Source organism: Bacteroides sp. MSSM.1001136sp1_RTP21357st2_D2_RTP21359_211015 (assembly GCF_040913205.1).
GTDB lineage: Bacteria > Bacteroidota > Bacteroidia > Bacteroidales > Bacteroidaceae > Bacteroides > Bacteroides ovatus.
This window is the reverse complement of sequence record NZ_JBDFVF010000026.1, coordinates 1-55,695: the sequence shown is the minus strand read 5'-3', so window position 1 is coordinate 55,695 and position 55,695 is coordinate 1. Positions and strand designations below refer to the sequence as shown.

The following is a 55,695-nucleotide window of genomic DNA, read 5'->3' as shown; positions in this document are numbered from 1 at the left end:
TATGATAAAGAATAACCTTATCACTTTACAGGTCAGAAGAAAACAATCAAAAACAGAGTGTAAGATGGATATATTCATGTCTATTTCCAGAAATAAATTCCCAAAGACTTGACTTTCGCTTTCAAATGTCGTATCTTTACAGAGTTAATGATAAAGTAGTTTCAATTAAACTACACGCAAAGGAGGGAATCGCGATTCTCTCCTTTCTTTTTATCCATCCGGAGAAAACCTCTCCCCGCCCAGGCTTTTCACTCCCCTTTCCCGGTGACTAACGGTTCTTCACCCGGAGGTTCAGCCATGTTCACCTTGCTTCTTACTAGAATTGAAGTGTATGCCAACATCAAACAGAGACTCTATTCTCCCGAAACAGACCGTCTGTTCAGGTAAAACAGAGCCTCTATTGAAATAAAACGTAATGTCTGTTTTACCACTGTCTCTGCTAAGTTAATAATCAATAAAGTTGCTCTTGACAAAAAATAGCTTTATCTTTGGGGTTTGTTTAAGCAGACACAATAGGTATATATTATGAGTGAAAAGATTATCAAATGGGGCTTCATTGGTTGTGGAGAAGTAACCAAGACCAAAAGCGGTCCCGCTTTCCAGAAAGTAGAACATTCGGAAGTCGTAGCCGTGATGAGTCGTGACGGTGCGAAAGCGAAAGCGTATGCCAAAGAGAGAGGAATCAAAAAATGGTATGACGATGCACAAGAACTGATCGATGATCCGGAAGTAAATGCCATCTACATTGCCACTCCTCCTTCCTCACATGCTACGTATGCCATTATGTCCATGAAAGCAGGCAAACCTGCCTATATTGAGAAACCAATGGCTGTGACGTACGAAGAATGCACGCGCATCAACCGCATATCCAATGAAACGGGAGTTCCCTGTTTCGTTGCTTACTATCGCCGTTATCTCCCCTATTTCCAGAAAGTAAAGGAACTGGTAGAGAACGGTACTATCGGTAATATTATCAATGTGCAAATTCGTTTTGCCCAGCCGCCACGCGATCTGGATTACAATCGTGACAACCTTCCCTGGCGTGTGCAGGCTGACATTGCCGGAGGTGGCTACTTCTACGACCTTGCTCCGCATCAAATTGATTTGTTGCAGGATATGTTCGGTTGTATCCTCGAAGCAAGCGGTTATAAGAGCAATCGGGGTGGACTTTATCCTGCTGAAGATACATTAAGCGCCTGTTTCCAATTTGATAGCGGATTGGTTGGTAGCGGTTCCTGGTGTTTCGTAGCCCATGACTCTGCCCGCGAAGACCGTATTGAAATTATCGGTGACAAGGGAATGATTTGTTTCTCTGTCTTTACTTATGAGCCTATCGGCTTACATACCGAAAAAGGACGGGAAGAAATCTGTATCGGTAACCCGGAACATGTGCAACAACCTCTTATTCAGGCAGTGGTCGATCACTTGTTAGGTAAGTCCGTTTGCTCCTGCGACGGAGAAAGTGCAACGCTCACTAACTGGGTAATGGACAAGATATTAGGTAAACTATAACCCGAAAAAAAGCAAAAAAAAGTATCATTTTCTTGCGAAGTTTACTGATACTGTTAAAAAATTAATAGGAATATTCCATTGTATATTGTTAGTTTTTTCTATATTTGATGTAGTCTGAAGGTATTTAATTGACTACAAATAGATTAAAAGAAACTCGCATGAGAATGGGCAACGGATAAGAAATTGGTAAAGTGCTTTGATACACTATATTTCTCATGCTGTCAAACAACTCTTATTTGTTTGCAAATATAATATTATTGCAGGTAATAATCAAAAATAACGAGGTTTATTTTCATTTTTACCTGCTGATATTTGTTCCGGATTATCAGATGCGATATATTTGTAATTAGGATTCGTACCGTGTTCCAAGCGGTTCATAAGTAACGACTTGCGGAGTTTTGGCAACAAGGGGATGCGGCTCCGTTTTATAGAAATGACTTATGCAAACCGACTTATCCATTTACAACAGTCTTCGCCCTTCCTTTATAGAAGGCGTTCACGCCGTGAAGTTCAATGCTTTGTCGGCGGTCATATCGCGTTACCGGGATTATGCCCGCAGTTCCGAACAAATAAAAGCGTACTCGGGAGATTCTCTGCTGATGCGGGACATCGCCTCCTTGCTTGACGAAGCACCCCGTCCCATAACGAGGGAATACCAGGATTTCACCCCGTTCCTGCTTCTTCTGATGCTTTCGGAGGAATTTCATGTCGTCCATTACGTCGAGCGTCTTGTAACGTGGTATTTCGGCTACTGTTGTGTCGATGAACTGCGGACGGTTTGCACCATTCTGTCCGAGTGTTCCTACCCGCATCACGACACGCTGCGGCTGCGGTTCAAGAATTACCTGCGTGAAGCCCGTAAGACATTGGGTATGCCCGTTGAATGTAACGCTGCTGTCATGCTGAAAATGCTCGACGCCTCTTATGAACATCTCACTCCCGCCGATGTCGGGGAGTTCGAGGAGCTGTTGCACCTGGGGGACGATTACGAGTTCATCTCCCGTGTCAAATCGAATTATCTTGCCTCGGATAACGTCACGGAACTCGCCGGGGTTTGCGGGTATTCCAGCACGATTACCTTCCGCCGGCGTTTCCAGCGGGTTTTCGGCTGCTCGGCCTCCTCGTGGTTACGTCAGCGCCGTATCGAACGTATCGGGGAGTTGTTGCGGACGACACACTACACGTTGCAGGAAATAGCCTACATGTGCGGTTTCTCCGCCCAATCCCACTTTACGGACTTTTGCAAGCGGAATATGGGGAGCAATCCCACTTCCATCCGCCAGGAAGGTCGGATCTGACATTAAAATCGGCTCCGTGATAAAAAAACGAAGAGAAAGATAAAAATCGTAATCCGCCGGTTTTTCGATTCGCTAACTTTATACGCGAAAGTAACAAGACGGATTATGATTGCATTTATAGAAAAATTAAACAGCGAAGTCCTGCGGAGTATCGAACGTATCGAATCGCGGGATACCGACGTGTTGAAAAAGTCGCTTGAAGCGTCACGTGTCCTGGGAGAAGCGTTCGACCGTTTGAAACAATATATCATCGGCTACCGTTTTCAAAACGATGACGAGGAAATAAAGTTCTTCAAAGAAATCAAACCCCGTCTTTTTTGCCGTCTGATCTATTACCGCAAGCTCTACAATATCGAGATGAACCGTCCGGTAGGAAGTATCGAGGCACAACGGGAGTACCTGGACGCCCATGTTCGGGCCATCAACGCGTACACGCAGAAACGCCTCGACTTTATCCGCTATTTCCGCAGCGGCGCTACACACCTGGACAGCCTCTATTTCCTGCGCGGGCAGACCGACACGGAGCAATACCTGGAAACCTTCTACTATGAACTCGACCCGCAGTTTTCGACAAACGCGGATTTCAAGGTGGCGAAAATCCTGGCCAACGATATGTTGTCGGTTTATCTTATGGGCGAATTGGAATCACTGGAGAGCACGAACCTCCGGAACATGGTTCTGCCATTGCCTGACGTGCGTCCGACATGGCAGGACTCGAAGACGGATCTGACGGAACTTATTTACCTGCTCGACAGTAAAGGCTGTTTCGGCAATGTGCCACTCACGCAACTTGCCAGCTACATTTCCAACGCTTTCAACGTACACCTCGACATGAACCTTTCGAGGACATTCTGCGATATGAAAATCCGAAACAACCCGACACCGTGGCTTGACAAGGCGAAAGAGGCCCTGCTTAAACGTATGCAGACGTGGAAGCGAAACAAGAAAAACGGCAATTCCGAGTAGAACATGAACCGGTAAAGCACTCTATTTCTTATAGAAGCACTGATAATCAGCGTTGTATATAACAAAAGAACCGAGGTCGGTTTTCCCCCGTAACTCTCGAAAGGAACTTTCCCGAACGCCCGTATTTGCACCCGTATAAGGAGCCGATACGGGTGTTCCGTTGTAGCCCCGTCCGGATTAGAACACCGTTAAGCGTTGAATCACAGTATGCTATCGCATTTCTGCCAATAAAAATACCGAGTACGGGCCGCGGATTTCGGTAAAAAACACTGCCTTCTTCACCGCATGAACCGTTGAGAATCAGTTCACTGCAAATTATCAAAAAAAAGTCGTACCGACCTCGTTTTAAGCTGTCCATATAAGCCCGACCTTTGTAACAGACTAAAAAACAAAGGAGTATGAAAATCATAGTGATCGGTTCGCGAGCCTATAACGAGCTTGTCGGGCGTATAGAGAAAATAGAGGCTGCAATCGCCTCTCTCCCTGAAAAGGGGCGTGCATGGAATAAGGAGTATATAAACGACGAATGGATGGACGGCGAGCAGGTCTGCCGTTACCTGGGCATCAGCGGGCGTACCCTTCAACGCCTCCGCTCGGATCACGTGATCACCTATTCGGCCATCAACCGGAAGCTGTATTATTCCCTCACGGAAATCCGCCGTGTGCTGAAGGAGCGTTCCGTGCGGCGCAAAAACCGACCAAAGGAGTAGGCCATGTTTCTGGATAAGGAATATTTCGACGGATGGATGCAGCGGCTCTCGGAACGGCTGGAACGTATTGAGAAGCTGTGCGCGGGGGATGTGGAGCAACCGCTTTCCATCCTGCCTGACGGGGAGCGTCTTCTGGACAATTACGACCTGTGCCGTATGCTCAATATCAGCAAGCGCACACTCCAGCGTTACCGCACCTCGGGAGAGCTGCCTTACGAGATGATCTATCACAAGACCTTCTACCGGGAATCGGACGTCCTGCGGTTCATCGAGCGTAACTTCAGTAATTTCCGCAAGCTGAAAAAGGATCGTCCTGCCGGTTCCGGTTAGGCCCTGTCCCGAGAGTCCGGCGTCATGGAAAAACGCGGAGATACATGGAATAAGGCACGACAAGGCGGTACAACCGTTCGATATTTGCCGTAAAATCAGTATGTTTGCACTTGGAAGCCTATATAATAATGAACAATGAAAGAAACAGATAAAATATATCCTGCCGACAAAGGGGAGGAAGAGCTACTGCATAACGTGCGCCATATCTTGCAGGAAGCGCGCGCGAAGGTGATACATCATGTCAATTCGACCCTCGTGAGGGCTTACTGGCAGGTAGGGAAATATATAGTGGAGTACGAGCAGCAGGGAACCGGCCGTGCCGGATATGGCAAGGCTGTCATCAACACCCTTTCCAGGCGGCTCGTGGCGGAGTTCGGAAACGGGTTCACGGCCACCAACCTGCGGTACATGAGGCAGTTTTACCAGTGCTACCCGAAATATCACACGCTGTGTGATAAATTGAGCTGGTCGCATTGCCGCACGCTTCTCAAGGTGTCGGGCGATGCCGCCCGTGATTTTTACCTGCACGAGTGCGTCAAGGAAAACTGGAGTGTCCGGCAGCTCGACCGCCAAATCAACACGCTTTTCTATGACCGCTTGCTGGCCAGCCGAGACAAGAAAGCCGTGAAAGAGGAGATTTCCCGTACCGAACCCGGGCGTGTCGAACCCAAAGAGATCATCCGCGACCCGTATATCCTGGAGTTTCTCGGTATCCCGCAGGGAGAGCATTTTCTGGAAACCGATCTGGAGCAACTGCTCATCAGCCGCTTGCAGCGCTTGATGCTCGAACTCGGGAAAGGCTTCGCCTTCGTCGCGCGACAGAAGCGTATCTCCTTCGACGACAAGCATTTCTACATCGACCTGGTCTTTTACAATTACCTGGCCCGCTGTTTCGTTTTAATAGACCTTAAATCCGGGGAGCTGACCCATCAGGATTTGGGGCAGATGCAGATGTATGTCAATTACTACACCCGTGAGTTGATGAATCCCGGGGATAACCCTCCGGTGGGTATCGTCCTCTGCGCGGAGAAAAACGACGCGGTCGTCCGTTATACGCTGCCCGAAGATGAAAAGCAGGTCTTCGCCGCCCAGTACATGACCTATCTTCCCACGCAGGAGGAGCTGCAAACACTCTTGCAGGAAGTGTGACAACAACGCTCATGGGCATATGAAAAAAGCCGACGGAAATCTGTACTTCCGTCGGCTTTTCGCTTACATCTTAATCCCTTTCTTCGCGGGGCCGTTCTCCGGCGGGCTGCCCACGCCCGCGATGACGATGCGCCCCCCGGAGGCGTCGGCAATCTGCCGCAGCCGGGAAGGAATACGGGCCGCCGTGTTGTCTTCCTTCGGGAGCTCTTCCGCCGTGTCATGCCGTTCCCGGCACACGTCGTTATCCTCCTCCGCCTCCTTTCCCTCGCTCTCTTCTATCGGTTTGAGGCTTTGCTGTATCCTGCGGTCTATTTCCGTCAGGTCAGTTTTCAGGGCCGTCAGTTCGGGCTCCTTGCGCCAGGAACTTTCCACCACTTCCCGCAGGACGGGAATATCTTTCTCCAGTTCCTCGTTCTTTTTCCGGAATTTTTCCAGTGTCGGCTCGATGGTCGCGAGCGCGTGGATGAAGTTCATCGCCGCCAGTCGCGGGTCGGAGGCGATATTCCCGTAGTTATACTGGTATAGATAATCCCCTTCACCCCGGACATAAAAACGGTTCTGCACCAGGTCGAGCCCGTCTTTCCCGGTCGTTTCGCTCTGGACGAGCAGTTCGAACCCGTAGAGGCTCCCGATGGGTTCGAGCCTGTCGAGCGTGCGTGCCGTTTCGGCGATACGGTTGAGCTGTTTCCCGATGAGCTTGGGGTCGGAGGTTTCCAGCCCGTTCAGTTTCACGGGATTGCGGTACGAGCCGTCCTCGTTGAACTCGACGCGGGCCTTGAAGTGTTCCAGATCCTTGCCGATACGCCGTATCAGGTCGTTGTTCTTCTCTATCTTCTCCGTGATCTGCTCCAGCTTGTAGCGGCTCGATGATTTGCCGCGCACGAATGCCTGGCGTTCGCTTTCGAGCGTGGCGATCTTCTTCTCCAGGCGGGCCTTGTCCAGCAGGTCTGTATTTCCCGAGAGGACGGCTACATACTCGGAAAAATTCATGCCGCTTTTCTCGTCGATGGCCCCCTCGTCGATGGTACGGCTTCCCATGTTGTTGGTCTTGAGCTGGCGGATGAACAGTTGCTTGTTGTGCAACAGCCCGAACTTGTAGGCGTCGAGCGACTTCTCGACGGCGTATAATATCACGTCCACCTTGTTGTCGGCATGGAGTTTGGCGATCTCGTTCCCGGTGCGTATTCCCCGCCCGTCGCGCTGCTCCAGGTCGCTGGGACGCCAGGGGCAGTCCAGGTGGTGTATCGCCACGCAGCGTTTCTGCGCGTTCACTCCCGTCCCGAGCATCTCGGTCGATCCGAAGAGTACGCGGATTTTTCCGGCGTTCATACCGGCGATCATCTCCTTGCGCGCTTTTTCCGAGGTCGCCTCCTGGATGAACCGCACCTCGCTTTGGGGTATGCCGTAATCCTCCGCGAGTTTACGCCGTATCTCGGAATAGACGTTCCACCCCGCTCCGGGTTTGTAGGTTCCCAGGTCGGAGAATACGAACTGCGTACCTTTGTACGCCTCGAAACGGCGGTAGTAACCGGCAATCATACGGGCGCAGTGGCTCGCCTTGTTGTCCACGTGGTCGCTGTATAGTTCGGGGTCTATCATACGCATATCGAGCGACATCTTGCGGGCGTAGTCTGTGGCAATGAGCATTTTCGCCTTTTCCTCCCGCTCCGAGAGCGGCAGGCGGCCCAGGAGCGTGGCATCGCCCGATTTGGCGAACTGCACCAGTCGTTCTATGAACTCCGTCTGCTGGGGTGTCGGCGGGATATTGTGCAATATCTCGTTCTTTTGCGGTCGGTCGATCCCTATATCCTCCGCCGAGCGGTAATCTGTAATCTCGGAGTAGAACATGGCCAGTTCGGGAACCTTGATGAAATATCGGAACCGTTCTTTCTGCACGACCTCGTTGGTCACGGAAAACTCGTAGTCGATGGTTTTCTTGGCAAATATGGCCGCCCAGGCATCGAAGGTGCGGATATTCTGACGCTCCAGCTCCTTCGGGCGCAGGTACTTGAAAAGCAGGTACAGTTCCGTGAGCGAGTTGGAGATGGTCGTTCCCGAGAGGAACGTCGCCCCCAGGTCGCGGCCCGTGCGCTGCTGTATGGTACGCAGCGCGAAAAGCATGTTGAGCGCCCGCTGCGACCCCTCGGGATTTCCGAGGCCCGCCACCCGGTCATGCCGGGTCGTGAAAGTCAGGTTCTTGAATTTATGGCTCTCGTCCACGTAGAGGTGGTCGATACCCATGAGGCGGAAGTCCACGGCGTCGTCCTTGCGTGTTTCCAGCGCGTGCGCCACCTTCTGCAACTTGGCTTCCAGGTTGGCCTTGCGTTTCTGACACCCTTTCATCATGGCGCGGGAAACGTCCCTGCCTTGTGCTTTGAGCACTTCGAGGTTCTCCTCCACACAGTCCAGCTCGGCCTGCAATATCTCCTGCTGTATCTCCGGAGACTGGGGTATCATGCCGAACTGTTCGTGCGAGAGGATCACGGCGTCCCAGTCGTTGTTGCGTATCTCCCGGAAGATGCGCTCACGCTTCCGGGGCGTGAAATCCTCCTTGCCCGGGTAGAGGACTTTGGCCATCGGGTAAGCGGTACAGAACGTCCGGGCTATTTCATGGATGTTGGCTTTCAGCCCGATAATCATGGGTTTATTGGCCAGCCCGAGGCGTTTCTTCTCGTAGGCTCCGCAGCACATGATAAGGGTCTTTCCGCCGCCCACCTCGTGGTCGATTATCCCGCCGCCGAGCAGTTTGTCCATCCATATCGCGTCCTTCTGGCTGTCATACAGATTGTCTATTCCCAGCCCCTTGAGGTCGAGGTCGGGGAATTCCTGGTGCGTCCCGTCGTACTTCGGGCGCACGTAACAGTTGAAAGTACGGTTATAGAGGTCTGTCAGGCGGTCTTTGAAGTCGGACGACTGCTCGCGCAGCCATTCGGGGAAAGCACCCCGGATCTCGTCTATCTTGCTGTTGGCGAGCTGTATGGCCTCCCCGTCACGCACTTTGACCTCCCGCCGTTCGCCGTCCACCCATTTGAGGACGGTCTTGGTGATGTCGGGCGAAGTGTTTTGCAGGGCGTGTTTCAAAAGGTGCAGGCCGTTGTACTTACGGGTCTGCGCGCTGACGGCATACTGCTCCGTGATCTTCACGTTCGTCGCTTCCGCCTTCACGCCGTACTCGTCCAGGTTGGAGGCGAAGGTGATCTTCACCTCCGTATCGAAGAGCGAGGAGGCGAAACGCTCGTAAACACCTTTTGGAATCCACCGTTCGCCCAGGTTGAAATCCAGGTCGTCGAAAGCGATGGGTTTGGGCGTCGCCTCGCGCAGAGCCTCCAGCGATTCCCGGGCCGGGGCGTGGTCGGGATTCTCCCGCAGGAACGCCTCGATCCGTTCGGCTTTCCCGATGACATTGCCGGCGATGAACTTGTCGGCAACCTCGTAGCCGTCCGTTTCCGGGTTGTAATAGATACGTCCTTTCAGTTCCCCGAGTATTCCCTCCACGGTAGTTCCCGTGAGCGAGGCCATGTAGTGCGGTTCCACCCGGCCGTACTTGTTCAGGCTGGCCACAAGGGCCTCCGAAGCGTCGTCGGCGTGCGTGATCTCATCGGGATTGAAGGCCACGGGACGCTCGAAGATGTCGGCTTTGCGTGCCTTGCCGTCGATGTAACGCTCCAGCGATAGAATCTCCGTCCCCCGCGCGTCCATCTTGATCAGGTCGAGGTTGCGTTTGTCATTGAGCCGTCCGAAGCGTTCGGTGAAATTGTCGTAAAGCCGGTTGAGCATCTCCCGCAGGGCGGGGTTCGCCGTCAGCGTTTCCGCCTCGTTGTTATAAAGGTGGTAATAGGCATCGCGTATCTCGATATACATGGAGGCTTTCGTCCGTTGTGCAGGCGTGAGTTCCAGCGGGTGGAACATGGGTTGCAGGGATTCAATCCCCCGCAGGTAGCCGACCCGGTTTTGTCCGTCCGTGACGAGTGTCCCTTCGCGGAAATAGGGGGCGACCTCCCCCTTGAACGGTCGGGGTTTCATATCCGCCTCCCGTATCTGCGGCATTTCTTTACCGGGTTCTTCCTCCTCCGGATTGTCCGGCGTGTCGAACAAGCTGCCCGTTCTCGGCGTACCGGCGGCTTGTTTCCGTCTGTCTTTCGGGGCTTCCGTCGGGGGGCGTACCGCCTGCCGTTCCCGCTGTTCCGGGGTTTCCTGCAGCCGGGCGCTTTGCCGGCGCAGTTCCGCCCTCCGTTCCGGGGTAAGCGACATCATCATCTCGTAAAAGCCGTTGATCGGCGGGTTGTCCTCCCAGTTCAGGGAGGCATACAAGTCTTCGGGATCACGCTCCGGTGGCGTCGCTTTCGGCATTTCGCTCTTCTGTTCCTCCGGAGAGGAGGCCGGGGCGAATAACGAGGGTTGCCGGGGCGTCTTCCGCTTTGCTCCCCGGCGGCTGTTCCTTTTCTTGGATATACCGAGTTCTGCCTGCCGCCGCTCCTCGGCGCTGAAGCCGAACAGATCGTAGAGCGTCAGCAACGGTTCCTGCTGCACGTTTACCGGTTCGGCAGCTTGGGTGGCAGGTGCGGGAGCCGCCGTTTCCACCGTGTCGAAAAGCGACCCGGCGAAGCCCTCCCGCGGTTTCGGTTCCGTTATTCCGCCCACGTGCTGCACGGGAGTATCTGCCATGCCGAAATCTTCGGGTTTCGGCGGGTGCTGCTCCCACAAGCGATTCTCCCGCTCTTTCGACCAGGCCCCGAAGTCGGCCAGATCCTCCCCGGTCGGTTCTCCGGCGGGTGTGGCAGCAGAATCCGGTAACACTTGTCCGGGTTTGTTTTCGATTCGGGTAATCTCCCCGGTTTCGGTATCGACATGGTAGCCCTGTGCCGCCATTTCGGCGACGACGCGGCGTTTTTCCTCCTCTTCCCGCTGCTGCTGAAGGTTACGGGCATCGGCGATAATCTCCTTGACGATTTCTCCGGCAAGGCGGGGCTCGTGTCTTTCGGCACGCTGGCGTTCCGCCTGACGGGGACGGGACAATTCCCGCTCCGGTGTACCGGGTGTCTGTTCCGGAGCATGTTCCAGGCAATAACTCTCGTTGAAATGCCGGTTGAAATCCTCCGAGAGCATACGCCGCATCTCCCGGTCGATGCCGTCCACGCCCTCCGCGTGGGTGAACTCCATCGCCGGTTTGCCGTAGGGGTCTTTGCCTACTTTGGCCTCGGTATGGATCACCCTGTCGAACGACTGGAAAAGGTTGTTTATCCGGATGCCGTTCGACAGCTTGCGGGATTCGATGAAATCCCGCTGCCGTTCGGACAGTTCCCCCGTGGCGGCTTTCTTTTGCAGGATAACCAGGTCGCTGCCGACCTCCGTCCCCGCGTGTTCTGTAAAGAGGTTGTTCGGCAGCCGGATGGCCGATACGGGCTCGCAGCGGTTCATCAGCCACTCGCGCACGGGGCGTCCCTGCTCGGCGTTCAATACTCCCTGCGAGGTGATGAATGCCACCAGGCCGCCCTCGCGTACCATATCGACGGACTTCATGAAAAAATAGTTGTGCAGCGCCCGTGTGCCTTGCCGCCGCACGGGGTCGGTATGGGTGGAGAAGAACGGGTCGAAGAGCGCCACGTCCCCGAAAGGGATGTTGCTCACGGCCACGTCGTAGTAACCGGCGTATTTGGGTTCGATACGTTCGAATCCCTGTACCCGCACCCGTTTTTCGGGGTGCAGGTGCTTCAGGATCAACCCCGTGGCGGGGTCTTTCTCGAAGCAGGTGATCTCCGCGTAGGGGTCGTGGAAATCCACGGCATTGACGAAAACCCCCGTTCCCGCGCTGGGGTCAAGAATACGTTGGGGGGCGATCCGCGTATCCCATATCGCCTCCACGATGGCGTCTGCCACTTTCGGGGGCGTGTAAAAAGCCGTCAGGACGGAGTTCTTGATCCCGTCCATGTAGCGCTTGTATTCCCGTTCGTCGGGGGTGTTCGCCCTGATGACCTCTTGCAACTCGGCCACGAGCGTTGCCATGCCGTCCTTGTCCGGTTTCCCGGTGGGGTTTTCCAGCACTTCCTTGATGGCGCCGAAGCCGCTGTATGCGCCGAGTGTCCTTTCTTCTTCGGGAGTCGGCGCCCGCCGTTCCCTGTCGAGCGTGAAGGCCGTCTTCAGCGCGTCGATATTCTGGCGGAGGTGGGTTTTCTTATTGAATGCCATCTTCGAGAAGTATTTGGACGGTTCCCGTCAGTTCGGTATAGAACAGTTCATAGTCGGGCGTGTCGGCGAAGTCGTCCGTGAGGTCGTACTTCTCCAGCACCCCGCGGCAGAGGGGCAGCAGGCGTAGAGCCGCCTGCCGGGCGGTATCCTCGGGAATCTCCGCCTCGAATTCCCTCCAGAGGATGTTTACCAGCGTGTTGTAGGGTGAAAAGTGCAGTCCGCGGCAGAGTTCCTCGCGGGCAATTTCTTCGGCCTCGATGTGGTTGCAGCCCGAACGGATCGCCTCGCTGTACGCTTGGGCGGCGCTGTCGGCCCGCTCGGCGATGAACTCACTTTCGGCGATGAGTTCCGGGTGGCTGTCCTTGAGGTAGGATAGTAACGAAAGTCCGTAATAGGACAATTCCCCCGTGGGGGTATGGTGTTGCTTGTCTGGCATGATAAGAATTTTTAGTGGTCGTTGATAATCGGGGAAGAGAAAGGCGCCCCGGGTTCCCACCCGAAGCGCCGACCACTGAAAAAATCCTTATCAAACAAGCGTATCTCGTTATGACAGGTCTTTTCCAGTGGCAAAGGTAACGATTATTTCCGTTTGTTCCTCTTTCCCTGCCTGGGAGTATCGCGCGGTTCGAAAACGAACGAGGTCTTGAACTGGTCATCGAGCGTGAGGGCCGCGTCGAACGTCCCGCCGCCGTTTTTGACGAATCCCCGGATCGTGCCGGTTTTGCCTTTGGTCAGCAGTTCCGCGAGCTGCTTGTCGGTCAGCTCCTTGCGGGCCACGGTTCTCCATACGGTCAGGCCGCAATCGGGATTCTGACACTTGGCGAGTTTGGGATAGAACACCACGGGCCTGCCGCAACGCGGGCAGGCTGTGTCACTCTCCGCGCCGTCGATTCTTGCTTCCAGCAGTTCTTTGGCGATTTGCGAGGCGAAGACCTCGATACCGCGATGGAACGTCGGGGCGTCCATCTCCCCGGTGGCGATCTTCGAGAGGGCCAGTTCCCAGCCGCCCGTCATGGCGACATCGGCGATCTTCTTGTCCCTGACCACGGCATACACGGCCAGTCCCTTGTCCGTGGGTACAAGCGACTTTTTCTCTCGCCTGACATACTCGCGGGCAAAGAGCGTTTCGATGATGGCGGCACGGGTGGCGGGCGTGCCGATGCCGGCATCCTTCATCGCCTCGCGTTCGGCCTCGTCGGACAGTTCGCGTCCGGCGGTTTCCATCGCCGCCAGCAGGCTCGATTCCGTGTGAAGGGGGCGCGGCCGGGTCTGTTTCTGTTCCGTGCCGCATCCTTTGACGGGCAGCTCGTCGCCTTGCACGATGTCGGGAAGGAGGGTCATGTCCTCCTCTTTCTCCTCGACAGGTTCATTCAGGACGGCCCGCCAGCCCGTCTCGACCATGATACTGCCGCGGGCCGTGAAATCATGCCCCGCGCTTTGCAGGGTAAGGGAAGTGTTTTCTTTCACGCAGGCCCCGGAAAAGGTTTCGAGCATCCGCCCCGCGACCATCTCATAGACGATGCGGTGGTCGGCATCCAGTTCGGAGGGGAGGTTCTCGGTGGGAAGCAGCGCGTGGTGGTCGGCGATCTTTTCGTTGTCCACGCTTCGGCGGGAGAGAGATGCGGTATCCATCAGGCCCGCGTATTCCGCGAAACGGGGATAGCGTGTCATGTTCCCGATGAGTGCCGGAATCTCCTCGGCCACATCTTCCGATATATAGCGTGAGCCGGTACGGGGATAAGTGATGAACTTCTTCTCGTAAAGCGACTGGGCGATGTCGAGCGTTTTTTCTGCCGAAAAACCATACCGGCTGTTGGCCTCTTTCTGGAGTGTCGTCAGGTCGTACAAGAGAGGCGGCTGTTCCCTGGCCTCCTTGCGCTCCACGTTCACGACGCGTACCGTTCGGGCGCCGATAACCTCGGCGCGGGCTGCTTCCGCCTTCTCCCTGCCGTCGAATTTCTCCGTGGAGAGGACGGTGAACTCCGTGCCCTCCTTTGCCGTGGAGAGCTTCAGCCGGAAATAGGTGGCGGGCTTGAACGCCTTGTTCTCCAGGTAACGGGAGCAGATGATCGCCAGCGTGGGGGTCTGCACCCGTCCGAGCGACCAGACGCCCCGCCCGGCAGCCACGGCAAGCGCTTGCGAGGCGTTGATACCGACGATCCAGTCGGCTTCGCTGCGGGCTTTGGCCGAGAGGTAAAGGTTGTCGTATTCGTTGCCAGGGCGGAGGTGTTGTAACCCCTCGCGGATGGCCCGGTCGGTCAGGCTGCTGATCCATAACCGCACGAAAGGGGTGCGGCATTCCAGGTAAGAGTAGATGTAGCGGAAGATCAGCTCCCCTTCACGCCCCGCGTCGGTCGCGACGATGATGCGCTCGGCCATGCCGAACAATTCCCGGAGAATACCGAGCTGCTTCACGACACCCGGGTCGGCCTTATACTCTTTACCCTCCCGAACCTGCCGGGGCAGGAGGATGAACGATGATGGCAGGATAGGCAGGTTTTCCCGGCGGAAACCCGCGATGCCGTACTGTTGGGGCATTGCCAGCCCGACCAGGTGGCCGAAGGCCCAGGTTACGGCGTAGCCGTTTCCCTCGATAAAACCGTCTTTACGGTTCGTGGCTCCCACGATGGCGGCGATCTCACGCGCCACCGAGGGCTTTTCTGCGATAATTACTTGCATGATGATTCGGATTTTTCAGTGGTTGTTTTCTTGTAGTTCTTCTTCTTTCTCTTTTTCCGGACGGGCGATCAGCCGGCGGTCGTAATAGACATGGTTGCCGTTCCCGTCGTAATACTGCCGTCCGTCGTCCGCCTCCTCCGGGGGGCTGCGTTTACCCGGCCGGAGGTACAAGGCGGCCAGCGCCGCGATCAGGAGCGGCATGGCTCCGGCCTGCATGTAGAACCATTTCATACGTTATACCTTGACACCTTTGGAGTTGCTCTTTTTGCTGCTGCGGTAATTTTTCTTCTGCGTCGGGGTGGCTTCCTGCTGTCCCTGCTTGAGCGGCTCTTTCACACCTTTGACCGCTTCGACGGTCTTGCCCTCGGAATTGACGGCGACCTGGGTACGGCTTTCAACGGCGGGTTTGACCTCCGCTCCCTGCCGTTTCGCACGGTCGGGATTCCAGCGGAAGAAGTCCATCTTGTTACGCTCGAAGTTGGGCTTGACCCAGGCGTTGAACGGCTCACCCTGCCCGTCCTTGACCATGCCCTTGATGTAGAAAGCCTTGACATCCGCCCGCTTGGAGGGATCATTCACCGCTTCCGTCCACTGGTCATAAGCCTCTTTGGGCACGGAGGCTTTGAGGATTGTCCGGTGAATCGTGAGCGTGGGCTGTCGTTCGGAGGCCGTAGTTTCCTGCCGTCCGTTTTTCTCGGCGGCCTTCTGGCGGTAAATCTCCTTGTTCTCCTGGGCGTAGCGGTTGCGATCCAAACCGTCGTAGGTAAAGGAATAGTTACGTTCGGCCGCGTCGATTTGGATATAGGCATCCCGCTTATAACCCGCGCGGGTGGTATATCCTTCGAGCAACACCTTGCCGCCGCCGTAGAAATCCATCTGCTTGCCTTCCGAGAGGTCGGCCTCCTTGATGCGGGCACGTTTTTCGAGTAACGAAACGGGCATGGGTTCCAGCGTGTTCGTCCATTTGTCTATCGACACGTAGCAGGGCGTGAGCTTGCCCGGCTCCAGCTCCAGGTCGATCACTTTCCCGGCATGACGGGTGTTCATCAGGTTCGTTTTCGCCTCCTCGTCGAGCAGCACCCCGTGGAAGGGGGCGTCGAGGTCGGGCCGTTCCTGCCAGTAATGCGGCACGACGCGCAGCGAGCCGTCCGCCTGCTCTTCGAGCGACACGCGCCCTTTGGTGGAAACACGCATCCCGTTCTCCAGTTCGGGGTTCATCTCCACCAGCCCGTTGGATTTATGTCCGTAAGACATGGCTTTCAGGTGCGGCTCGATGTCCTCCATGCGGATACCTTTCTTCTCCATATCCGCCAGGTCTATCTTCGTGACGTCCAGCGGCTCGAACTGCCGCTGCTCCTGCGTCTGAAGCCGTTCGGAGGGGTCGATACGGTAATTTTCCAGAATCTCCGGGTCGAAGTCGATGCGGATAAGTTTGTTCAGGGCATTCTCCGTCATGACGAAGATACCCGTGTGGACGGGGTTCTGGGCCTGTTCCATGAACTTTTTGAAGAAGGCTTCGAGGGCTGAATCCTGCGTGTTCACGTTCAGCAGGCTCGCCACATTCTGATCCGTGGGGTCGGCGGTCTGGATATTGCCGTCCCGATCCACGCCGGTAACGGCTTGCAGTCGTCCGTCGTCGGCATTCTGAACGAGCATGACTTGTTTAGCGTCGTTCTTTACGTTTTCGTCCATAATTACGAGTGTTTTTAGTTAGCACCAATAGCGATGCGGGAACGAAAGTAAGGGGAACCGGCTGAACGTAAAAGAGTTGGAAAGGCTATGGAAGCATCGGGCACAGAAGTGGCCGCTTGTGGCGCAGGGCAGAGGAAATCGGAGAAACGGAGTGCCGGGAAGGACGGATTTGGCAGAGGGTATTTTCGTGGCTCCTCACCTTATTGTCAGGTAGTCGGGATCTATTGTTAAATGTCAATAAAGCGCATGGATAACCCGTGTTTTTTTATAAATTTGCGAAAACGGGTTTCAATATCCGACAAAACGTGAGGCATGGAAATATATACCCCAAAAACCAAGATCAAACTTTCTCCGGTGATAAGAAACGGGAGAGAATTTGTCGAAGTGACTTTCGGTAATGACAATGACATCCGCTTGTCGCTGTCGAAGGAAGAAAACGTACTGCTTGTCGGCGGCAGGGCTTATCTGCCGGCAGAAGATTTCGTGCTTGCCGAGTTCTTCGACCGCTATGTGAAAATGGCGTTTATAGACTATTCTGCCATCAAGGAAACCGCACCCCGTAAAGAGGAAGACAAACGGCCGCCACTGCCGGAAGGCTATCTGGAAAAACTTCAGCAAGTGCGTTACAGTGACCATACCGTAAGGGTATATACCTCCTATTTCCGCGATTTCCAACAGCATTTCGAGGGGCGTAAGATTGAAACGGTTACCCCCGGCGAGATAAACGACTACCTGCTGTATCTCATCCACGAGAAAAACATATCCTCCTGCCAGCAAAACCAGCGTATCAACGCCATCAAGTTCTATTACGAGAAAGTTCTCGGTCAGGAACGGCGGTGTTACAAGGTGAACCGTGCCAAACGGGAGAAGACGCTGCCCGACGTGTTGAGCAAGGAGGAAATAAAGAAGATACTCGACGCGACGGTGACAGACCTGCGCTTCTTCTGCATGTTCTCCATACTCTATTCCGCAGGATTGCGCATCAGCGAACTGCTGGAACTGAAACCCGGCGACATCAACGAATCCCGCTCCCTGATACGGGTGCGGCAGGGTAAAGGAAAAAAAGACCGCTACACCCTGCTATCAAAACCGTTGATGAAAAAGCTGACGGAATATAACAGACTATACAAACCGAAAGTGTGGCTTTTTGAACACAGACCGGGCGAACCTTTCACCGAGAGTATCGTGTCGAAACGGCTGAAGGCAGCGGCCCGGGAAGCGGGAATCACGAAACGGATTTATCCGCACCTGCTGCGCCATTCGTTCGCCACCCACTTGCTGGAGCAAGGAACCGACATCAAGATTGTGAAAGAGCTTATGGGACATAACAACATCAAGACAACGGAAAGGTATGTCCACATAGCCGACACTTTCAAAAGCAATATCAAAAGCCCGTTGGACGATCTGTTGATGGAGGAAGACGAGGTCTGATACTTAAAGAAAATAACAGCCAAATCGGCTGATAGTATAACATTATCAATCACGAAAGAAAAAATGAAGATTTCGGAATTTAGACAACGATATATTGAAGCAATGAAAATGTCAGAACGGTCAAAGATTGCTGAATTGTTCCGACTGGCAGATGATTTGGAATCTGTTGAAAAGACAGAAGAGAATTATCGCATATTGAGCGATGTATTTAGCTATTTAGGCTATTATACAAAAGCCTATCATTATCTATCAGAGGTTGCCAATCCCCAAGACATGAAAGATGCTAAGAAATTGTACCATCTTAAAGATCGCTTAGAATGTGAAGGTGATAGATACGCCTCAAAACGTCCTCGAAAGGCGAAAGACTGTTCTATCAAAATGCCGAACTTTAAATATTGTTCTCAACCGTTGGAAGCTGGAGTGTTTGAAAAGGTTGATACACCAGAAGTATGTGATTGCTGTGGAAAAGGAACATCTGTAATATATTCCGGTCCTTTTTATAGCGTTGAAGATATAAATGTTCTTTGTCCGAAATGTATTGCTTCGGGTAAAGCATCAAAAAGATTTGATGGCGAATTTGTGGATTATGCAATTCTTTCCTCTACTATTTCAGAAGAATACAAAAAAGAATTATGTTGCCGAACACCATCCTACAATGGGTGGCAACAAGAATATTGGCCTGACCATTGTGGGGATTTCTGTGAATTTATCGCCTATGTCGGTTGGAAAGAAATTGTAGAAATGGGATTAGAAAATTCGGTTGAGTTTACTTCTGAATCAGAAGGCTATTCAGAACATAAAGAACACATCATCAATGGTAGTTCATGTCAAGGTTATTTATTTCGTTGTCTGAATTGTAAGAAATATATCCTCTATGTGGATTGTGATTAAAGAGATTGATAACAAACAGCACTACCGACTGAATAAGCGGAACGCTGCCAAACATTATCAGTCATTAAAACCAGTAGAACATGGGAAAGCAATTTGAATTCTATTCGCATAAAAATGATGATGAGATGATTGCAAATACGCTTAGAAGTGTATTTGGAGAGTTGTTGTGTGTCCCACATTATAAAGGAGATTTATCTCCTTTTGACATTTGTGCTAATGACCGGAAGATGTATTTGACCGGAAAATCTTTCCAACAATATATATCATATTATACACATGAATATTATGATGGAACAACAGCTGAAGTATTGGACTATGTGAAAAGTCCAGTTTTAGAATATAGAGTTCCTTTTCAAAGGGAAGATATGGCATACATTGCTGGACGTTTTTATTGCTGTTCTGATAATAATGATTTTTCTCAAATGGTTTCCAAGTTTTTTCGTAAAATCAAAAAGAAATTTCTATACGTGAAATTTTGGAAGTGCTATATATCAAACAGCATAGATGTGGAAGCATCTCAATTCTTTATACCGAATAGAATAATTACTATAAATAAAGAAGATTTGAAATAAAAGTGACTGATAACAAGCACCTGTGCCACCTCACGGCGGCAAGCTGCAAACCATTATGAACAATTAGAGTACACGATATGAGAAATGAAATTTTACAGTTGAAAGATTTAGGTCGTATGCCTAATGAAAGCATCAATGATACAGAGAGTATTGATGAATTAGTAAATACTTATGATGCCTTATTAGAACAAATACAACTTCCCATATCATTTGATGAAGCTATGGTGTTGGTACAAATCTTTCCTGAAAATGCTTTTTATGATTTGCAGTGGAGTTTATTAAAACTTGTAGAGTCTGTTTGCGTTGATGATGAGAATAAGTATATTCAGTTAATAAACTCTTGCCCAAGCCAAGAATGGCGGGACACTCTAAATGCTCGCTATGTAAATTATAAAAAGGCGCAAGAGGTAAAGTAAGTTCATAACAAACCGGGATAACGGACTAACGCCGTTCCCCGCTAAACCATTATTCGCAAAAACAAATGGAAGAAAAAAACTATATATCAAACTTTGATTGCTCGCTTTGGCAAATTGATGATTGGGGACTATATACAGCCAAATCCCCTATCTATATCAATTCTTTGGGCAGCGATTTTAATGTGTGGTTTGATGTGGACGGCGAGAGTTTTCCTACCGACAAACAGCTTGTTGCATGGGCGGGATTTTGCAATATTAATTCAAATGAAATAAAAGAAATGATGATTGACGGTCTTACAAAGTTAGTAGATAAAATGGATGTCCTGCCAAATGATGTAGAGCCGGAATTTGGTCCGATATATAGACCTATGGCGATTTCGAGAAATGCCAAACGCTCTATTGAGGCTGTAAGACATAGTAGAAAGACATTAGGTAAAGTGGCAAAATCCACCTTAAAATGCAATTCGGTTGTTGTACCGTTACAAGATAAAGCTCCAGTTAGATTTATTGTAATGAACTTTGAAATTGGTCGTCGCCCTTATGAAATGGAAGCTGTTTTTTGTAATGAAAGGATGCTTATGGTCGGTGAAAACTCTGGCATTTGGACTCGCCTTGAATGGATAAATGAGTTTAATGTTCCAATGTTTAATATTGGAACGGCATTACATCCATATTGGCGACCCGAATAATATGCGAATAACATGCACCTGTTCCGCCTAACGGCGGCAAGCTGCAAACCATTACCGATTAACAATGACAATATGAAATGGTATAAAATATACTTGAATGGAGAAAATCGAATATGGAAGAAATGTATTACATATTCGTGGGAGTTTATATATGAAGATAAAGAAATTAATTTTCAAAGAATTATAGATTCATCTTCATCGGAAAGGTATCAGATAAAAGCTCTTATCAAAGGTAAGGGGCTAATCGCTAAAAGTATATCTGGATTTGGGCAAATAAGAATGCCAGAATTTGCTGAAGTCAGCCATTTGTTTCTTGTCAGAGAAGATATATTGAATATAAACGAATTGTCCTCCATAAAAGGAATTTCTTTAAAAAGGGTTTCAGTATATGGAGATTTCCCACTTGATTATATGGCAATTATTTTTAATGAAGTAATTGATTGTGTTGACAATATTCATTCCAAACGAGAAGAATTTGAATGCATGAGTACACTTGTGTTAGATATGTCTAAAATACCTTCATCTGTAGATGGGTTCTTTTTAAAAGGGTGGAATAAATACGGTTTTTATAAAAACATTGTCAATGAAAATATGAAAATGCAATTACTTCATTTGTATAAGGCAAATGAGTTTTTAAAATTTAAAGAAATAGAAATAAATGGCACATCGGTAACAAATGGATAAATCTCCGTAAGAGAGATTATCCGCCGAACATTAGTCGCTTGAAAAATAAAAAAAGAAAATGAGTAAGATAATGATATGGGTCGGTCAATTCGATTCCGAAGCTGACTTTGAGAAATATATGGATCAATCGGCTTTCCGTCAATGGTGGAAAGATTACGATGAAGACAATAAGGAACTTCGTTGCCAGTTCTGTAAGGAGCTTGGTGTAATGAGCTATGATGAGGATTTTCTTATTATGAAATTCACATCTGACGGCTTGGCAGGATTACTCAACCTTATTCCTGCTGATACCCAAAAGATAAGTCTGTCGATGGCTGATAAAAATATTACAATGGCAAATGCTGTTATCTGCTATAATTGTCGTGAGGGTATATCTCCTAAAAAGGCAGAGAATACCACAACCATGACTTATCTTGGTACGTTTGAGTTTGAACTGTCGCCTGAAGGAATGCAAGGGTCTAATGCTGGATTAGAATATATGATTTGGATTGGCACAACCGCTAAAAGTCGGGAAGAATTTATGGAGTATTTCAATCAAGATGAGTACATGAAAGAAATACGAGATTACGAAGAAGGTCGTACAAAGAAACGTCCCAATCCGGAACATCGCTGTCAGTTCTGTAAAGACGTTAATATAAAGTATTACTATCCAGAATTTCTAACTGTGGAAATTAAGGATGAACCCGAAAATCCTTTTAATCTTGTTAGAATGATGATTGATAACAAACTTGTCCTTGACTGGTATATTGAATCCGATATTGATGAATACCACATAAAGCCATCAAATTGTATTGTGTGCTATATACCCAATGGTTTCAAGGACAACAAAAGGAATCAGAAAATCTTTATTAAGAAGAAAAATTATGATTCATATGAAACACCTAAAAAATTTGTGGATGAATTAGACAGTTACAACGGTATTCAATATTTGGAAACTTATATTGCAGAATAAAGCGACTAACAAACGGATAAATTTCCCTTAAAGGTCGATTATCCACTGGACATTAGCAACTTTACAAACTAAAAAGAATATGAGTGACCAAATAATTTTTGATGTTGACGGACTTATAGAAGCTCAAATCCGTCAGAGAGATAAAGACTACGCAAAAGTCTGTTGTCAGAACTTATTAAACTACGCATACGGAAAGGGGCTTTTGTGTGATAATCCATGTGATAATGAAGGAAACCTAATCATGCCTTCAATTATTAAGGAAAGTTCTTTAACAGAAATTGGTAAACATATTTTTGTTGAATTGCTATTTAAGTGGTTTGCATACACAGATAATGAAAGTGGAAAAATTGACAGAAAAAATAACATCAAAATGTTAGAGAAGTATTACAATCAACTTTTACAAAAGATTGATAGAAAATAGGTTGCTAACAAACAGATGAAACATTGAAGGCGGTTTATCTGCCGGACATTACTAACAAGGAAAAAATAATATGTGTCAATACAAATCAATATGCAATCCTATAATAGAGCTTACAACACTTTTACAGAGTTGTGGCTTCACAATAGAAAAACAAGAACTTAAAGATTGGCATTTCAATGAGTTTGAGATTGTGATGAAAGGAAAGAAATTACAACTTCCAATGATAGATATAGAAGGTATAGAACAACATAGCGACAATATATATTGTTGCAAATGTCATTGGTCTGTTGTAAAACTAATAATGAATTGACACAATAAAATGTTAGTAACAAGCGGCTTAACCTCCCCTGAAAGGTCGGTTAGCCACCAAACATTATCGTTTAATATGGTAAGTAGAAAAGAAACAGTAAAAAGTTGTTGTGTGAATATACTTGATGATGTAAAAAGAATATTAGCGCAACCTTTTGAATGTAGGAAGACTTCTCTTCCTGATGGTGCATTACATAATGTACAAAAAGAATTGGAAAATATGATTAATGCGATTGATAAAGATATTTACTCGTTTACACCAAGTTATGGCAAATATCTAATAGATTGTTGGCTTGGAGATGAATTAGTAGATAAACTTCTTGATGTTTCTTGTCAATATGAAAAACTAATTAAGTTGAAATAAACGATAGCATACGGATTAATCTTCCAAAGGTCGATTATCCAACAAACATTATCGGTCTAAAAATTAAAATATGGATAGTAAACTTCAATTATTCGCTAAAGTGTTATTAAAAGAACACTATGATGAATTTTTAGAAATGATTCAGTTGTTCAATATAGATAAGAGAACCTTTGTCCTTCAACATAGGAAAATGTTTGAAAAGGGATGGTACGATACAAGCTCTGAAGACAATGAATTTAGTGAAGTAGATATTATGCTTTGTTTTGCTATAGTTTCTCACAGAATGGCAGTTATTGATTGGAGTGGTGAAGAATATTCAGGGCAGGTTAAGCGTTCCATTACGATGATGTTAAAGAATTATGGGATAGAACGTTTCTTATGGAACACTAAAAAGTTTGAGGATTCTTTGGATTGGGACAAAATTCGCCGAGGTGACTATTTGCCTTTGTTGTTCCAAGCTATGAACAAGCAACTTAACAGAGGCGGTTATTCCATTGTGTTTTGTGATACAAAATCGGATTGTTTTCGTTATGCAATATTACCAACTGCCGAGTTTGTGCAATTTGAGAATACGGAATTAGATGATTATCTGACAATCATTAGTCCTAAGATTTACAATATATATCTTGCAGACAAGGGAAATGAATTGCCTAAAATTATGCTGTACTTAAAAAAGAAATTTTCTGTTCCACTAAGTGAAATCAAGGAATTTTGTTCAAGAGATAAAATTTTACTTGGAATAGGGAACTCTATAATTGTGGATGAATATCGAAAAGAAATTGAACAACTTGGAGGCAAGATTGAAACAGAAGAAATAGACCGATAACAAACAGCAAACCGATTGAATAAGCGGAACGCTGCCGAACATTAGCAACCCCAAAAAGATGAAAATGATTGGAGAAACTATAAGAACTGAATTTGAAGCATTGAAAAATGACTTTGAAACCATAAGGCAACAAATAGAAGACGATGTTGTCAGGACTGAGTTGTATAAGGGCGAGTTTTATGAACTTACTCCATATTCCTATCAGCGTAATGGTTGCAAACAAGGAAAACCTGTAAAGCGTCCTGATACAATAAAAAGCACCAAAAATCTTTGTATCTACGGATTTAATAACCAAAATCAAATCGTAGAAGTTAAGGTTGGTTGTTCTATTGAAAATCAGTTTTATCACACTTTCCTGTATTATACAGACAATCTTGTGAAAAGTATTCTATACGATAATGGAAAACATTTGATGAATGTATGCCATTACTTTTTTGAGGGCGGAAAGCTGAAACGGTCACAGTTATGTGGTAGGTATGGTTGCCGTGAAGAGAATTATATCTATAAAGAAAATGCTTTGACACATATTGAAGTCAAACAATATGATATTGAGGGTAATAGTGGTAATGATTTAATTCATATATTCCAATATCAAGACGATGGGGCTTTAGAAAGTATTACCAAATCATTTCCAAATGGATATTCTGAAATAATCTATAAAACGAAAAGAGGTTGCTAACAAGCGGCTTAACTACCCCTGAAAGGTCGGTTAGCCACCAAACATTAATATTAAAAGGAAACACTATGATACCTGATAAATTGAAAGATGATTTTAATTCATTGAGAAATATGTTTGATGAATTGAAAAGAGAAATTGATAAGAATGTTGTAAGGGAAGAGAATTACAAAGGTGAGTTCTACGAAATATCCCCTTATTCTTATCAAAGAAACAGGTTTAAGCAAGGGAAAATAGTTGGAAATGTAACTTCTCTCAAAACAACTAATAACCTATTTACTTATTATTTCGATGTAAAAAATCAAATTATAGAAATCCGAGAGGGCTTGGAACTTAAAAATCAATTCTATTACACCTTTTTCATTTATGAAAAGGAACTCATGAAAACTATTGCATATGATAATAGCAAACGTATTGTGAATGTCCGATATTATCTATATGGAAGTAATGGTAAAATAGAGAAAATGTATTCAAAGGGTTCTCGTGGAAGTAGAGAAGAAACATATTTTTATGAAAATGACCGCCTACAAAAAATAGTTATAAGACAATTTGATAGAAATGATATTGAACAGGATACGTTACAACATTCATTTGATTATAAGTCTAATGGAGAATTAAAATCTATTATTCTTTCGACAGAATTATATTCTGAAACAATCTATCAGGAAACATAAATTTAATATTAACAAGCCGGGATAACGGACTAACGCCGTTCCCCGTCAAACCATTATCAATTACAGTACGACAATATGAACTTTTACTTAATAGGTAGTTTAGAAGGATTTAACGATTTACGTTTTCCAAATGTGGAAGATTGGCAAAATTGTATGGGACATGCTGAAGGTTTACTAAAGCAGTGGAATCCTCCAGAGATGGAATATATATGGAAAAAAAGTAATAGACATAAACATTTTGATATATCACAATTTTGTAATCCTCTATTAACTATTAGCGACAAAGCATTAAGTATTTTAGAAAATATTCTTATCAAAAATGGAGAAATTCTTGATATAAAGTCGCCAAAAGGTTTTCATTTTTTTCATTGTACCAATATAATAGATGCTTTGATTGAAAAAGAATCGGATATAGTGTGGTTAGATAAAGAAAGAGGATGGGTGAGTTGTATAAATAAATTTGTGTTGGATAAAAATAAAATCCAAGAGCAAACTATTTTCAGACTTCCGAATGTAAATTGTCGCTATACTTTTTATGGGGATGAATTTAAGAACCTTGTATTGAAACATCATCTTCAAGGAATACATTTTGATAGATTCGAAACTATTATTATAAAATGAATGATTGTTTTAAAGTTTGTAATTAAAGTATTGATAACACGCACATCAATCACTTAAACAGTGATTATCTGCATCCTATTAAACATTAGAAAATGAGAACACCAATCATAATCCTGTTATTTGTAATCCTGCTTGCCGCAAGCTGCGGAGAGCCTCCCATGCCGCCGTCGGACGAGGAAATGATACGCCATTTCACCACGCACGAGGTGGCGTTCCGTAAGGTGTACGAAATCATGGCAGAGAGTTCAGAAGGTAGTTTTCACTACCCGCCGCTTTCTCCGGAAGAGGTCATTATACTTGATTCAACAGAACAAAGCGATACATTCCATGAAACGAATGACGAACAAGACATTCCGGTATATGGACTGTTGAAGCCGGAGCGAATCCTACTCGACTCCCTGTTATCAGAGATTGGATGCGGTTTTATCCTTGTTGATCGCAGGGAATGGGGAACGGCAGATTCGGTATATGTGAGCCTTGTTATGCCGTACTACTCCCACGGCATCGTGGATGCGGGAACGTCCAAGAGTTTCGTTTACGATCCCGGATTGAGAAGCCGTCGGAATATCCGTATCACCGAATATGGCGACCTGAACGAGATCTACCGCAGGACGTACAACGACACCACGCTTTACAAACCCATCAAGGGAAACTGGTACATCGAGTTAGACCATTCGATATAACGGCCCGGAGTTCGTATCAAAGCTTGTTTCACTTTTTGTCAAGAAGATACATCATAAAGCAGATAATGGCTATCGCAAGGAAAAATAACAGAACCGCAAGGAGTTCGTTAAACCTGCACTTGGCATAGTGAGACATCACTGCTTTGCCCCGCCATTTGTAAATCCTGCTGACGAGCGACATAACGGCAAATGTGACAATGCTAAAAACGACACATGGCAACAATGCCGACACACCTGGAAAAAGCCGGATAGTAACAGTCATCATAGGGAATATCAAAAGAGCGAAGATATAAATCGAGAGCATCATTTCGCCATCGACCCTGCCTGTTCGTCTTGCTTGTTCCAATTTCTCCCCCATCCACCAGAGGTAGTCCCAGAGATAGAACCGTTGCTTATTCTCCTGCCGTTTCATCATGCCCAATGTATAAATCCGAGGTGGAACATCAGCGCTACATTTGCCACGATCAGGGCGATAGCGATAAGAACTATTTTGGCGAGCTTCCTGCCGGGATGTTTCATCTTCCCGTAATGTTCACGGAGCGCTTCACGCCGTCCGGCTGTATAGCGTAGCTTGCAGAATAAATCGGGAAGAAAGCAGAGAGGAATCACTATGGCCAAACCAATCATCCAGCCGAAAAGGCGCAATATCGGCGGAAACCCAAGCGGTATGAGTAGGACGAAGAGCCAGCACCAAAACAGTAGCATACGTCCGTTGAGATTGGTACGCTCCCTTTCGTGCCATTTTTCGGCAACATACCACATATAGTCGATGAAGCAGATCCGGTATTTGCGATTGTCCTTTTCCATACCGTTATCTCCATACAAAGAAACCAACCAATATAAGTATAATCAGAAAGCTGACCAACACAATCTGAACCCTGCGGCGTGTTTCAGGCTTGCAATCATCAAATAACCACAGTTTGCTGTTAAACTGCCAATGACACGCCCATTTCCAACGGAACAGCAACCCTGCAAGCCATAGGGCAAGCAGCCCGACACCAAACAGCAACCCGTATTTCGGGTGAGCCTGCAACCACTCGAAAAACGCTTCCGCCTTGCTGTTCATTGCTTCGTATATATCGGTAACTGTCATACTTATAATTAAAAGGATTCCGAACACAAAAATAATGTTTTCCGTTCACATAATCACTACTTTATGCTCCAAAACACCAGCTGTGCGGTTATAAAACCAAGAAACAGCCCCCGTTAAGGTCACGGAGGTTGTTTGTGGGGTGTTTGTGTTCATTTAGTTCTGTTCCGGCAGGAGCTTGCAAAGCACCGGGTCGTTCTTGATACGTTCCAGTTCCTCGGCGACGATGCGGCCGGCCTCTGCCTTGATACGTTCGTAGTTTTCCTGCACGACCTGTTTCATGTGATCCGTCCCGTTCTCGTCCGTGAAATCGGTAATTTGTGGTATCTTCTTGTACCGGGCCGTTTCCGCTTTCACTTTTTCGTTGTCCACGACAATCTCGCAGTGGAAAATCTTCTGCTCGATACGTTCGTCGAAATTGTCCGCCACAGCCCCGACGAACATTCCCTGCGTGAGCGTCGAGATCTTCGAGGCCGGGATCAGGCTGTCCAGCTGCGTGGATATGGATGTCGATTTGTCGCTGCGGCTCAACGTCATGCTCTGCCGCTTCTGCAATACCTTACCGAACCGTTCCGAGAGTGTCTTGGCCGTTTCACCTACGACCTGCCCGGAGAAGATGTTGCCCACCGTGTTCATCACGACGGCGGCCTCCTTGTCCCCGTAGTCCCTCTTCAACTGTGAAAAATCCTGGAAGCACAGCAGCACGGCGACCTTGTTGCTTCTGGCCGTGGCGATCAGGTTGTCGAGTCCCTTGAAGTAGATTGTCGGCAGCTCGTCGATGATGATGCCCGATTTGAGCTGGCCTTTCTTATTTATGAGCTTGACAATCCGGGAATTATACAATCCCAAAGCCGCTCCGTAAATGTTTTGCCTGTCGGGATTGTTCCCCACGCAGAGTATCTTGGGATCGTTCGGGTTATTGATGTCGAGCGTGAAGTCATCGCCCGACATGACCCAATATAGCTGGGGCGAAATCATGCGGGAAAGCGGAATTTTGGCCGATGCTATCTGGCCCTGGAGCTGGTCTTGAGCGCCTCCGAGCCAGGCATCCATAAAGGGGCTGAGGTAGTTTTCGAGTTCCGGGTAGGATGTCAGAATCGGGAAAATATCCTCGTACCGCTTGTTCAGGAACTCGATGGCGTGCGGGAAGGTACAATACCGCCCGTTGTCGTAGATGCGCAGGAACCAGATCACGGCCGCGAAAAGGATAATGGGGCTTTCCACAAAAAAATCGCCCTGCTTCTGCACCCAGCTTCGGTTCAGGTTGAGCATGATGGTATAGGCGCTCTCGTAGGCGTCCGAAATATCGGTCATGAAGTCCGGGTGAATGGGGTTACAGCGGTGCGAGCGGCGCGGGTCGTCGAAATTTATGACGTAGAAAGTCGGGATTTTCTTGTAACCTTTCTGGTGATTCAGCAGGTGGTTGTAAGCGATTTCCGAAAGATCGGGAAACTTGTAGTCATAGATGTATTGGGTATAGCCCTTTTCGATTTGCTGTTTAATAAACTGGTTTACAACACAATAACTCTTCCCGCTGCCCGGGCTTCCCATGCAGATGCAAGCCCTTTGCGGGTTTACAACGTTGGCGAACCCGTTGTTCCACTGTTTGTTATAGTAAAATTTCGTCGGCAGATTTATGGAGTACTCGTTCTCGATCAGGCGTGTTTCCTGCTGGAATGATTCGTTCTCGTTATTGAAAGGGTCATCCATGAGATTGTTCTTCAGCAGGCGGGACATCCACACGCCGCCCATCAAGAGGCAGATATACCCGGCCGATAGGGTCAGTATGTAGAAAGCCGCGTTCGCCGCTGCCGTCAGCGGCAAGTCCAGCAGCCACCAGTTGAAGAAGAACAGCACGCCTCCCGTGGCCAGCGATGCCGTGATTTTCCGCCAGGTAATTTTCTCCTCTTTTACTCCTTTTGTCCCGAGGCATGAAAGGGCGAGGAACACTACGGCGAAAAGTTTCGTCCATAGTATATTCCGGAACAGCCCCGCGGTGCGGTCGAAGTTCAGCAGAATCCTATCGACCACGCCGATATTGATTCCCCATTCCCGTATCTGCCCGTAGCAGAACCAGTAGATGTTGATAACCACGAACAAGATACTCAATGCCCGCATGAAATCCATTGTTTTAGCAAGACCCCGAAGGTCGTCTTCCTGTTGCATAACCGTAAGATTTAATAAATGAATGATAATTGAGATGTTATACTTTCCTCCGTCGTGAGGTATTCCGCTTCCGTTGCCCGTCCCGTCCGGCAGGCGCTTGTTTCGGGGACAAGCCCCTCGTGTTTTCCCCGGGATTCCGTTTTCCGCCGAAGCGCAGCTCGAAGGCGTTGGCCGAGTATGCCTTTCCCAGCCGTGATCCGTTCACGACCGTCCGTGTTTCGTGGTCAATGAAGGTCACACCCACGATGCGGCCGTTTTCGTTGCGTCGTATGTAGAGATCCACCCGGGCTCCCCGCAGGCGTTCGCGCAGTTCTTCCTCCGTGGGTTCTCCCCGAAGCGCTTTATCGACCCGGCCACGGATTTGCCTCCTCGTGTCGTCCTTCCCGAACCGTTCGGCGCTGCGCTCCATGTGCCGTTCCAGCCCGTCATACCCGACCTCTTTACCGAACAGTGAGGATTTGAGCGGCGCGGCCACTGCCTTGTCCCCGTTCTCGTCCAGCAGCGTGTAGAGCAATCCCCGGTAGGGGGTTCCGTTCCGCTCTCCCCGGACTTCCTCTATACCTATATTATATAAGGACAGCAATGCCCGGAACTCGCCGAGGGTCTGGAAGCGGTATGTCGCCACGGCCGGTTTTATTACCGCTGCCACCTGGCGTTTCAGGTCGCCCCGCGTGTAATCGGCGGGGACGATCCCTTGCCCTTTCTCCCGCCTTCTCCCTTTGGCGGGATGCAGTCCGTACTCCCGTTCCAGTTCCTCGGTAACGGCCACGCTGCGTTCGTTGCGCCTGCTGTCGTTTATCTTGCGCCCGTCCTGGGCCACCTGCACCGACACGATATGGATATGCTCCCGTCCGATGTCGGTATGCTTGAATACGATATAAGGTTGTCCTCCCCAGCCCATGCGCTCCATGTAGGCCCCGGCTATCTCCGCGAGCTGCCCGTCGTCAAGGCGGTCTTCGGGAGCCGGGTTGAGCGATACGTGCACGACGGGTTTTTCCGTCCGGTAGTGCGAGGGCATCCAGCGCAGGAGGTCTTCTGCCGTCGCGGCCACGTTGAAGCGCCCATCCGCCGGCTCCCTCACGATGTGGGTCAGCAGTACTTTCCCGTCGCCCCGATCGACTTTCTCCTGGTTGTACGCCAGCGCGCCGTACACGTCTTTTCCGGTGGTGATATTGGCTACCATCGCTGTTTGAACTCTTCGGAGAGCGACACGACCTGCTGCCCGACGGCCGCCAGTTCACGTGTCGCTCTCTCCAGTTTATAGAGCAGCGCGAGTGTTTTCTTCTCGGAAAAATGCGCGTGCAGCTCCTTCACCACCTGGTTGTAATTCGTTCCCACGGCACGGAATTGGGCGTGGAAAGCGGTCAGCTTCGCCACGTATTCGAGCGTTCCCCGGTCGGTCTTTACCACCCGGAACGCCTCGTTGAACACTCTCGCTTTGATAAAAGCGGCTTTGGACAATAGCCCGGACTGCTCGTAAAGGTCGAGGAAACGGGCATGTTCCACGGCTGAAAAGTTTACCGAAAAGCGGTAAACGGCCGGGTCGTTTTTCGCGGGTCGTCCCCCTTTGCCCCCTCGGGGCTTTCTGTTCTTTTCCATCGCATCGAAATTTTAAGGAGAGGCCAGAGCCCCACCGGTTCCTGAAAATTCCGATCCCTTCGCGGCCTGCCGCCCTTCTGAAAAGCACCGACTCCGGAGGTGCTTTCTCCCCCTTGCGGGCAAGCTGTTTTCTGCTGCAAAACGAGAATCGTGCAGCAGAAAACACAGCTTGCTATTTGCCCTTTGCAAATACCTTCTGCCCGCTCGCGGACAGAACATTGAAAGAGCCGCCGTAAAACGGGGCAAGGACGGCTTCATTAGCGTCGGGATCGTTCACGAGGCAAAGATACCGACCTATTCAATATCTTGTACTACAAGCGATTACGCCACTTGCGTCCACTTTGACGCCACACGCGGCCATAGCGGAAAAAGAGCATACAACCCGTGTTTTTAAGGGTTTACTTTGCACGTGAGAACGGATACGGGCAATGACACATCCCCCTGTCCGCACACGTGCGGACGGATGCAGAAAACACCGTGTGCAGAGGAAAAAGCGGGTCTTTGTCCGGATAAGCAAATGCGGTTGCGCATGAGTATAAAATCGGACACGCGCCCATGCACCGGCATACCGGCGTAACAGCCTGCCAGCGCACCAGCATATATGCGTGCCGGCATACCAGCATAAAATCTCATGCCGTCACTTGTCCGGATACGTGAAGAGATGAACGATTACCCGATTGTATAACTAAAAACGCATGGAACAATGAAAGAGAAAACGAAATTCGTGGCCTTCTCCACCCAGAAAGGCGGAGCGGGCAAAACCACCCTCACGGTGCTGGCAGCCTCTTACCTGCACTATGTAAAGGGTTTCAATGTCGCGGTCATCGACTGCGATTATCCCCAACACTCCATCGTGGAGATGCGGGAACGTGACCTGAAGCTTGCCCTCGAAGACGAACATTACAAGAGGTTAGCTTACGAACAATTCACCCGGCTTCAAAAGAAAGCCTATCCTGTCGTGGAAAGCAACACGAAAGAGGCGTTGGCCGATGCCGACTACCTCCTGCCGCAAGGTGATTTCGATTATGTGTTCTTCGACCTTCCCGGTACGATCAATAACGAGGATCTGATTCATTCCCTGGCCGGAATGGATTATCTCGTCGCCCCGATCAGTGCCGACCGGGTTGTCATGGAAAGCACCCTGAATTACGCGGTTGTGGTAAAGGAGCATATCATGGGCCGCGAGAAGTCCCGGATGAAAGGGCTGTATATGCTATGGAACATGGTGGACGGACGTGAAAAGACAGAATTATATCAGGTTTACGAGGCGGTAATGAAAGAGCTGGGTCTTCCTGTTCTGAAGACCTTCCTGCCTGACACCAAGCGTTTTCGTCGTGAGCAGAACGCCAGCCGTCGCTCTGTCTTCCGCTCCACGCTCTTCCCGGCAGACCGTTCTTTGATCCGGGGCAGCAACCTGGATAAACTCGTGGATGAATTGATCGAACTGTTAAAGTAGGATCTTATGAGCGGAAAAGAACATGACGACGGTTTGGACGCTTCCTTCATCATCAGCCAGGCCAAAAGCCGAAACCGGCCATTACATCCTTACACGCCGGAAAAAGAGGAGGAGGCATCGGCTCTATCGGAACCGTCCGGCGAGGCCGCCGCCTCGCCGGCTACGAAAGAGGAGGGACGCCGCCGAAGAGGGAAAGGCCAGGATTACGAGCGTCTTTTTATCCGGAACGCCCCCTCCAATACCCGAAGCGGCAAAACGGTGTATATCCGCAAGGAGTTTCACGAGCGTATAACCCGGATAGTGCAGGTTATCGGTAAGAACGAACTCTCGCTGTATAGCTACCTGGACAATGTGCTGGAGCAGCATTTCGCGACCTATCAGGAGGAAATTTCGGAACTCTACAAGAAACGGAACTCCGATATTTTTTAGTTATGAACCCAATATTTTTACAATCCATTAAAAACAATCCATCATGTCAGACAAAGCAATTATTTTATCTGTTATCCTGGCGGCCGTCCTTTGCGTCGCCGTGCCCTTCATCTTCCGCGTGTGCCGCTACCGGCGCAGGATGAAAACCCTTATCGTCCCCGACGGCCCTTCGGGGGAGGTCGCCGTGGGGACTGTCCCCACCCCCGAGGCCGAGTACCTGGCCCGTTACATCTGCCTGCTGCGGCTGCCTTTCGCCGGTAACAAGCACGTGAAGATACGTCCGTCGTATCACGAGCGTATCCGCGAGATCACCCGTGTCATCGGTCGTGGCGACGTGACGATCACGGCCTACGTGGACAAGGTTCTCAAGGCGCACCTGGACGATAACCGGGAAACCATCGAGCGGCTTTTCGAGGAACGCGAGGCCGTGGCCTCCCGGCAACCCAAAGCGGAGGAGCGATGAACGGGGCGTTGTGGCTGCTGCCCCTCTTTGCCGTGGGGTATGCCTTGTGGGCGTTTTTCCGCCTGCGGCGGATGGAACGTAACGAACCGGCAGACGGGATCGTTGCCGAAGACACGCCCTGCCGGCAGGAGATCATCGGCAGGAGCCGCTTTGTCCTCGACCCGCGCCACTCCCGGCCACAAGCTGCCGTAGAATCTGAAACTGAAAAAGTTACGGAAAAAGCCGATATATTTGTGCCCACGAATGTACCCGAACACCCCCGGCAGATTCCGCCGGAAGACCTGGATGAAGTGTTCGGTGTCGCTCCCGAGGGGGAGCCTAACGAACCTCTGGAAATCGACTTTCCGCTGTACGATGAATCTTTCCCGGATGCGGACGCGGAGGAGCCGGATTATGACGAGGATGAAGACGACACCGAAGAGCTGCCCCTTTTGGGCCGCTCGCTTGCCCAGGGGGTTAGTTTTGAACAGATGGGCGAAGCCTACCGCCACGTGGTACATGATCCACCTTCAACAGACGAGCAAAGGGAGGAAACGGGACGTGTCCTCCTGGGCCTGAAACAGACCGACATGTTCGAGGTCATCGTTTCGGGCCGCCCCGACGGGAACGACAGGGTAAAATCCCTGATCGACACCTACCTCTCGGCCTTTCACCGGCGTATGTCCGAGAGGTCTGCGGAAAGCCCATCTCCGCAGGGTTCGGTTCCCACGGGTTTCGACGTCCGTGAGTTTGTTTAACCCCATAATGACATCACGATGAAAGAAAAAGACTACGGGTAGCACGTGAGGCTATCCTCGAACCACTGAAAAAATCCGAATCAAGAAGTTTAACCCGGTGCGGGGCCTATCCATCCCCGCGCCACAATTCAAACATTATCGAGTTATGAGAAAGAACAAGATTCTTCTTCCGGCGGCATTTCTCTTTGCCGCCATCTCCTCCGCTTTCGCGCAGGGCAACGGCATCGCCGGCATTACGGAGGCTACCAACATGGTAACCAGCTACTTCGATCCCGGAACGAAGCTCATCTACGCGATTGGGGCTGTGGTCGGCCTTATCGGCGGGATCAAGGTCTATAACAAGTTTTCGAGCGGCGACCCCGACACGTCGAAGACCGCCGCGAGCTGGTTCGGCGCGTGTATTTTCCTGATTGTCGCCGCGACGATCCTACGCTCTTTCTTCTTGTAGTCCAACCTGTCATGCAAATAATTATGGAATATGGAATCAACAAGGGAATCGGCAAGAGCGTGGAGTTCCGGGGCCTGAAGGCGCAGTACCTCTTCATCTTCGCGGGCGGCCTGCTGGCCGTCTTCGTGGTGTTCGTCATCCTCTACATGGCAGGGGTCGATCAGTGGGTATGTATCGCTTTCGGCGTTGCGGCGGCTTCGGTGCTGGTCTGGCTTACCTTCCGCCTGAACGCCCGTTACGGGGAACACGGGCTGATGAAGCTGTTCGCCGCGCGCCGGCATCCCCGCTACCTGCTCAACCGCAAGTCCCTGCGCCGGTTGCTGAAAAGAAAGGGGGGCCGCGTATGAGAAACATCTTGAAAGCCACCACGCTGGAAAGCAAGTTCCCGCTCCTGGCCGTGGAAGGCGGTTGTATCATCAGCAAGGACGCGGACATAACGGTCGCCTATCGGGTCGAACTCCCGGAGCTGTTCACCGTCACGTCCGCCGAGTACGAGGCGATCCACGCCGCCTGGTGCAAGGCCCTGAAGGTCTTGCCCGAATACAGCGTGGTACACAAGCAGGACTGGTTCATCCGCGAGCGTTACCGCCCGGCCACGGGCGAGGGGGACATGAGTTTCCTCTCCCGCAGTTACGAGCGGCATTTCAACGAGCGTCCGTTCCTGACCCACGCCTGCTTCCTCTACCTGACGAAAACGACGAGGGAGCGTATGCACATGCGTTCAGACTTCTCGACCCTCTGCCGGGGCAACATCATTCCCAAAGAGGTAAACCGGGAATCGGCGACAAAATTCCTGGAGGCGGCGGAACAGTTCGAGCGTATTCTGAACGATTCGGGTTTCCTGACCCTTGTCCGCCTCACGGGGGACGAGATCACGGGTACGGCGGATTGTCCGGGCCTGCTGGAACGGTACTTTTCCCTCTCGCTCTCGGAGACGACTTCTCTTCAGGACATCGAGCTGGGGGCCGAGGTTCTGCGCGTGGGCAACAAACGGGTGTGCCTGCACACGCTCTCGGACACGGAAGACCTGCCGGGGCGCGTGGGTACGGATACCCGTTACGAGCGTCTTTCCACCGACCGTTCGGACTGCCTGCTCTCGTTCGCGGCCCCCGTGGGGCTTCTGCTTTCCTGCGACCACCTTTACAACCAGTACGTGTTCCTGGAAGACAGCGACGAAAACCTGCGTATGTTCGAGAAACGTGCGCGCAACATGCAGTCCCTTTCCCGCTACTCCCGCGGAAACCAGATAAACAAGGAGTGGATCGACCAGTATCTCAACGAGGCGCACTCGTTCGGTCTTCAATCCGTCCGGGCCCATTTCAACGTGCTGGCTTGGTCGGACGACGTGCAGGAGCTCCGGCATATCCGCAATGATGTGGGCAGCCAGCTCGCTCTGATGGAGTGCCGCCCGCGCCACAACACCGTGGACGCCGCCACGCTCTACTGGGCGGGTATGCCGGGCAACGCGGGGGATTTCCCCGCCGAGGAATCGTTCTACACGTTCATCGAGCCCGCGGTCTGTTTCTTCACGGAGGAAACCAACTATAAATCCTCGTCCAGCCCTTTCGGCATCAAGCTGTGCGACCGCGTAAGCGGCAGGCCCCTGCACCTGGACATCTCGGACGAACCGATGAAAAAAGGGATCATTACCAACAGGAATAAATTCGTGTTAGGCGGCTCGGGGTCAGGCAAGTCATTCTTTATGAATCATTTAGTCCGCCAATACTGGGAGCAGGGCACGCATGTCGTGCTGGTGGATACCGGTAACAGCTACCAGGGCCTTTGCGAGCTGATCCGGCGTAAGACCAAAGGTGAGGACGGCGTGTATTTTACCTATACCGAGGAACATCCCATCAGTTTCAACCCGTTCTACACCGACGACTACTATTTCGACGTGGAGAAGAAGGACAGCATCAAGACGCTGCTGCTGACACTCTGGAAAACCGAGGACGACAAGATCACGAAGACCGAGAGCGGCGAGCTGGGCAGTGCCGTGAACGCCTATATCGAGCGTATCCGCGCCGACCGGAATATCGTGCCGTGTTTTGACAGTTTCTACGAGTACCTGCGGGACGACTACCGCCGCGAGCTGGAGGAGCGGGAGATCCGGGTCAGCCGCGAGGATTTCAACATCGACAACATGCTCATCACCCTGCGGCAGTATTATAAGGGCGGACGCTACGACTTCCTTCTGAACTCCCGGGCCAACATCGACCTGCTCTCGAAGCGCTTCGTGGTCTTCGAGGTGGATTCCATCAAGGAAAACAAGGAGCTTTTTCCCGTGGTCACCATCATCATCATGGAGGCTTTCATAAACAAGATGAGACGGCTCAAGGGGGTACGCAAACAGCTCATAGTCGAGGAGGCCTGGAAGGCGCTATCTACGGCTAATATGGCTGAATATCTGCGTTATATGTATAAAACCGTCCGCAAATACTACGGTGAGGCCATCGTTGTGACGCAGGAGGTCGAGGACATCATTTCCAGCCCGGTGGTCAAGGAGGCGATCATCAACAACTCGGACTGCAAGATCCTGCTCGACCAGCGCAAGTTCATGAACCGTTTCGACGCGATTCAGTCCTTGTTGGGGCTGACCGACAAGGAGAAGGCGCAGATTCTCTCGATCAACCAGTCCAACGACCCTTCCCGTAAATACAAGGAGGTCTGGATCGGTCTGGGCGGCGTTCAGTCGGCGGTCTATGCCACGGAGGTCAGCGTCCCGGAGTACCTGGCCTACACGACCGAGGAAACGGAGAAAGTGGAGGTACAGCGGCTTGCCGGCGAGCTGGGCGGTGATATGGAACTGGCGATCAGGCAGCTCGCCGAGGGCAAACGTTAAAGGGAGGGCAGGCCATGTATCGCAAGTGTATCGGATCAGACCCCACGGCGGCGCGTTTGGACTTCGCGCTGTACGAGGTGGCGGGCGAGTGGGAAAGCCGCTCGGGTTCCCCCCGGGTTCGCATCTACCGCAACCCGGGACGCCGGGGCGGCGGTTTTTACGTGGAGGTGTCCTACAAGGACGGGACACGCTTCTCCCGTCCCGTGAGGAAGTATTGGGGAGGCATCCGTTACTTCGACCTCTACGGGTATGTCGCCCTGGCCTACGATGCGGGGCGCGAGGTGCTCCAGCTCTCCGCCTACGGGGATTATTACCGGGCGTCGGAATGACCGCCCAAGTATTCACGAATTAAATAATGAAAAGGATGAAACGATTGATTTTAACGCTGTTCGTGGGGCTTCTTTGCTTCACGTACCAGGCAAAAGCGCAGTGGACGGTCATCGACCCGTCGAACCTCGTTCAGAACATCAAGAGCGCGGTTCAAAGCTCGACCACGGCGACCAACATGGTCAAGTCGCTGCAAGAGAGTATCAAGATTTATAACCAGAGCAAGGCTTACTACGACGCCCTCAAATCGGTGCATAACATCATCAAGGATGCCCGGAAGGTGAAGCTGACGCTCGAAATGGTCAGCGAGATCACGGAAATCTACACCTCGGGATTCAACCGTATGGTTTCAGACCCGAACTTCACGGTGGACGAGCTGGCGGCGATCTCGGCGGGTTACGCCCGGTTGCTGGAGGAGGGCGGCGCGCTGGTGGCGGAACTCAAGACGGTCATAACCGGCGGCAACGGCCTCTCGCTCTCGGACAAGGAGCGGATGGACGCGGTGGATCAGGTTTACACGAAGATGCTGGAGTACCGCAACCTCACGCGCTATTACACGCGCAAGACCATCTCCGTGTCCTTCATCCGCAGCCGCGAAAAGGGCGACGCGCACCGGGTGCTGGCACTTTACGGGAACCCGAACGACAGATATTGGTAATCTGAAAACGGAGGCAGTCATGGATTTCGACAATTTACACCAGGTTCTCCGGAACCTGTATCAGGAGATGATGCCGCTATGCGGCGACATGATCGGGGTGGCGAAAGGTATCGCCGGCCTGGGTGCGCTCTTTTACGTGGCTTACCGGGTATGGAAGGCACTGGCCAGCGCGGAGCCTATCGACGTGTTCCCGCTCCTGCGGCCTTTCGCCATCGGCTTGTGCGTGATGTTCTTTCCCACCGTGGTTCTGGGGACGATCAACGCCGTGATGTCGCCCGTGGTGCAGGGCACGCACGCCATACTGGAGGGGCAGACATTGGATTTGCAGGCATACCAGCAACAGAAGGACGATTTGGAAGCCGAGGCCCGCAGGCGCGAGGGCAAGGCTTGGTTAGTGGATGACGAGGTGTATGAACAACGGCTTGCGGATATGGGTATCACGGATTTGGGCGAGATTATCAGCATGTGGGCCGAACGCACGTGGTACGACATCAAGGCCGGTTTCCGGCAGCTTGTCCGGGACTTCTTCGAGTTGTTGTTCAACGCCGCGGGGCTTACCATCGACACGCTGCGGACATTCTTTTTAGTCGTGCTGTCGATTCTGGGGCCCTTGTCGTTCGCCCTCTCCATTTACGACGGCTTCCACTCGACGCTCACGAGCTGGATTTCCCGCTATATCAGCGTGTACCTTTGGCTTCCCATCGCCGACCTGTTCTCCGCGGTGCTGGCCAAGATCCAGACGTTGATGCTCCAGGCGGACGTCCTGGCCCTGCAAGACCCCAACTACATTCCTGACAGCGGCAGCGGTGTCTATATTATCTTTTTGATTATAGGTATCATAGGCTATTTCACGATCCCCACCGTTGCCGAGTGGGTGATCCAGTCGGGCGGAGCCGGCGGGGCTATGGGCGGTATCAACAAGGCCGGGGCATTCGCCACGGGTGTCGCGGGCGGTATCGCCGGCAACATGATCGGCCGCACGTTCGGGCGTCGCGGCGGTGGCGGTTCCTCCTCCGGTAACGGCGGCGGTGGCCCGGCTTCGGGCAGTGCCCCCAACGGGCGCAACCTGGCAACACAAGGTAACAATAATCATTCATAACAATTTGGACAATGGAATTCAAGTCATTAAAAAACATCGAAACAAGTTTCAGGCAGATTCGGCTTTTCGGTATCGTGTTCCTCTGCCTGTGCGCGCTGGTATCCGTGTTCAGCGTGGTCGCGAGCTTCCGTTTCGCCGAAAAGCAGCGCGAGAAGATCTACGTCCTGGACGGGGGCAAGTCGCTGATGCTGGCGCTCTCGCAGGATTTGAGCCAGAACCGCCCCGTGGAGGCGCGCGAACATATCCGGCGTTTTCACGAGTTGTTCTTCACCCTCTCGCCCGACCGTGCGGCCATCGAGAGCAACATCAACCGCGCGCTGTTCCTGGTCGATAAGAGCGCCTTCGCCTATTACCAGGACATGCAGGAGAAAGGTTACTACAACCGTGTGGTGTCGGGGAACATCAGCCAGCGTATCGAGGTGGACTCCGTGGTGTGCGACTTCAACGCCTATCCCTACCGGGCCATGACCTATGCCCGGCAAATGATTGTCCGCGAGAGCAACATCACCGAGCGTTCGCTGGTCACGCGCTGCGAGCTGATCAACTCGGGGCGTTCGGACAATAACCCGCAGGGTTTCATCATGGAGAAATTCGAGATTCTGGAGAACCGCGATTTACGTACATTAAAAAGATAAGGCTATGGCAAAGAAGAGAATAAAGGCTTTCGGGGAGTGGGTCGAAGACCACCTGCGCCGCGCTTGCGGGGCGCTCTCGCCCGATAAGCGGATTATCGTGATCCTCACGCTGCTCTTGTTCTTTTCCGTCTTGTCGCTCTACTTTACCGTGTCTTCCATCTACCGCTTCGGCAAGGGAGCCGGGGAACGGATGCAGATACGGCATATCGAGCGGCTGGAACTGGAATTAAGACAACGGCAGGAGGACGACAGTGTAAAACATCTAAAAGATTTCAATTATGACGACGAACGAAAAACAGAATAAACAGCCGGAGGCGGGGAAAAAGGAACTCACGCCCCGGCAGATACAGATGCGGAAGAAGATGGTGGTCTTCCCGCTCTTTTTCCTGGCCTTTGCCGGGTGCATGTGGCTGATCTTCTCCCCCGGCGAAAAAGAACGGGAGGAGCCTTCGGCGGGTTTCAACACGGAGCTGCCGACCCCGGAATCGGAGGGTATCCTCTCGGACAAGCGTGATGCCTACGTGCAGGAGGAGATGCGGCGCAGGGAGCGGGAAAAGATGCGCTCCTTGCAGGATTTCGCGTTCGGGATGGAGGACGAGGAAGAAGAGCCCGTCATGCCCGCTGCCGTGCCGGATAAGTCTTCCGGCCCTGCCGGCGGTTCGTCGGGAGCTTTCCGGACTTCCCGTGCCGCCTATGCCGACATCAACCGCCAGTTAGGCAGTTTCTACGAGGAGACCGCCGGTGAAACGGGGGAAGAGCGCGAGATGCAGGCCCGCATCGAGGAACTGGAACGCCGCCTAGAAGAACAGCAGGCGCAGAAAACGGCCCAGGAGGAGCAGGTGGCGCTGCTGGAGAAGTCCTACGAGATCGCCGCCCGCTACATGAATGGCGGTCAGGCCCCGGAAGCTCCGCGTCAGAAAACCTCCGTTTCCGGCAAGGCTTCCGTGCAGCCCGTGCGCCAGGTGCGCCGTAACATCGTGTCGCTGCTCGCCGCCCCGCTGCCCGATTCGGTCTTCGCCCGTGAGTTCGTCAAGCCCCGGAACTGGGGTTTCAACACGGTGGGGAGCGACCTTCGCGAGCCCGAGCGCAACAGTATCCGTGCCGCCGTGCAGCAAACCGTGACGCTCACCGATGGTGGGGAGGTTACTTTCCGGCTGCTGGAACCGATGATGGCGGGAGATCTGCTCATCCCCTCGGGTACGCCCGTAACGGGGGCGGCGAGGATCAACGGCGAACGGCTGACGGTCAAGGTCAGCGCTGTCCAGCACGGCGGGGCGGTCGTTCCGGTCGATCTGTCGGTCTATGATACGAACGGCAACGAGGGTATTCCCGTGCCGGGGTCGGAAGAACTCAATGCCGTGAAGGAGATCGCCGCCAATATGGGCGCGGGCATGGGCAGCAGTATCACGATCACGGACGATGCCGGTTCGCAACTGCTCTCCGACCTGGGGCGCAGCGCCATCCAGGGCGTGTCGCAATACGTGAGCAAGAAGATGCGCTCGGTCAAGGTCACGCTCAAGGCCGGTTACAGCGTCCTGCTGCTCCCGCCCCTTCAATAAGGGTACAAACGACGTACTTCCGTACACCACTGAAAAAATCCATTTTTATCAACAATCAAAAATTTATCGAGTATGAAAAAGATTCTTCTGGCACTCGTTTTTATCGGGTGCATGTTCGCTGCCCACGCGCAGGAAAAGCCCTCCACGGGCGATTTGTACGACGGTCTTACCCGTCCGCTGACCTTCAACCGGGTTATCCCGCCCTACGCGCTGGAGGTGACGTTCAGCAAGACCGTGCATGTGATTTTCCCCTCGGCCATCCGTTACGTCGATCTGGGGTCTTCGGATCTTCTGGCGGCGAAAGCCGACGGCACGGAAAACGTGCTGCGTGTAAAGGCGGCCCTGCGTGATTTCTCGCGCGAGAGCAACCTTTCGGTCATTACCGAGGACGGGGCCTATTACAGCTTCAATGTCAAGTATGCCGACGAGCCGGTGAAACTGTCGGTCGAGATGGCGGACTTCCTGCATGACGGGGAGGCGGTAAACCGCCCCAATAACGCGCTGGACATCTATTTGCAGGAGTTGGGCTGCGAATCTCCGCTGCTGGTCAAACTGATCATGCAGTCCATTTACAAGAATGACCGCCGCGAGATCAAGCATATCGGTTGCAAGCGTTTCGGGGTACAATACCTCCTCAAAGGTATCTACGTGCATAACGACCTGCTTTATTTCCACCTCCAACTGAAAAACTCCTCCAACGTGCCTTTCAACGTGGACTACCTGACGTTCAAGATTACGGACAAGAAGGTGGCCAAACGCACGGCCATCCAGGAGCAGGTCGTATGGCCCGTGCGGGCGTACAACAACGTGCAGGTCATCGGCGGCAAGCGTACCGAGCGCATGGTCTTCACGCTCCCGAAGTTCACGCTGGCCGACGACAAGCAGCTGGTCGTGGAACTGCACGAGCAGCAGGGCGGGCGACACCAGACTTTCACGGTGGAGAATGCCGACCTGGTGCGCGCACGTGTTATCAACGAGTTAAAGGTAAAGTGATATGAAACGGGCGATATTCATTCTCACGCTGGGGTTATGCCTCCTCCTTTCGGACGGGGCGCACGCCCAGCGTGCCCTGCCCGCCATGCGCGGGCTGGAAATACGGGGAGGCATGGCCGACGGCTTCTATACCCGGGACAGCCGCAGCGAAACGGGCTACTGGTTCGGGCTGGCCATGAGCCGCTACGCGAAGAATGCCGACAAGTGGGTGTTCGGCGCGGAGTTCCTGAACCGTTATTACCCCTACAAGTCGGAACGTATCCCGGTGGCGCAGTTCACGGCCGAGGGAGGTTACTATTACAAGTTCCTCGCCGACCCGTCCAGGACTTTTTTCTTCTACCTCGGCGGCTCGGCGCTGGCCGGTTACGAGAGCGTGAACCGGGGCGAGAGGCGGCTCTATGACGGCTCTACGCTCCGCCACCGCGACCGTTTCCTCTATGGCGGGGCCGTCACGCTGGAGGTCGATGCGTACCTGACCGACAGGATTATCCTCTCGCTGACGGGGCGTGAGCGTATCCTATGGGGCACTACAACGGGACATTTCCACGCGCAGTTCGGCCTGGGCGTGAAATTCATAATCCATTAAACTTGCAAGCGACATGAAAAAGATGAAAAAGATATTGGCCCTGGCGGTCTGGATCGCCGCCCTGGGTCTTTTATGCGCATCCTGCGACAACGGGCTGGATATACAGCAGGCGTACACGTTCTCTCTGGAAACGATGCCCGTTCAGAAGCGAATCTCCGTTGGTGAAACCGCTGAAATCCGCTGCACGCTCGTGCGGGAGGGGAGATATGACGGCGCACGTTACACGATCCGCTATTTCCAGCCCGACGGGCGCGGTGAGTTGAGGATGGACGACGGTACGGTGTTCCTGCCCAACGACCGCTATCCGCTCGACCGTGAGGTGTTCCGCCTCTATTACACATCGCGCAGCGATGACCAGCAGACCATCGACGTCTATGTCGAGGACAACACGGGTCAGGTCGTGAAGACCTCCTTCACGTTCCAGAGCGAGAACGGGACGGAGGAAACGGAACGATAACGGAATATGTCTAACCAAGAGAAGCGCCCGTCACCCGGGCGCTTTCCATAAATACTGAAAACCATGACAGAGCAAGAGAGAATAGATATAGCCTATCTCGATACGGGGGTGTACGAGAACCCGTGGCGTGAGAACCTTTTCGAGACGCTGCCCGAGGATCGGAAAACGGCGGAGGTCTGCCGTTTCGCCATCAAGAAATCGGCTTTCAACATCGAGTTCGTTCCCGAAGCGATGAAAACGCCGGAACTTTGTCTTGCCGCGGCCGGCCACCGGGGCGAAACACTGAAATTCGTCCCTGACCGTCTGAAGACACCGAAAATGTGCCGTGCCGCCGTCGATAGCAACAGCTACGCGCTGTATTACGTTCCGGAGGGGTTGAAGACCCCCGAACTGTGCATGGCGGCCGTGAAGCGCAACGGCCTGGTGCTGGAGGCCGTTCCCGGGGAATTGAGGACGCCGCAAATATGCCGTGCGGCGTTGAAAGCGGTGGACAGTGCCGATTACAAGATACTCCCTTACATTCCGTATCCCGATATATGCCTGGAAGGGCTGAAAAAATTCGGGATGTCGTTCGTGGACAAGTTCGAGATTTTCGCCTCCATTGCCCCGGAGGTCATGACCGGGGAGCTGGCCCTTCACGGCGTGGGGATGGACGCGTCCTGCCTTTCGCTCGTGCCGGTGGAACTGCGCACGGAGGCAGTCTGCCTGCGTGCCGTCAGCGGGGACGGCATCCTGCTCCATGAAGTGCCGGAGGAATTACGCACGGAACGGGTCTGCGAGGCCGCCGTGTCCTCGAACTACCTGGCACTGGAGTACGTTCCGAAACATCTGAAAACCGACCGTCTGTGCGGGATGGCGCTGGAGCGCGATCCCCTGGCCATCCGCTTTTTCAACCCCGAACAGCTCACGCCGGAGGTCTGCAACCGGGCGTTGGCCCGTGCCGACGACCTGCGTGTCCTCCGCTATATCCCTTTCGAGGATATACACATGAAGGCGTTGGGGTTCTATTGCACGAATTACGAGAAGACCTTCGATTTTTTGCAGCACATGAACCCGGCACACGTCACGCCGAAAGTGGCCCGGGAAATTTTCGCCCTGGAGCCGGAGCTGTTCTACAACCTTCCCGACCACGCCAAGAACGAGGAGATGTGCCGCCGGGCCGTCGGGCACGACGGGAGCTACCTGCAATATGTCCCCGAGAAGTGGAAAACGCCGGAGTTGTGCATGGAGGCCATACGGCGCAGTCCCTATGCCATCGCCCACCTGCCCGAGAGCATGAAAAGCCCGGATCTATACATGAGCCTGGTGCGGGAGAACCCGCAAAACCTGAAAGGCGTCCCCCGCGAAGCCCGGACGCCGGAGATGAGCCGGGAGGCTTTCGAGCGTACCTACGGGAAGGACAAAACCGATTTCTCGGTTATCAGCGCGTTGAGCGACCCCGCCCTGGTCTTGCAGGTGTTCCGCGAGCAGGACGACCCGCAGCAGATACACCGGTTGATGAGTGTCCTGCACCTGAACCGCCGGCTTGTAACGGAGGAGGTGGCGTTGGAGGCCGTTCGCAAGGATGCGGGGGTGCTGTACGACATTCCCCAGACGGCCATCACGCCGCTCGTGGCCGATACGGCCGTGCGGGGCGACCCGAGGATGATCCAGTGGGTTCCGAGGGAGCTTCGCACGTCGGATCTGTGCCTCTATGCCGAGGCCGCCCATCCCGAGTTGCGGGTTTACGTTCCCGACGAGATAGCGAAGGGACGTAATATCTATTCGTTCCACCGTCAGGTGGACGCGAAATTGCGTCAGCCGCTCGAATACGAACAATACAAGACCCTCTACTCGGGCGGCGCGGTGCGTGTGAACAACGTGTGGACGTCGGTTGCGGGTGAGATTGACTGCTGCGAGGTGCGTTACGACCGTAAGACGGAGAAACTCAAACTGCGGATCGTCGAACCGCCCAGGGAGAAGAAGGCGCAGCCGAAGGTCGCGCCCCGCAAACCCGCCCGGGGGCCGAAATTGTAGGACGGCGGGTAGTTCTTTGGCAGGAAGGTTGTTAAAAATCGCACGTGTTGTCGCCGATACCCGGATGAAATCGTTATATTTGCAATCGAATCCTCCGGCGGCGTGCCGCCGGGCGATTTACATACGGAAGGAACACATTATGGTGGGGCATTGAAAACAGCCAAATTTTAATCCGCTCGCAAAATAATGGGTAGTTCTCTTCTTTATCGTCGTGTCTATATGCGTCAAGCGTATGCGATAGCGGCGTGGGGAGAAATTATCTATCGAGTGGATGGGTGCTTGGCTGTACCTCAATGCCGGTATTTAACGTATTCTCACGCCTTTTTCGTATGGTATTTGTCTGAACCTAAAGAAAAGCGATATGGAAACGAAATCGACAAATGAGGTAAAGGGTGATTACGACCGGGTATCGGCGAGTGAATGCCTGGGGTCGCTAATCGAGTTGCACGGGATTGTTATGGAAGACGATCTGTTCGTCATTCCCGATGCGGATGGCACGGCAGTATTATACAATGACGGGAAGATACGTTTTGACGAGATCGCCGACATCGAGGTCGGCTCGGTGTTCGTGGGCATCCTGCTCCGCAACGGCTATCTGTTCTACCTTTCCCGTACCGAACCGCTCAAGACGTGCATATACACGCATGGCGGGTGGGGTTCAATCTCTGAAATTTCTCCCCGTGGCATTGCCGGACATATCGGGCGTGAACTGCACGGGAAGCTGGGCGACCATACGGCGGTCGATTGACGGGAAACAAAAAAATCGGACGGTTGTTATCGTCCGATTTTTTTCGCGTCGTATTTTCACGGCCGTTGCCTGCCGTGTTCCCGTTTCCGCCTTTGCAGGGCGAGCAGTTGCCGCAACATGTAGGCATGGTTTTCCCCCACGGTATGCCCCGAGGGCATCAGGTAAGGACTTGCGAGGCACTCCCGGCATTGGCGTACCGCCTCTTTTAAGTCGGTAACGGTTATTTCCGCTCCCGTGATGTCTTTAATCTTTGTTTCCATTCTTGTCCTGTTTTTTGGGTTCGTACCAACTGTCCCGGTAATTTTCTCCCACGAGCGAGAAAATTCCGCTCATGCCGCTTTCAGCGGCGAAATTTTTGGCTTCCCATATACCGGAAAACTCTCCCAGCAGCCGGTAGCCGATGAATAATTTGTACTTGCGCATGATTTTATCGTTTTTCCAGGTTGATAATCGGTGTGTTCTTTTGCAGCCATTCCTTCACGCTGTCCATGTTGTATTCGGATGTGATAACCGCCGTTCGGTCGTCGATTTCGGTGAAGCGCGTAGTTTCATACCCGTCGATCCACTGCTTCAGCGTGGCAACGCCCCACACCTGCGGGTCGTCGAACATGGTGTTGAGCCGCCCGATACCCTCGCCGAAGGTTACGAGCAGCGTTTCATAGGAGATTTCCTTGTTTACTTCATTCGTTTTCATATTCTCGCTTTTTACGGGCGGCTTTTGCCGCCCCGAAATTTTTTAATCAGACAAGTTCCACTCTAACCCTGCTCATGTTCGCCCAGAACACGCCGTTGCAGTAGTAGGCGTAGCCGTTATGCCAGTTGCTCCTGCGGCGTATCACGTCCTGCTCGGGTGGTCGTATCTCGATACTCGTGGTGTAGATGTTGTGTCCCACGGTAATGACGAGGTTGCACCTTCGCCATATCTCGGAATGGGTTTTGAACCCGTTTTTCCCCTCGACGAGCGCAAGGGCCGTCTTGACTGCTTCCCGAACTTCCCAATCCCACTCCCCGAAGGGTTTGAGCGGGCGTGCCATGTAGCTTTTATAGATGATTTTCATTGTTATATTTTTTTTGTAGGGCGGCTTTCGCCGCCCCGATTTTATAATTCGACAATCCTTTCCACTCTGCCGTACAACATGGAGCGTATGCTCGTCTTGTCCACGCCCTTGTATTCCGTGTAATGCCCGTACTGCTTTACCACGAATGTTTTCAGTACATCGACAAAGTTGAAACGATACCCTAAAAGCGGAATGGAGTCCTTGAAATAGGTGTTATGGTTTACCTCACGGGTAATCCAGTCTTTCTCCTCACGGGTGAGCGTTCCCCCGTCATTGAGCCGTTTGCGTAATATGTACGCTTTTGAGCCTGCAAGGCTTTCGAGTGCGGGAACGTCCCACGACACGAATTTATATGCTATTTGGTTCATTCTATTTTGTTTTTGCGGGCGGCTTTCGCCGCCCCGATTTTTATGCTGTCATTCGTTTCCGTATAAGGGACATGTTCCCCTTCATCAGTTTCAGTATTTGCCCGTGGTATGGGGTATTCTTGTTACACACGCCACGGCTCTGCACGACCTCCATGCGTTTTAGGGACACCTCTATCGTTTCGATACGTTTGCCGTCGATTGTAGCCGAGAGTATGAGCGAGTCGGCTTTCAGATAGTATTCGTTGGTAAACACGCAGTGGTGCATGGCCTCGCCCTCCTGCCGTATGGCTTCAACGCTGTCCAATACCTTGATGCGGATTTCCCCGTCGGAAAACTCCACTCCGAAAAACCGTCCTTTGGCTTTGACAAACGAGGCTTCCTGTTCCAACGCCTTGCGCCGTTCCTCCTGCCGCCGTTCCATTTGCATGTGCCGCCGTTTTTTAGCCATGTAGAGGTCATGCGCTGCGGGCAGGTCTGCGGGACACACGAAATGGGCGTTATGCAGGTCTTTCCCGAAAAATCGCAGCAGGTCGATGTAGTCGCACCATTCCGTCGGTTTCCCGATAGCGTACCCGTTACGGATGGCGATACGGATGGCCGGCCAATAGTCTGCGATATTGCGGGAGGAACGGGCGAAAAATCGCACGAGTGCCGTTTGTCCCGCTTTAAGCAGCGTTTCGGCCTTGTTCTCCGAGAGCAGCAGGTGGATAAGGTCGAAAGGGGTTACATCGGGGAGTTGTTTGCCGTAACCGCTTCGGCGCAGTTCGGGGATAAGCCGTTGCCGGGGATAGATGCGTGTGGGCGTGATGTTGTATTTCCCGTCGTTCTCCGCCCGCAGTTCCAATGCGCTCGACCAACTCCACCCGTGAACGAAGAAGCCCATCGGGCGCAGCCGTGCGAAGGTTGCGGAGCGTCCGTCGGGGGCAATCCACCGCTGTACGGCTTCGATATGGGTGTAAACGGGCGTCTGTCCCACTTTCGCCCAACACTCGATATAGACGAAGCGCAGGACTTGAAAACCCTTGCAGCGGGTTACGATGCACAAATACTCGTAATCGTTGAACTTGCGGCGCAGGGTGGTTTCCACTTTCAGCGTGGTGTGGCAGTGCGGACACTCGCACCCTAACAGATTGTCCGTGAGTTCTCCGTTTTCGCTCTGCCACGTGTGGCCGCACTCGGTGCAGGTGATAAGTCCTTTCGGCGTGCGGCGTCCGATATGCTCGATGCAGTTCTTGTACCCCCATTCGATTTGTGCGGGGGTAAGCGGCGGCAGGTGTTTGCTTGCCGCCACGACGTTCTGTTGGAATTTTGTTCTCGGTTTCATAACTAAAATAGACTGGGCATTAGTTTGTTATCTTCGATTTTCTTGGGTTTGGACTTGGCTTTCGCCAACTTGGCGTAGGCTTCGCTCTCGGCCTTCCGTATGGCGTTCCGCCGTGCCTCGGCTTTTTCCTCCTCGGTCAGTTCAACGGTGTGATTGACCACTACCTTGCAACTGACGGGTTTGCCGATGTCGATGTCCTCCTCGTCGTAATAGTGGAGTGCCATAGAGTATATTTCCTCGTCGGCAAACCCGTTGCAACCGCTCTGCCGTACTTGGTTGATGATGAAAGTGCAGCAATCGTCAATGTTCTTTTTCGGGTTGGCGTATCGGGGTGCGAAAAGTTCGTCCTCCCGTGCCCGTGCGTCGAGATAGTTCTGTATCGTCAGTTTGAAATAATCTGTTCCTTGTGCCATGATTTTTTGGTATTGTGGGGCGGCGAGCCGCCCCGTGTTCAACATTTATTCGTCCTTTCCGAGAAGCCGCCGCACCTCGTCCTCTTTGGTCTTTTGGAAAATCCATCCCGCTTTCTTCTGCCCGTCATGCGTCAGCCGTGCGTTGAAGCGTCCCCCGAGTGCGTGAAGGGCGTCCTTGACGGGCTTGGTGTCCCCGAATACGGCTATCGCCTTCTCGGAATAGTCCACGATGATAAACCCGCCTTGCACGCTCGTTTCAGTGCGTTCCGCCCGTTTTTCGTCTTTCGGCTCGGGCAGACATATATTCTCCTCGTTTCCTGCGATATATGCCAGCCTGTCGATGTACCCTTCACGGGTGTAGTGGGTCAGTTTGCAGACACTCCACCCGTATTTCGGACTTTTGCCGAGCGTGAAAACGGGATAGCGGTGTTCGTTCTTGGGGTCGTATTCGGAGAGGTGCGCCGTTTGCGGGAAATTGGCCGCCGCCTTTCTCAACTCCCCGAAGCCGTTGCGGGAGGTGGCCGAAAAGCCGAGAATGACGGTACGCACGCTTCGGGTGGTCGAACACTCGTAAGAGGGGTCAGTGTATTCCGTTTCGTTGAGTTCGGCGATGATTACGCCCTGCACCCCTTCGGGCATGATGCGGCGTAACCTCTGCGCTCCTATTTCCGCTATGCGGTCATGCTCGGCTTTCTCTTTGGCGGCGGCGATGGCCTGCGCCGTGGCTTGCTCTTCCGCCTGCCTCACGAGCAAAGCCACCTCGAAAGCGTCCATGAACTCGGGGTTCACGTCGTCGTAGTACCTGCCGATACCGAATGTTTGCGAGAGGGGTCGCAAAATGTCCGTTTGGCTGATTTCCTTTGTTTCGGTATCGACCATGTGGTACACGTAGCCACGGGCGGTGTGTTCCACCTTGTAAACGACGTAACGCTTTCTGCTCGCACCCGCACCGATACCGATGATTACCTGGTTTTCCTTGACTACCTGCACCTGCGTGTCCGTGGTAGTCGCTCCGAATAATGAAATGTACTTTGTCATACCTGTAAAAATTTAGAAGATGTGAGTGAATAGGAAATAGAAAAAGCCGGTTAGAGCCACGAGAGAAACAAGGCAGGAGAAAATGCCCCGCAGGATGTCATAACAGAACGTGAAGCCCAAAACGACCCAAATAAAGTCGATACCCCACACGTGGAAGCCCAAAGTCACCGCCCCGACCTTTACCGCCAACCCGACCTTTGCCTTTATGCCAAGTGGAAGGTTGGAGGATTTCTGTTTCCATTTATTTTTCTCTTCGTTTCTCATAACCTTTGACTTTTTTTTTATGCCGTAGCGGAGCCGGTATGGATGGAATCTGTTTCGGTAGCATCAAAAGGTGTCGGGGATAGCTGCTGCAAGATTTTGTCGGAAAATACGCTCGCCCGCAGGGAAAGAGGAAGATTTTGCGGCAAACCGCCCCGCGGCCCGATCTTGCAGCAGCGTGAGCCCCGTAACTACCTTTGCTACTGACAACAGATTTCCATACCGCGCTCCGCGGCATGAAAAAAAAGAGAGGAAAAGGTTATGGGAGAGAAACGGGGAGAAAACGATATGCCGTGAACGCTCGCGAAAGTCGGTTCACGGCTCACCCTGCATGGAATGATAAATCGCCCGCGAACATTTCCTTTCACGGGCGATTGGCGTATCGGAGCGTGCCGATCCCGTATCGGCGGAGGATCGTTTCCGCCGGACGTGGCGCCACTCGCTGCCACTTTTAAGACGGATACGTCCATATGCCACTGGCTGATAACAAGATACTGTCCATTTGTGTACTTTTGGGCATCCGGGAAACAAAAAATGAAACAGAACATGGAAATAATAAGTATGGACGTGAAGGCTTTCGACGCGCTGGCAGGGCACGTGGAAGCCATTGAAAGAAAAGCCGAGGCGTTATGCCGCAGGCAGGAGGACGTGAGTTTGAAAAAATGGCTGGACAACCAGGATGTCTGTGACGTGCTGGGTATATCGAAACGTACCCTGCAAACCTACCGGGAGAAAGGGTTGCTGCCTTTCAGCCGCATCCGTCACAAAATCTTCTACAAACCGGAAGATGTCGGGAAACTGCTGCAATCGTCGCACTATCCTAATACCGCCGCGTTATGAGCCATTATTTCATCGACAAGCACGATCCGCGTGTGGCGGATCTCTTCCGGCGTTTGGAAAAGGCCGGCAAGGCACTGGATAAACTGGAATCCTCCGGAGGCCGGACACTCAAGGGAGAGCGGTTCGTCACCGACGAGGAATTGTCCCGGCTGCTGAAAATCAGCAGGCGTACATTGCAGGAATACCGCACGGCGCGGATCATTCCCTATTATTTGATTCAGGGCAAGGTACTATACATGGAATCCGAGATACAGAAATTCCTGGAAGATTCCCGGAAGAAATGTATCGGGGGACAGGAATGGGTATAAAAGAAGAACGGCCAACGTTTTGGCCGTTCTTCTTTTTCAGTTCAATATCGTGTTCATGCCGGGGAGCTGCCAGACGACGGCGGTCGTCGTGGCCCTTCGGACAAGCCACCGTCGGAAGGCTTCGGCATTCCCGGATTTTAAGCGGAAAGCCAGCGCGGCGATCATTTCGAGCGAATACAGCTCGACAATACCGCCGTCACGGTTGCGCTCCCGGCGGTAAACCCTCTCCTCACGGAGTATGCCGCTTTTGAGTATGGAGCGGATGTTGCTCCCCACGGCAGGAACGAAGACTCCGAACAGGTCGGCAATCTGGTGGCGCGTGAGCCATACACGGTTCTCCGGCGCGTGGATTTCCACCCGCCCGTTTTCAATGCTGATAGGTTCTCTTGTCGTCATAGTCATACAAATTTATCAATTTTTGTTATACTGTTCAACCGTTTACCGTTATAATATCTGCCGTTTCCGGTTCGTCCTCCTCGTAGAGATTTATTTTCCGGCCTTTGGTCTGTTCTTTCAGCCGTTTCATGTCCTCGTCCACCTTGCGGTCGGTCACTTTGGCGTAAATCTGCGTGGTGGAAATGCTCTTGTGTCCCATCATGCGGCTGACAGTTTCGATAGGCACACCCAACGAGAGCGTGATATGTGTCCCGAAATTGTGCCTCGCCTTGTGAAAGGTCATGTCGAAGCCGTATGTCCGTCCCAGTTCTCTGGTGAGCTTGATGAGATACCCCCGGCAATAGAGGTTGAAAATCCTGTCGCTTTTACGCTCGTGGCGGTATTTCTCGATGATCTGCAACGGCACGTTCAGCAGGCGGATGGCCGAGGGCGTTTCGGTCTTCTGGCGCCGGATGTGTATCCAGTACGTTCCGTCGTCCGACTGCGTGATGTCTTTTTCGGACAAGCGTTTCAGGTCGGCGTAGGACAACCCCGTGAAGGTAGCGAAGAGAAACCAGTCCCGCACCCGCTGGAGGTTGGGTTTATCGACGGGAGTTTCCATCAGCTTTTTGAGGTCTTCGAGTTTCAAATGGCGGCTCTTGCGCCGGGGCAGTTCCGGGTGCAGCTTCCCGTAAGGGTCGCGCCGGAGTGTACCCTGACTGACAGCCCGCTTGGTCATTTTCTTCAACCGGTAAAGATGCTCGTGTACTGTCTTGGGTTTCATTTCACGATCTGTACGCAGGAATATTTCAAAATCATCGTAGAATTCCCGGTCAAGGCTCCGCAACGCTACATCCTCCTTTTCCTTCCTTTTTTTCACGAAGGAGGCTAAAATATTATAGGAGTTCTCGTAACTTTCATAAGTTTCTTCCTTGCGATCCACGCCGACACGCTTGCGGAACTCCTCGTTATGCTCGCGGAACAAGGCAAGGAGGGTGAACGGTTTCTGCCCGATTCCTTCCACGGCGTTTTTGACCAGCTCGGCCGTCACGAAACCGAGGCTTTTACGAATATGACGGTAATGTCCGGTGATTTTTTCGGTCAGTTTCTCTATTGCCAGGTTTACCGTTCGGGCGTTCTCGCTTCGTCCGTTCGCCCTTTTGGTTTCCGGATTCCAGAGCGATGGATCGACAAACGCGTTGATATTGATCGGGGCCGACTTGGCGTCGATGCTTACCTTGCATAACAATTTACATGTTCCGTCCTTGCGGACTTTCGTGCGGTTGATGTAGAACAGCAGGGAGAACGTGCTGCGACGTTTTATCTCTTTATTATTCGTTTCCATAATCGTTGTGAATTTGATTGTCAATGATAGATTAAATAGCTACGGAGAAGCGGCCGGCAATCTTTTCCTCTAAAGACCGGGTATCCATGTCGATCTTGTCATCGGTCACTTTGGCGTAAATCTGCGTCGTGGAAATGCGGCTATGCCCCAGCATTTTACTGACGGTTTCAAGCGGGACACCATGCGAAAGCGTGATCTCGGTGGCGTAGGTATGGCGTCCGCAGTGAAAGACGAGCTTCCGTTCAATCCCGCAAATGGCGGCAATACGTTTCAGCGTCCGGTTGAGTTCGTTGTTGCTGTACATCGGCAGCAGTTTCCCTTCCGGGGCCATATCCCGGTACTTGTCGAGGATGAGTAACGGGATGTCGAGCAACGGCACTTCATAGTCGATTTTCGTCTTCTTGCGGGCGGTCTTGATCCATACCTCACCGTCCTCGGCCACTTCCAGATCCTCCGTCGTCAGGCGGCACATGTCCCCGTAAGGGATACCCGTGTAGCAGGAGAAGAGGAACAGGTCGCGGATATGGTAGAGCTTCGGGTCATGCAGGGGTGTGGTCATCAGCCGTTGTAACTCTGCGGCGGTAAGGTATTTCTGTTCCCGCTCGGGATGTTCGGCTTCATAACCCGCGAACGGGTCGGCAGTGATAATCCCTTCCGCGATGGCTTCCCCGACAATCGTGTTCAACCGTGTGACAAGCAACACGATAGTTCCCAGGGCAAAGCGGCGCTCCGTGCGTAGGTAGAGGTCATAGTTGTCGATGAATGAACGGTTCAGGGCCGTGAAAGGAACATCCGACAACTTGTATTTCTCCTGGATGAAAGCAGCCACACAGTTACAAGCATAGCGGTAAGATTGCGCTGTTCCCTTTTCCCGGTTCACGCCGACACGTTTTTCGAAATGTTCGATGAACGTCCGGAAATAACCCAACAGGGTTTCCTGCCCGAAAGCCGTCCCCAACAACAGATTCCTTATTTCTTCAGCCGTTACATTCTCACGGGTGGCTGACAGTTCGTCATAAATGGAAATGGCTGAAGCTCGCAAATCGTCCAGTTGCCGGTTGATTTCCCGCGCGGCGTTACTTTTACCCGTGGCACGTCCGGATGCCCACAGTGCAGCGGGTACGGACATTTTCGCACTAAAAGCCGCTTCTGAAAATTTGCCGACAACAAGTTTCGCCATGACCGGGCAATGTCCCTCGTCATTCATTTCGCTCTTTTTGAGGTAGAACGTAACCGTTACATCCGTCTGTTTCATTGTATAATTTTTAATCGTTATATATTTGCATAAAGTTTCAACATCAAAGTGTGGAATAAGACCGATGTTTCCTT

67 protein-coding genes (1 of these 67 only partly in view) are annotated in these 55,695 nt (G+C 51.7%); 43 read left to right on the top strand and 24 right to left on the bottom strand.

Features of this window, described 5'->3' with window-relative positions; translation table 11 throughout:
- The 7 genes from AB5217_RS16865 to AB5217_RS16835 all read left to right on the top strand — a co-directional run.
- A protein-coding gene (locus AB5217_RS16865; protein WP_032843309.1) for a transporter substrate-binding domain-containing protein crosses the window boundary here: on the top strand, positions 1–15 show its 3' end. Its footprint begins 825 nt before the window's first position; the window shows 15 of its 840 coding nt (coding positions 826–840); its start codon lies off the left edge, out of view; the stop codon is at positions 13–15.
- A gap of 510 nt (positions 16–525) precedes the next feature.
- Positions 526–1,512, top strand: coding sequence for a Gfo/Idh/MocA family protein (locus tag AB5217_RS16860; RefSeq protein ID WP_004297399.1), 987 nt, complete (start codon positions 526–528; stop codon positions 1,510–1,512).
- Between the two features lie 440 nt (positions 1,513–1,952).
- Positions 1,953–2,810, top strand: coding sequence for a helix-turn-helix transcriptional regulator (locus tag AB5217_RS16855; protein WP_004294809.1), 858 nt, complete (start codon positions 1,953–1,955; stop codon positions 2,808–2,810).
- Between the two features lie 105 nt (positions 2,811–2,915).
- Positions 2,916–3,776 (top strand): RteC domain-containing protein, encoded by an 861-nt coding sequence (locus tag AB5217_RS16850; protein ID WP_004295489.1) that lies wholly within the window; start codon positions 2,916–2,918, stop codon positions 3,774–3,776.
- 398 nt (positions 3,777–4,174) lie between these two features.
- Positions 4,175–4,486, top strand: a complete 312-nt coding sequence (locus AB5217_RS16845) for a helix-turn-helix domain-containing protein (protein ID WP_004303820.1) — start codon at positions 4,175–4,177, stop codon at positions 4,484–4,486.
- 3 nt (positions 4,487–4,489) lie between these two features.
- Positions 4,490–4,816, top strand: a complete 327-nt coding sequence (locus AB5217_RS16840; RefSeq protein ID WP_004295487.1) for a helix-turn-helix domain-containing protein — start codon at positions 4,490–4,492, stop codon at positions 4,814–4,816.
- Positions 4,817–4,951: 135 nt separating this feature from the next.
- Complete coding sequence (locus tag AB5217_RS16835; RefSeq protein WP_004319206.1) at positions 4,952–5,965, top strand: YhcG family protein; 1,014 nt, start codon at positions 4,952–4,954, stop codon at positions 5,963–5,965.
- Positions 5,966–6,028: 63 nt separating this feature from the next.
- Here the strand turns inward: AB5217_RS16835 and AB5217_RS16830 are convergent, their stop codons facing one another.
- The 5 genes from AB5217_RS16830 to AB5217_RS16810 form a co-directional block, all read right to left on the bottom strand.
- Entirely contained in the window at positions 6,029–12,151 is a 6,123-nt protein-coding gene (locus tag AB5217_RS16830) for a helicase-related protein (RefSeq protein WP_368112774.1), read from the bottom strand.
- A complete protein-coding gene (locus tag AB5217_RS16825) occupies positions 12,138–12,587 on the bottom strand; it encodes a DUF1896 family protein (protein WP_004295482.1) in 450 nt (149 codons plus the stop codon). Before AB5217_RS16825 ends, AB5217_RS16830 begins: the two co-directional genes overlap by 14 nt.
- Before the next feature lie 143 nt (positions 12,588–12,730).
- Positions 12,731–14,830, bottom strand: coding sequence for a type IA DNA topoisomerase (locus AB5217_RS16820; protein WP_004303817.1), 2,100 nt, complete (start codon positions 14,828–14,830; stop codon positions 12,731–12,733).
- A gap of 15 nt (positions 14,831–14,845) precedes the next feature.
- Positions 14,846–15,061 (bottom strand): hypothetical protein, encoded by a 216-nt coding sequence (locus AB5217_RS16815; protein WP_004319199.1) that lies wholly within the window; start codon positions 15,059–15,061, stop codon positions 14,846–14,848.
- 3 nt (positions 15,062–15,064) lie between these two features.
- Positions 15,065–16,522, bottom strand: a complete 1,458-nt coding sequence (locus AB5217_RS16810; RefSeq protein WP_007558960.1) for a DUF3945 domain-containing protein — start codon at positions 16,520–16,522, stop codon at positions 15,065–15,067.
- A gap of 87 nt (positions 16,523–16,609) precedes the next feature.
- Here AB5217_RS16810 and AB5217_RS16805 point away from each other — a divergent pair, with 87 nt between their 5' ends.
- The 15 genes from AB5217_RS16805 (at position 16,610) to AB5217_RS16735 (ending at position 26,731) form a co-directional block, all read left to right on the top strand.
- Complete coding sequence (locus AB5217_RS16805; RefSeq protein WP_007558962.1) at positions 16,610–16,753, top strand: hypothetical protein; 144 nt, start codon at positions 16,610–16,612, stop codon at positions 16,751–16,753.
- An 81-nt stretch (positions 16,754–16,834) separates the two neighbouring features.
- Entirely contained in the window at positions 16,835–17,953 is a 1,119-nt protein-coding gene (locus AB5217_RS16800; protein ID WP_007565622.1) for a tyrosine-type recombinase/integrase, read from the top strand.
- 63 nt (positions 17,954–18,016) lie between these two features.
- A complete protein-coding gene (locus tag AB5217_RS16795) occupies positions 18,017–18,844 on the top strand; it encodes a CbrC family protein (RefSeq protein ID WP_029427366.1) in 828 nt (275 codons plus the stop codon).
- 80 nt (positions 18,845–18,924) lie between these two features.
- Positions 18,925–19,416 (top strand): hypothetical protein, encoded by a 492-nt coding sequence (locus tag AB5217_RS16790; RefSeq protein ID WP_004326133.1) that lies wholly within the window; start codon positions 18,925–18,927, stop codon positions 19,414–19,416.
- Between the two features lie 77 nt (positions 19,417–19,493).
- Entirely contained in the window at positions 19,494–19,832 is a 339-nt protein-coding gene (locus tag AB5217_RS16785; protein WP_032581325.1) for a hypothetical protein, read from the top strand.
- Positions 19,833–19,897: 65 nt separating this feature from the next.
- Positions 19,898–20,521, top strand: coding sequence for a hypothetical protein (locus AB5217_RS16780; RefSeq protein WP_138339929.1), 624 nt, complete (start codon positions 19,898–19,900; stop codon positions 20,519–20,521).
- 72 nt (positions 20,522–20,593) lie between these two features.
- Positions 20,594–21,205 (top strand): hypothetical protein, encoded by a 612-nt coding sequence (locus tag AB5217_RS16775; protein WP_004319185.1) that lies wholly within the window; start codon positions 20,594–20,596, stop codon positions 21,203–21,205.
- Positions 21,206–21,263: 58 nt separating this feature from the next.
- A complete protein-coding gene (locus tag AB5217_RS16770; protein WP_005681356.1) occupies positions 21,264–22,157 on the top strand; it encodes an immunity 22 family protein in 894 nt (297 codons plus the stop codon).
- Between the two features lie 79 nt (positions 22,158–22,236).
- Entirely contained in the window at positions 22,237–22,578 is a 342-nt protein-coding gene (locus AB5217_RS16765; RefSeq protein WP_004295473.1) for a hypothetical protein, read from the top strand.
- A gap of 421 nt (positions 22,579–22,999) precedes the next feature.
- Entirely contained in the window at positions 23,000–23,251 is a 252-nt protein-coding gene (locus AB5217_RS16760; RefSeq protein ID WP_004319180.1) for a hypothetical protein, read from the top strand.
- A gap of 70 nt (positions 23,252–23,321) precedes the next feature.
- Positions 23,322–24,077, top strand: coding sequence for a hypothetical protein (locus tag AB5217_RS16755; RefSeq protein WP_004295472.1), 756 nt, complete (start codon positions 23,322–23,324; stop codon positions 24,075–24,077).
- A 58-nt stretch (positions 24,078–24,135) separates the two neighbouring features.
- Entirely contained in the window at positions 24,136–24,756 is a 621-nt protein-coding gene (locus AB5217_RS16750; protein ID WP_004295471.1) for a hypothetical protein, read from the top strand.
- Positions 24,757–24,821: 65 nt separating this feature from the next.
- Positions 24,822–25,427: a hypothetical protein gene (locus AB5217_RS16745; RefSeq protein WP_004295470.1), complete on the top strand. Its 606-nt coding sequence runs from the start codon at positions 24,822–24,824 to the stop codon at positions 25,425–25,427.
- Between the two features lie 75 nt (positions 25,428–25,502).
- On the top strand, positions 25,503–26,048 hold the full coding sequence (locus AB5217_RS16740; RefSeq protein ID WP_176934519.1) for an imm11 family protein: 546 nt from the start codon (positions 25,503–25,505) through the stop codon (positions 26,046–26,048).
- A gap of 92 nt (positions 26,049–26,140) precedes the next feature.
- Positions 26,141–26,731, top strand: coding sequence for a DUF4948 family protein (locus tag AB5217_RS16735; protein WP_004319175.1), 591 nt, complete (start codon positions 26,141–26,143; stop codon positions 26,729–26,731).
- A 28-nt stretch (positions 26,732–26,759) separates the two neighbouring features.
- On the opposite strand, the gene AB5217_RS16730 is transcribed toward AB5217_RS16735, so the two are convergent.
- The 7 genes from AB5217_RS16730 to AB5217_RS16700 all read right to left on the bottom strand — a co-directional run bounded on the left by AB5217_RS16730 (position 26,760) and on the right by AB5217_RS16700 (position 32,219).
- Complete coding sequence (locus AB5217_RS16730; RefSeq protein ID WP_004295467.1) at positions 26,760–27,146, bottom strand: hypothetical protein; 387 nt, start codon at positions 27,144–27,146, stop codon at positions 26,760–26,762.
- Positions 27,143–27,538 carry a hypothetical protein gene (locus AB5217_RS16725; protein ID WP_117610877.1) on the bottom strand — a complete coding sequence of 132 codons (396 nt, stop codon included), beginning with the start codon at positions 27,536–27,538 and terminating at the stop codon, positions 27,143–27,145. Before AB5217_RS16725 ends, AB5217_RS16730 begins: the two co-directional genes overlap by 4 nt.
- A 4-nt stretch (positions 27,539–27,542) precedes the next feature.
- Positions 27,543–27,824, bottom strand: a complete 282-nt coding sequence (locus AB5217_RS16720; protein WP_234094719.1) for an Imm17 family immunity protein — start codon at positions 27,822–27,824, stop codon at positions 27,543–27,545.
- 153 nt (positions 27,825–27,977) lie between these two features.
- Positions 27,978–29,987 (bottom strand): conjugal transfer protein MobC, encoded by a 2,010-nt coding sequence (gene mobC, locus AB5217_RS16715; RefSeq protein ID WP_005681351.1) that lies wholly within the window; start codon positions 29,985–29,987, stop codon positions 27,978–27,980.
- Between the two features lie 37 nt (positions 29,988–30,024).
- Positions 30,025–31,170: a conjugal transfer protein MobB gene (mobB, locus tag AB5217_RS16710; protein WP_004295463.1), complete on the bottom strand. Its 1,146-nt coding sequence runs from the start codon at positions 31,168–31,170 to the stop codon at positions 30,025–30,027.
- Positions 31,164–31,586: a conjugal transfer protein MobA gene (gene mobA / locus AB5217_RS16705; protein ID WP_004295462.1), complete on the bottom strand. Its 423-nt coding sequence runs from the start codon at positions 31,584–31,586 to the stop codon at positions 31,164–31,166. The genes mobB and mobA overlap by 7 nt, the downstream gene beginning before the upstream one ends.
- Before the next feature lie 390 nt (positions 31,587–31,976).
- A complete protein-coding gene (locus AB5217_RS16700; RefSeq protein ID WP_007559006.1) occupies positions 31,977–32,219 on the bottom strand; it encodes a hypothetical protein in 243 nt (80 codons plus the stop codon).
- Positions 32,220–32,289: 70 nt separating this feature from the next.
- Here AB5217_RS16700 and AB5217_RS16695 point away from each other — a divergent pair, with 70 nt between their 5' ends.
- The 19 genes from AB5217_RS16695 (at position 32,290) to AB5217_RS16605 (ending at position 47,036) form a co-directional block, all read left to right on the top strand.
- Positions 32,290–33,042 (top strand): ParA family protein, encoded by a 753-nt coding sequence (locus AB5217_RS16695; RefSeq protein ID WP_004295460.1) that lies wholly within the window; start codon positions 32,290–32,292, stop codon positions 33,040–33,042.
- A gap of 6 nt (positions 33,043–33,048) precedes the next feature.
- Positions 33,049–33,471: a DUF3408 domain-containing protein gene (locus tag AB5217_RS16690; RefSeq protein WP_004319163.1), complete on the top strand. Its 423-nt coding sequence runs from the start codon at positions 33,049–33,051 to the stop codon at positions 33,469–33,471.
- Between the two features lie 43 nt (positions 33,472–33,514).
- Positions 33,515–33,934, top strand: coding sequence for a DUF3408 domain-containing protein (locus AB5217_RS16685; protein WP_004295458.1), 420 nt, complete (start codon positions 33,515–33,517; stop codon positions 33,932–33,934).
- Positions 33,931–34,671: a hypothetical protein gene (locus AB5217_RS16680; RefSeq protein ID WP_004303801.1), complete on the top strand. Its 741-nt coding sequence runs from the start codon at positions 33,931–33,933 to the stop codon at positions 34,669–34,671. Before AB5217_RS16685 ends, AB5217_RS16680 begins: the two co-directional genes overlap by 4 nt.
- 145 nt (positions 34,672–34,816) lie before the next feature.
- Entirely contained in the window at positions 34,817–35,119 is a 303-nt protein-coding gene (locus AB5217_RS16675; RefSeq protein WP_004303800.1) for a DUF4134 domain-containing protein, read from the top strand.
- A gap of 20 nt (positions 35,120–35,139) precedes the next feature.
- Complete coding sequence (locus tag AB5217_RS16670) at positions 35,140–35,466, top strand: DUF4133 domain-containing protein (RefSeq protein ID WP_029427933.1); 327 nt, start codon at positions 35,140–35,142, stop codon at positions 35,464–35,466.
- A complete protein-coding gene (locus AB5217_RS16665) occupies positions 35,463–37,958 on the top strand; it encodes a TraG family conjugative transposon ATPase (protein WP_009132159.1) in 2,496 nt (831 codons plus the stop codon). Before AB5217_RS16670 ends, AB5217_RS16665 begins: the two co-directional genes overlap by 4 nt.
- Positions 37,959–37,972: 14 nt before the next feature.
- Positions 37,973–38,287, top strand: a complete 315-nt coding sequence (locus AB5217_RS16660) for a DUF3876 domain-containing protein (RefSeq protein WP_004303798.1) — start codon at positions 37,973–37,975, stop codon at positions 38,285–38,287.
- A 35-nt stretch (positions 38,288–38,322) separates the two neighbouring features.
- A complete protein-coding gene (locus tag AB5217_RS16655) occupies positions 38,323–38,943 on the top strand; it encodes a DUF4141 domain-containing protein (protein ID WP_016212896.1) in 621 nt (206 codons plus the stop codon).
- A gap of 19 nt (positions 38,944–38,962) precedes the next feature.
- Positions 38,963–40,042 carry a conjugative transposon protein TraJ gene (gene traJ, locus AB5217_RS16650; RefSeq protein WP_347072937.1) on the top strand — a complete coding sequence of 360 codons (1,080 nt, stop codon included), beginning with the start codon at positions 38,963–38,965 and terminating at the stop codon, positions 40,040–40,042.
- An 11-nt stretch (positions 40,043–40,053) separates the two neighbouring features.
- Positions 40,054–40,677 carry a conjugative transposon protein TraK gene (traK, locus tag AB5217_RS16645; protein WP_004295450.1) on the top strand — a complete coding sequence of 208 codons (624 nt, stop codon included), beginning with the start codon at positions 40,054–40,056 and terminating at the stop codon, positions 40,675–40,677.
- 4 nt (positions 40,678–40,681) lie between these two features.
- A complete protein-coding gene (locus AB5217_RS16640) occupies positions 40,682–40,981 on the top strand; it encodes a TraL conjugative transposon family protein (protein ID WP_347072936.1) in 300 nt (99 codons plus the stop codon).
- Complete coding sequence (gene traM / locus AB5217_RS16635) at positions 40,956–42,236, top strand: conjugative transposon protein TraM (RefSeq protein WP_007851773.1); 1,281 nt, start codon at positions 40,956–40,958, stop codon at positions 42,234–42,236. Before AB5217_RS16640 ends, traM begins: the two co-directional genes overlap by 26 nt.
- Positions 42,237–42,308: 72 nt before the next feature.
- A complete protein-coding gene (traN, locus tag AB5217_RS16630; protein ID WP_149887651.1) occupies positions 42,309–43,229 on the top strand; it encodes a conjugative transposon protein TraN in 921 nt (306 codons plus the stop codon).
- Between the two features lies 1 nt (position 43,230).
- Positions 43,231–43,815 (top strand): conjugal transfer protein TraO, encoded by a 585-nt coding sequence (locus AB5217_RS16625; RefSeq protein WP_004319140.1) that lies wholly within the window; start codon positions 43,231–43,233, stop codon positions 43,813–43,815.
- 13 nt (positions 43,816–43,828) lie between these two features.
- Positions 43,829–44,272 carry a DUF3872 domain-containing protein gene (locus AB5217_RS16620; protein WP_004295445.1) on the top strand — a complete coding sequence of 148 codons (444 nt, stop codon included), beginning with the start codon at positions 43,829–43,831 and terminating at the stop codon, positions 44,270–44,272.
- 63 nt (positions 44,273–44,335) lie between these two features.
- Entirely contained in the window at positions 44,336–46,288 is a 1,953-nt protein-coding gene (locus AB5217_RS16615; RefSeq protein WP_368112775.1) for a DUF4116 domain-containing protein, read from the top strand.
- A gap of 186 nt (positions 46,289–46,474) precedes the next feature.
- On the top strand, positions 46,475–46,672 hold the full coding sequence (locus AB5217_RS16610) for a hypothetical protein (protein ID WP_004295442.1): 198 nt from the start codon (positions 46,475–46,477) through the stop codon (positions 46,670–46,672).
- Positions 46,650–47,036, top strand: a complete 387-nt coding sequence (locus tag AB5217_RS16605) for a hypothetical protein (protein ID WP_004295441.1) — start codon at positions 46,650–46,652, stop codon at positions 47,034–47,036. The genes AB5217_RS16610 and AB5217_RS16605 overlap by 23 nt, the downstream gene beginning before the upstream one ends.
- 56 nt (positions 47,037–47,092) lie before the next feature.
- On the opposite strand, the gene AB5217_RS16600 is transcribed toward AB5217_RS16605, so the two are convergent.
- Genes AB5217_RS16600 through AB5217_RS16560 form a run of 9 tightly spaced genes read right to left on the bottom strand, consistent with a single transcriptional unit; the run spans position 47,093 to position 51,501 of the window.
- Positions 47,093–47,296 (bottom strand): hypothetical protein, encoded by a 204-nt coding sequence (locus AB5217_RS16600; protein WP_004295440.1) that lies wholly within the window; start codon positions 47,294–47,296, stop codon positions 47,093–47,095.
- Positions 47,280–47,459, bottom strand: a complete 180-nt coding sequence (locus AB5217_RS16595; protein ID WP_004295439.1) for a hypothetical protein — start codon at positions 47,457–47,459, stop codon at positions 47,280–47,282. Before AB5217_RS16595 ends, AB5217_RS16600 begins: the two co-directional genes overlap by 17 nt.
- Before the next feature lie 4 nt (positions 47,460–47,463).
- Positions 47,464–47,730, bottom strand: coding sequence for a DUF6956 domain-containing protein (locus AB5217_RS16590; protein ID WP_004295438.1), 267 nt, complete (start codon positions 47,728–47,730; stop codon positions 47,464–47,466).
- Positions 47,731–47,776: 46 nt separating this feature from the next.
- Positions 47,777–48,094 (bottom strand): hypothetical protein, encoded by a 318-nt coding sequence (locus tag AB5217_RS16585; RefSeq protein WP_004295436.1) that lies wholly within the window; start codon positions 48,092–48,094, stop codon positions 47,777–47,779.
- 41 nt (positions 48,095–48,135) lie between these two features.
- Complete coding sequence (locus AB5217_RS16580; protein WP_004295437.1) at positions 48,136–48,462, bottom strand: hypothetical protein; 327 nt, start codon at positions 48,460–48,462, stop codon at positions 48,136–48,138.
- Positions 48,463–48,502: 40 nt separating this feature from the next.
- Positions 48,503–49,786 (bottom strand): PcfJ domain-containing protein, encoded by a 1,284-nt coding sequence (locus AB5217_RS16575; protein ID WP_004303775.1) that lies wholly within the window; start codon positions 49,784–49,786, stop codon positions 48,503–48,505.
- Between the two features lie 2 nt (positions 49,787–49,788).
- Positions 49,789–50,199 carry a PcfK-like family protein gene (locus AB5217_RS16570; RefSeq protein WP_009132163.1) on the bottom strand — a complete coding sequence of 137 codons (411 nt, stop codon included), beginning with the start codon at positions 50,197–50,199 and terminating at the stop codon, positions 49,789–49,791.
- Between the two features lie 45 nt (positions 50,200–50,244).
- Positions 50,245–51,237: a hypothetical protein gene (locus AB5217_RS16565; protein ID WP_004295433.1), complete on the bottom strand. Its 993-nt coding sequence runs from the start codon at positions 51,235–51,237 to the stop codon at positions 50,245–50,247.
- 12 nt (positions 51,238–51,249) lie between these two features.
- On the bottom strand, positions 51,250–51,501 hold the full coding sequence (locus tag AB5217_RS16560) for a hypothetical protein (protein WP_017141503.1): 252 nt from the start codon (positions 51,499–51,501) through the stop codon (positions 51,250–51,252).
- Between the two features lie 543 nt (positions 51,502–52,044).
- On the opposite strand from AB5217_RS16560, the gene AB5217_RS16555 reads away from it, so the two are divergent.
- Complete coding sequence (locus tag AB5217_RS16555) at positions 52,045–52,338, top strand: helix-turn-helix domain-containing protein (RefSeq protein ID WP_004319131.1); 294 nt, start codon at positions 52,045–52,047, stop codon at positions 52,336–52,338.
- On the top strand, positions 52,335–52,646 hold the full coding sequence (locus AB5217_RS16550) for a helix-turn-helix domain-containing protein (RefSeq protein WP_004295430.1): 312 nt from the start codon (positions 52,335–52,337) through the stop codon (positions 52,644–52,646). The genes AB5217_RS16555 and AB5217_RS16550 overlap by 4 nt, the downstream gene beginning before the upstream one ends.
- A 36-nt stretch (positions 52,647–52,682) precedes the next feature.
- On the opposite strand, the gene AB5217_RS16545 is transcribed toward AB5217_RS16550, so the two are convergent.
- Genes AB5217_RS16545 through AB5217_RS16535 form a run of 3 tightly spaced genes read right to left on the bottom strand, consistent with a single transcriptional unit; the run spans position 52,683 to position 55,621 of the window.
- Positions 52,683–53,048, bottom strand: a complete 366-nt coding sequence (locus tag AB5217_RS16545; protein WP_004295429.1) for a non-receptor tyrosine-protein kinase TNK1 — start codon at positions 53,046–53,048, stop codon at positions 52,683–52,685.
- Positions 53,049–53,076: 28 nt separating this feature from the next.
- Positions 53,077–54,366, bottom strand: coding sequence for a site-specific integrase (locus AB5217_RS16540; protein ID WP_004295428.1), 1,290 nt, complete (start codon positions 54,364–54,366; stop codon positions 53,077–53,079).
- A 31-nt stretch (positions 54,367–54,397) separates the two neighbouring features.
- A complete protein-coding gene (locus AB5217_RS16535) occupies positions 54,398–55,621 on the bottom strand; it encodes a site-specific integrase (protein ID WP_004303751.1) in 1,224 nt (407 codons plus the stop codon).
- Between the last annotated feature and the right edge of the window lie 74 nt (positions 55,622–55,695).

Coding starts and splice junctions, on each gene's coding strand:
- AB5217_RS16735 (WP_004319175.1), top strand. CDS start 26,141: ATGAGAACACCAATCATAATCCTGTTATTTGTAATCCTGCTTGCCGCA.
- AB5217_RS16535 (WP_004303751.1), bottom strand. CDS start 55,621: ATGAAACAGACGGATGTAACGGTTACGTTCTACCTCAAAAAGAGCGAA.
- AB5217_RS16795 (WP_029427366.1), top strand. CDS start 18,017: ATGAAGATTTCGGAATTTAGACAACGATATATTGAAGCAATGAAAATG.
- mobC (WP_005681351.1), bottom strand. CDS start 29,987: ATGCAACAGGAAGACGACCTTCGGGGTCTTGCTAAAACAATGGATTTC.
- AB5217_RS16600 (WP_004295440.1), bottom strand. CDS start 47,296: ATGGAAACAAAGATTAAAGACATCACGGGAGCGGAAATAACCGTTACC.
- AB5217_RS16560 (WP_017141503.1), bottom strand. CDS start 51,501: ATGAGAAACGAAGAGAAAAATAAATGGAAACAGAAATCCTCCAACCTT.
- AB5217_RS16730 (WP_004295467.1), bottom strand. CDS start 27,146: ATGATGAAACGGCAGGAGAATAAGCAACGGTTCTATCTCTGGGACTAC.
- AB5217_RS16610 (WP_004295442.1), top strand. CDS start 46,475: ATGGGTAGTTCTCTTCTTTATCGTCGTGTCTATATGCGTCAAGCGTAT.
- traJ (WP_347072937.1), top strand. CDS start 38,963: ATGGATTTCGACAATTTACACCAGGTTCTCCGGAACCTGTATCAGGAG.
- AB5217_RS16620 (WP_004295445.1), top strand. CDS start 43,829: ATGAAAAAGATGAAAAAGATATTGGCCCTGGCGGTCTGGATCGCCGCC.
- AB5217_RS16790 (WP_004326133.1), top strand. CDS start 18,925: ATGGGAAAGCAATTTGAATTCTATTCGCATAAAAATGATGATGAGATG.
- mobA (WP_004295462.1), bottom strand. CDS start 31,586: ATGGAAAAGAACAGAAAGCCCCGAGGGGGCAAAGGGGGACGACCCGCG.
- AB5217_RS16830 (WP_368112774.1), bottom strand. CDS start 12,151: ATGGCATTCAATAAGAAAACCCACCTCCGCCAGAATATCGACGCGCTG.
- traK (WP_004295450.1), top strand. CDS start 40,054: ATGGAATTCAAGTCATTAAAAAACATCGAAACAAGTTTCAGGCAGATT.
- traN (WP_149887651.1), top strand. CDS start 42,309: ATGAAAAAGATTCTTCTGGCACTCGTTTTTATCGGGTGCATGTTCGCT.
- AB5217_RS16575 (WP_004303775.1), bottom strand. CDS start 49,786: ATGAAACCGAGAACAAAATTCCAACAGAACGTCGTGGCGGCAAGCAAA.
- AB5217_RS16695 (WP_004295460.1), top strand. CDS start 32,290: ATGAAAGAGAAAACGAAATTCGTGGCCTTCTCCACCCAGAAAGGCGGA.
- AB5217_RS16615 (WP_368112775.1), top strand. CDS start 44,336: ATGACAGAGCAAGAGAGAATAGATATAGCCTATCTCGATACGGGGGTG.
- AB5217_RS16770 (WP_005681356.1), top strand. CDS start 21,264: ATGAGTAAGATAATGATATGGGTCGGTCAATTCGATTCCGAAGCTGAC.
- AB5217_RS16745 (WP_004295470.1), top strand. CDS start 24,822: ATGATACCTGATAAATTGAAAGATGATTTTAATTCATTGAGAAATATG.
- traM (WP_007851773.1), top strand. CDS start 40,956: ATGACGACGAACGAAAAACAGAATAAACAGCCGGAGGCGGGGAAAAAG.
- AB5217_RS16805 (WP_007558962.1), top strand. CDS start 16,610: ATGGAAGCATCGGGCACAGAAGTGGCCGCTTGTGGCGCAGGGCAGAGG.
- AB5217_RS16605 (WP_004295441.1), top strand. CDS start 46,650: ATGGAAACGAAATCGACAAATGAGGTAAAGGGTGATTACGACCGGGTA.
- AB5217_RS16725 (WP_117610877.1), bottom strand. CDS start 27,538: ATGGAAAAGGACAATCGCAAATACCGGATCTGCTTCATCGACTATATG.
- AB5217_RS16800 (WP_007565622.1), top strand. CDS start 16,835: ATGGAAATATATACCCCAAAAACCAAGATCAAACTTTCTCCGGTGATA.
- AB5217_RS16665 (WP_009132159.1), top strand. CDS start 35,463: ATGAGAAACATCTTGAAAGCCACCACGCTGGAAAGCAAGTTCCCGCTC.
- AB5217_RS16550 (WP_004295430.1), top strand. CDS start 52,335: ATGAGCCATTATTTCATCGACAAGCACGATCCGCGTGTGGCGGATCTC.
- AB5217_RS16720 (WP_234094719.1), bottom strand. CDS start 27,824: ATGACAGTTACCGATATATACGAAGCAATGAACAGCAAGGCGGAAGCG.
- AB5217_RS16825 (WP_004295482.1), bottom strand. CDS start 12,587: ATGCCAGACAAGCAACACCATACCCCCACGGGGGAATTGTCCTATTAC.
- AB5217_RS16625 (WP_004319140.1), top strand. CDS start 43,231: ATGAAACGGGCGATATTCATTCTCACGCTGGGGTTATGCCTCCTCCTT.
- AB5217_RS16845 (WP_004303820.1), top strand. CDS start 4,175: ATGAAAATCATAGTGATCGGTTCGCGAGCCTATAACGAGCTTGTCGGG.
- AB5217_RS16565 (WP_004295433.1), bottom strand. CDS start 51,237: ATGACAAAGTACATTTCATTATTCGGAGCGACTACCACGGACACGCAG.
- AB5217_RS16595 (WP_004295439.1), bottom strand. CDS start 47,459: ATGCGCAAGTACAAATTATTCATCGGCTACCGGCTGCTGGGAGAGTTT.
- AB5217_RS16675 (WP_004303800.1), top strand. CDS start 34,817: ATGAGAAAGAACAAGATTCTTCTTCCGGCGGCATTTCTCTTTGCCGCC.
- mobB (WP_004295463.1), bottom strand. CDS start 31,170: ATGGTAGCCAATATCACCACCGGAAAAGACGTGTACGGCGCGCTGGCG.
- AB5217_RS16810 (WP_007558960.1), bottom strand. CDS start 16,522: ATGGACGAAAACGTAAAGAACGACGCTAAACAAGTCATGCTCGTTCAG.
- AB5217_RS16540 (WP_004295428.1), bottom strand. CDS start 54,366: ATGGAAACGAATAATAAAGAGATAAAACGTCGCAGCACGTTCTCCCTG.
- AB5217_RS16780 (WP_138339929.1), top strand. CDS start 19,898: ATGGAAGAAAAAAACTATATATCAAACTTTGATTGCTCGCTTTGGCAA.
- AB5217_RS16700 (WP_007559006.1), bottom strand. CDS start 32,219: ATGAGATTTTATGCTGGTATGCCGGCACGCATATATGCTGGTGCGCTG.
- AB5217_RS16860 (WP_004297399.1), top strand. CDS start 526: ATGAGTGAAAAGATTATCAAATGGGGCTTCATTGGTTGTGGAGAAGTA.
- AB5217_RS16580 (WP_004295437.1), bottom strand. CDS start 48,462: ATGAACCAAATAGCATATAAATTCGTGTCGTGGGACGTTCCCGCACTC.
- AB5217_RS16755 (WP_004295472.1), top strand. CDS start 23,322: ATGGATAGTAAACTTCAATTATTCGCTAAAGTGTTATTAAAAGAACAC.
- AB5217_RS16680 (WP_004303801.1), top strand. CDS start 33,931: ATGAACGGGGCGTTGTGGCTGCTGCCCCTCTTTGCCGTGGGGTATGCC.
- AB5217_RS16590 (WP_004295438.1), bottom strand. CDS start 47,730: ATGAAAACGAATGAAGTAAACAAGGAAATCTCCTATGAAACGCTGCTC.
- AB5217_RS16690 (WP_004319163.1), top strand. CDS start 33,049: ATGAGCGGAAAAGAACATGACGACGGTTTGGACGCTTCCTTCATCATC.
- AB5217_RS16655 (WP_016212896.1), top strand. CDS start 38,323: ATGAAACGATTGATTTTAACGCTGTTCGTGGGGCTTCTTTGCTTCACG.
- AB5217_RS16850 (WP_004295489.1), top strand. CDS start 2,916: ATGATTGCATTTATAGAAAAATTAAACAGCGAAGTCCTGCGGAGTATC.
- AB5217_RS16570 (WP_009132163.1), bottom strand. CDS start 50,199: ATGGCACAAGGAACAGATTATTTCAAACTGACGATACAGAACTATCTC.
- AB5217_RS16815 (WP_004319199.1), bottom strand. CDS start 15,061: ATGAAATGGTTCTACATGCAGGCCGGAGCCATGCCGCTCCTGATCGCG.
- AB5217_RS16820 (WP_004303817.1), bottom strand. CDS start 14,830: ATGCAAGTAATTATCGCAGAAAAGCCCTCGGTGGCGCGTGAGATCGCC.
- AB5217_RS16545 (WP_004295429.1), bottom strand. CDS start 53,048: ATGACTATGACGACAAGAGAACCTATCAGCATTGAAAACGGGCGGGTG.
- AB5217_RS16640 (WP_347072936.1), top strand. CDS start 40,682: ATGGCAAAGAAGAGAATAAAGGCTTTCGGGGAGTGGGTCGAAGACCAC.
- AB5217_RS16785 (WP_032581325.1), top strand. CDS start 19,494: ATGAGAAATGAAATTTTACAGTTGAAAGATTTAGGTCGTATGCCTAAT.
- AB5217_RS16855 (WP_004294809.1), top strand. CDS start 1,953: ATGCAAACCGACTTATCCATTTACAACAGTCTTCGCCCTTCCTTTATA.
- AB5217_RS16765 (WP_004295473.1), top strand. CDS start 22,237: ATGAGTGACCAAATAATTTTTGATGTTGACGGACTTATAGAAGCTCAA.
- AB5217_RS16835 (WP_004319206.1), top strand. CDS start 4,952: ATGAAAGAAACAGATAAAATATATCCTGCCGACAAAGGGGAGGAAGAG.
- AB5217_RS16660 (WP_004303798.1), top strand. CDS start 37,973: ATGTATCGCAAGTGTATCGGATCAGACCCCACGGCGGCGCGTTTGGAC.
- AB5217_RS16555 (WP_004319131.1), top strand. CDS start 52,045: ATGGAAATAATAAGTATGGACGTGAAGGCTTTCGACGCGCTGGCAGGG.
- AB5217_RS16585 (WP_004295436.1), bottom strand. CDS start 48,094: ATGAAAATCATCTATAAAAGCTACATGGCACGCCCGCTCAAACCCTTC.
- AB5217_RS16685 (WP_004295458.1), top strand. CDS start 33,515: ATGTCAGACAAAGCAATTATTTTATCTGTTATCCTGGCGGCCGTCCTT.
- AB5217_RS16840 (WP_004295487.1), top strand. CDS start 4,490: ATGTTTCTGGATAAGGAATATTTCGACGGATGGATGCAGCGGCTCTCG.
- AB5217_RS16775 (WP_004319185.1), top strand. CDS start 20,594: ATGAAATGGTATAAAATATACTTGAATGGAGAAAATCGAATATGGAAG.
- AB5217_RS16740 (WP_176934519.1), top strand. CDS start 25,503: ATGAACTTTTACTTAATAGGTAGTTTAGAAGGATTTAACGATTTACGT.
- AB5217_RS16750 (WP_004295471.1), top strand. CDS start 24,136: ATGAAAATGATTGGAGAAACTATAAGAACTGAATTTGAAGCATTGAAA.